50 protein-coding genes and 1 rRNA gene (1 of these 51 running past the window's edge) are annotated in these 57,671 nt (G+C 57.0%); 24 read left to right on the top strand and 27 right to left on the bottom strand.

What is annotated here, in order from left to right; translation table 11 throughout:
* The 9 genes from NR795_RS17700 to zapE all read right to left on the bottom strand — a co-directional run.
* Positions 1–98 carry the beginning of an N-acetylmannosamine-6-phosphate 2-epimerase gene (locus NR795_RS17700; protein WP_257758899.1) on the bottom strand. The gene continues 592 nt to the left of window position 1, outside the view, so 98 of the gene's 690 nt are visible here — the first part of the coding sequence; the start codon lies at positions 96–98; its stop codon lies off the left edge, out of view.
* Between the two features lie 4 nt (positions 99–102).
* Complete coding sequence (locus NR795_RS17695; RefSeq protein ID WP_257758897.1) at positions 103–1,593, bottom strand: MFS transporter; 1,491 nt, start codon at positions 1,591–1,593, stop codon at positions 103–105.
* 63 nt (positions 1,594–1,656) lie between these two features.
* A complete protein-coding gene (nanA, locus tag NR795_RS17690; protein ID WP_257758896.1) occupies positions 1,657–2,550 on the bottom strand; it encodes an N-acetylneuraminate lyase in 894 nt (297 codons plus the stop codon).
* A 122-nt stretch (positions 2,551–2,672) separates the two neighbouring features.
* Positions 2,673–3,455, bottom strand: coding sequence for a transcriptional regulator NanR (nanR, locus tag NR795_RS17685; protein ID WP_257758895.1), 783 nt, complete (start codon positions 3,453–3,455; stop codon positions 2,673–2,675).
* Positions 3,456–3,558: 103 nt separating this feature from the next.
* On the bottom strand, positions 3,559–4,059 hold the full coding sequence (sspB, locus tag NR795_RS17680) for a ClpXP protease specificity-enhancing factor (RefSeq protein WP_144817450.1): 501 nt from the start codon (positions 4,057–4,059) through the stop codon (positions 3,559–3,561).
* A gap of 5 nt (positions 4,060–4,064) precedes the next feature.
* On the bottom strand, positions 4,065–4,703 hold the full coding sequence (gene sspA, locus NR795_RS17675; RefSeq protein ID WP_144817449.1) for a stringent starvation protein SspA: 639 nt from the start codon (positions 4,701–4,703) through the stop codon (positions 4,065–4,067).
* A 312-nt stretch (positions 4,704–5,015) separates the two neighbouring features.
* Positions 5,016–5,408, bottom strand: coding sequence for a 30S ribosomal protein S9 (rpsI, locus tag NR795_RS17670; RefSeq protein ID WP_003025138.1), 393 nt, complete (start codon positions 5,406–5,408; stop codon positions 5,016–5,018).
* A gap of 14 nt (positions 5,409–5,422) precedes the next feature.
* The gene (rplM, locus tag NR795_RS17665) at positions 5,423–5,851 is read right to left on the bottom strand and encodes a 50S ribosomal protein L13 (protein WP_024551131.1); all 429 of its coding nucleotides are present in this window, start codon (positions 5,849–5,851) and stop codon (positions 5,423–5,425) included.
* A 226-nt stretch (positions 5,852–6,077) separates the two neighbouring features.
* Positions 6,078–7,205 carry a cell division protein ZapE gene (zapE, locus tag NR795_RS17660; protein ID WP_257758894.1) on the bottom strand — a complete coding sequence of 376 codons (1,128 nt, stop codon included), beginning with the start codon at positions 7,203–7,205 and terminating at the stop codon, positions 6,078–6,080.
* Positions 7,206–7,398: 193 nt separating this feature from the next.
* Between zapE and zapG the strand changes: the two genes are divergently transcribed.
* The 3 genes from zapG (at position 7,399) to degS (ending at position 10,493) form a co-directional block, all read left to right on the top strand.
* A complete protein-coding gene (zapG, locus tag NR795_RS17655; protein ID WP_042390038.1) occupies positions 7,399–7,797 on the top strand; it encodes a Z-ring associated protein ZapG in 399 nt (132 codons plus the stop codon).
* Between the two features lie 169 nt (positions 7,798–7,966).
* Entirely contained in the window at positions 7,967–9,337 is a 1,371-nt protein-coding gene (gene degQ, locus NR795_RS17650; protein WP_257758893.1) for a serine endoprotease DegQ, read from the top strand.
* 88 nt (positions 9,338–9,425) lie between these two features.
* Entirely contained in the window at positions 9,426–10,493 is a 1,068-nt protein-coding gene (gene degS, locus NR795_RS17645; protein ID WP_238082753.1) for an outer membrane-stress sensor serine endopeptidase DegS, read from the top strand.
* Between the two features lie 110 nt (positions 10,494–10,603).
* On the opposite strand, the gene mdh is transcribed toward degS, so the two are convergent.
* Entirely contained in the window at positions 10,604–11,542 is a 939-nt protein-coding gene (gene mdh / locus NR795_RS17640) for a malate dehydrogenase (RefSeq protein ID WP_144817445.1), read from the bottom strand.
* A 423-nt stretch (positions 11,543–11,965) separates the two neighbouring features.
* Here mdh and argR point away from each other — a divergent pair, with 423 nt between their 5' ends.
* Positions 11,966–12,436, top strand: coding sequence for a transcriptional regulator ArgR (gene argR, locus NR795_RS17635; protein ID WP_042390030.1), 471 nt, complete (start codon positions 11,966–11,968; stop codon positions 12,434–12,436).
* A gap of 378 nt (positions 12,437–12,814) precedes the next feature.
* Positions 12,815–13,078 carry a peroxide/acid stress response protein YhcN gene (gene yhcN / locus NR795_RS17630; RefSeq protein ID WP_144817444.1) on the top strand — a complete coding sequence of 88 codons (264 nt, stop codon included), beginning with the start codon at positions 12,815–12,817 and terminating at the stop codon, positions 13,076–13,078.
* Between the two features lie 83 nt (positions 13,079–13,161).
* Here yhcN and NR795_RS17625 read toward each other — a convergent pair whose 3' ends face one another.
* From NR795_RS17625 to aaeX, 5 genes are all read right to left on the bottom strand, one after another.
* Positions 13,162–13,440: a barstar family protein gene (locus NR795_RS17625; protein WP_144817443.1), complete on the bottom strand. Its 279-nt coding sequence runs from the start codon at positions 13,438–13,440 to the stop codon at positions 13,162–13,164.
* A gap of 45 nt (positions 13,441–13,485) precedes the next feature.
* The gene (locus NR795_RS17620; protein WP_238082751.1) at positions 13,486–14,940 is read right to left on the bottom strand and encodes an NAD-dependent succinate-semialdehyde dehydrogenase; all 1,455 of its coding nucleotides are present in this window, start codon (positions 14,938–14,940) and stop codon (positions 13,486–13,488) included.
* Between the two features lie 597 nt (positions 14,941–15,537).
* Positions 15,538–17,505 carry a p-hydroxybenzoic acid efflux pump subunit AaeB gene (gene aaeB, locus NR795_RS17615; protein ID WP_257758891.1) on the bottom strand — a complete coding sequence of 656 codons (1,968 nt, stop codon included), beginning with the start codon at positions 17,503–17,505 and terminating at the stop codon, positions 15,538–15,540.
* A 5-nt stretch (positions 17,506–17,510) separates the two neighbouring features.
* Positions 17,511–18,443: a p-hydroxybenzoic acid efflux pump subunit AaeA gene (aaeA, locus tag NR795_RS17610; protein WP_144817440.1), complete on the bottom strand. Its 933-nt coding sequence runs from the start codon at positions 18,441–18,443 to the stop codon at positions 17,511–17,513.
* A gap of 7 nt (positions 18,444–18,450) precedes the next feature.
* Complete coding sequence (gene aaeX / locus NR795_RS17605) at positions 18,451–18,654, bottom strand: p-hydroxybenzoic acid efflux pump operon protein AaeX (RefSeq protein ID WP_042390018.1); 204 nt, start codon at positions 18,652–18,654, stop codon at positions 18,451–18,453.
* 180 nt (positions 18,655–18,834) lie between these two features.
* On the opposite strand from aaeX, the gene aaeR reads away from it, so the two are divergent.
* A complete protein-coding gene (gene aaeR / locus NR795_RS17600; protein WP_144817439.1) occupies positions 18,835–19,764 on the top strand; it encodes an HTH-type transcriptional activator AaeR in 930 nt (309 codons plus the stop codon).
* A gap of 45 nt (positions 19,765–19,809) precedes the next feature.
* On the opposite strand, the gene tldD is transcribed toward aaeR, so the two are convergent.
* The 8 genes from tldD to csrD all read right to left on the bottom strand — a co-directional run bounded on the left by tldD (position 19,810) and on the right by csrD (position 32,106).
* Entirely contained in the window at positions 19,810–21,255 is a 1,446-nt protein-coding gene (tldD, locus tag NR795_RS17595) for a metalloprotease TldD (protein WP_257758890.1), read from the bottom strand.
* 90 nt (positions 21,256–21,345) lie between these two features.
* Positions 21,346–25,146 (bottom strand): AsmA2 domain-containing protein YhdP, encoded by a 3,801-nt coding sequence (yhdP, locus tag NR795_RS17590; RefSeq protein WP_257758889.1) that lies wholly within the window; start codon positions 25,144–25,146, stop codon positions 21,346–21,348.
* A gap of 58 nt (positions 25,147–25,204) precedes the next feature.
* On the bottom strand, positions 25,205–26,674 hold the full coding sequence (gene rng / locus NR795_RS17585; RefSeq protein ID WP_257758888.1) for a ribonuclease G: 1,470 nt from the start codon (positions 26,672–26,674) through the stop codon (positions 25,205–25,207).
* Complete coding sequence (locus tag NR795_RS17580) at positions 26,664–27,257, bottom strand: nucleoside triphosphate pyrophosphatase (RefSeq protein ID WP_257758886.1); 594 nt, start codon at positions 27,255–27,257, stop codon at positions 26,664–26,666. The genes rng and NR795_RS17580 overlap by 11 nt, the downstream gene beginning before the upstream one ends.
* Before the next feature lie 8 nt (positions 27,258–27,265).
* A complete protein-coding gene (mreD, locus tag NR795_RS17575) occupies positions 27,266–27,754 on the bottom strand; it encodes a rod shape-determining protein MreD (RefSeq protein WP_042390004.1) in 489 nt (162 codons plus the stop codon).
* The gene (gene mreC, locus NR795_RS17570) at positions 27,754–28,749 is read right to left on the bottom strand and encodes a rod shape-determining protein MreC (protein ID WP_144817434.1); all 996 of its coding nucleotides are present in this window, start codon (positions 28,747–28,749) and stop codon (positions 27,754–27,756) included. The genes mreD and mreC overlap by 1 nt, the downstream gene beginning before the upstream one ends.
* Before the next feature lie 67 nt (positions 28,750–28,816).
* Positions 28,817–29,860, bottom strand: coding sequence for a rod shape-determining protein MreB (mreB, locus tag NR795_RS17565; protein ID WP_006818047.1), 1,044 nt, complete (start codon positions 29,858–29,860; stop codon positions 28,817–28,819).
* A gap of 305 nt (positions 29,861–30,165) precedes the next feature.
* The gene (gene csrD / locus NR795_RS17560; protein WP_257758884.1) at positions 30,166–32,106 is read right to left on the bottom strand and encodes an RNase E specificity factor CsrD; all 1,941 of its coding nucleotides are present in this window, start codon (positions 32,104–32,106) and stop codon (positions 30,166–30,168) included.
* A gap of 144 nt (positions 32,107–32,250) precedes the next feature.
* Between csrD and NR795_RS17555 the strand changes: the two genes are divergently transcribed.
* From NR795_RS17555 to NR795_RS17500, 12 genes are all read left to right on the top strand, one after another.
* A complete protein-coding gene (locus tag NR795_RS17555) occupies positions 32,251–33,225 on the top strand; it encodes an MDR family oxidoreductase (RefSeq protein ID WP_257758882.1) in 975 nt (324 codons plus the stop codon).
* A 94-nt stretch (positions 33,226–33,319) separates the two neighbouring features.
* Entirely contained in the window at positions 33,320–34,321 is a 1,002-nt protein-coding gene (gene msrP / locus NR795_RS17550) for a protein-methionine-sulfoxide reductase catalytic subunit MsrP (RefSeq protein ID WP_257758881.1), read from the top strand.
* A complete protein-coding gene (gene msrQ, locus NR795_RS17545) occupies positions 34,322–34,921 on the top strand; it encodes a protein-methionine-sulfoxide reductase heme-binding subunit MsrQ (RefSeq protein WP_144817430.1) in 600 nt (199 codons plus the stop codon).
* Between the two features lie 245 nt (positions 34,922–35,166).
* Positions 35,167–35,619: a type II 3-dehydroquinate dehydratase gene (gene aroQ / locus NR795_RS17540; RefSeq protein ID WP_103821398.1), complete on the top strand. Its 453-nt coding sequence runs from the start codon at positions 35,167–35,169 to the stop codon at positions 35,617–35,619.
* A gap of 21 nt (positions 35,620–35,640) precedes the next feature.
* Positions 35,641–36,111 (top strand): acetyl-CoA carboxylase biotin carboxyl carrier protein, encoded by a 471-nt coding sequence (gene accB, locus NR795_RS17535; protein WP_042389989.1) that lies wholly within the window; start codon positions 35,641–35,643, stop codon positions 36,109–36,111.
* A 10-nt stretch (positions 36,112–36,121) separates the two neighbouring features.
* The gene (gene accC, locus NR795_RS17530) at positions 36,122–37,471 is read left to right on the top strand and encodes an acetyl-CoA carboxylase biotin carboxylase subunit (protein WP_144817429.1); all 1,350 of its coding nucleotides are present in this window, start codon (positions 36,122–36,124) and stop codon (positions 37,469–37,471) included.
* 108 nt (positions 37,472–37,579) lie between these two features.
* Entirely contained in the window at positions 37,580–37,822 is a 243-nt protein-coding gene (locus NR795_RS17525; RefSeq protein ID WP_257758880.1) for a YhdT family protein, read from the top strand.
* On the top strand, positions 37,812–39,263 hold the full coding sequence (panF, locus tag NR795_RS17520; protein ID WP_257759082.1) for a sodium/pantothenate symporter: 1,452 nt from the start codon (positions 37,812–37,814) through the stop codon (positions 39,261–39,263). Before NR795_RS17525 ends, panF begins: the two co-directional genes overlap by 11 nt.
* Before the next feature lie 11 nt (positions 39,264–39,274).
* Positions 39,275–40,156 (top strand): 50S ribosomal protein L11 methyltransferase, encoded by an 882-nt coding sequence (gene prmA / locus NR795_RS17515; RefSeq protein WP_144817427.1) that lies wholly within the window; start codon positions 39,275–39,277, stop codon positions 40,154–40,156.
* Between the two features lie 360 nt (positions 40,157–40,516).
* Positions 40,517–41,485: a tRNA dihydrouridine synthase DusB gene (gene dusB / locus NR795_RS17510; protein WP_042389979.1), complete on the top strand. Its 969-nt coding sequence runs from the start codon at positions 40,517–40,519 to the stop codon at positions 41,483–41,485.
* Positions 41,486–41,506: 21 nt separating this feature from the next.
* Positions 41,507–41,803, top strand: coding sequence for a DNA-binding transcriptional regulator Fis (gene fis / locus NR795_RS17505; RefSeq protein ID WP_000462905.1), 297 nt, complete (start codon positions 41,507–41,509; stop codon positions 41,801–41,803).
* Positions 41,804–42,041: 238 nt separating this feature from the next.
* Positions 42,042–44,102 carry a bifunctional diguanylate cyclase/phosphodiesterase gene (locus tag NR795_RS17500; protein WP_257758879.1) on the top strand — a complete coding sequence of 687 codons (2,061 nt, stop codon included), beginning with the start codon at positions 42,042–42,044 and terminating at the stop codon, positions 44,100–44,102.
* A gap of 54 nt (positions 44,103–44,156) precedes the next feature.
* Here the strand turns inward: NR795_RS17500 and NR795_RS17495 are convergent, their stop codons facing one another.
* From NR795_RS17495 to NR795_RS17485, 3 genes are all read right to left on the bottom strand, one after another.
* Positions 44,157–47,276: an efflux RND transporter permease subunit gene (locus tag NR795_RS17495; protein WP_257758878.1), complete on the bottom strand. Its 3,120-nt coding sequence runs from the start codon at positions 47,274–47,276 to the stop codon at positions 44,157–44,159.
* A 26-nt stretch (positions 47,277–47,302) separates the two neighbouring features.
* Positions 47,303–48,463, bottom strand: coding sequence for an efflux RND transporter periplasmic adaptor subunit (locus tag NR795_RS17490; protein WP_144817424.1), 1,161 nt, complete (start codon positions 48,461–48,463; stop codon positions 47,303–47,305).
* A gap of 130 nt (positions 48,464–48,593) precedes the next feature.
* The gene (locus tag NR795_RS17485) at positions 48,594–51,716 is read right to left on the bottom strand and encodes an efflux RND transporter permease subunit (protein ID WP_257758877.1); all 3,123 of its coding nucleotides are present in this window, start codon (positions 51,714–51,716) and stop codon (positions 48,594–48,596) included.
* Between the two features lie 240 nt (positions 51,717–51,956).
* Between NR795_RS17485 and NR795_RS17480 the strand changes: the two genes are divergently transcribed.
* The 6 genes from NR795_RS17480 to NR795_RS17455 all read left to right on the top strand — a co-directional run bounded on the left by NR795_RS17480 (position 51,957) and on the right by NR795_RS17455 (position 57,462).
* Positions 51,957–52,601, top strand: a complete 645-nt coding sequence (locus tag NR795_RS17480) for a TetR family transcriptional regulator (RefSeq protein WP_257758875.1) — start codon at positions 51,957–51,959, stop codon at positions 52,599–52,601.
* 163 nt (positions 52,602–52,764) lie between these two features.
* Positions 52,765–52,986: a hypothetical protein gene (locus tag NR795_RS17475; RefSeq protein WP_144817421.1), complete on the top strand. Its 222-nt coding sequence runs from the start codon at positions 52,765–52,767 to the stop codon at positions 52,984–52,986.
* A 303-nt stretch (positions 52,987–53,289) separates the two neighbouring features.
* Positions 53,290–54,315 (top strand): amino acid ABC transporter substrate-binding protein, encoded by a 1,026-nt coding sequence (locus NR795_RS17470; RefSeq protein WP_257758874.1) that lies wholly within the window; start codon positions 53,290–53,292, stop codon positions 54,313–54,315.
* A gap of 85 nt (positions 54,316–54,400) precedes the next feature.
* Complete coding sequence (locus tag NR795_RS17465; RefSeq protein WP_144817420.1) at positions 54,401–55,582, top strand: amino acid ABC transporter permease; 1,182 nt, start codon at positions 54,401–54,403, stop codon at positions 55,580–55,582.
* Between the two features lie 9 nt (positions 55,583–55,591).
* Positions 55,592–56,695: an amino acid ABC transporter permease gene (locus NR795_RS17460; protein ID WP_257758872.1), complete on the top strand. Its 1,104-nt coding sequence runs from the start codon at positions 55,592–55,594 to the stop codon at positions 56,693–56,695.
* Between the two features lie 8 nt (positions 56,696–56,703).
* The gene (locus NR795_RS17455; RefSeq protein WP_144817418.1) at positions 56,704–57,462 is read left to right on the top strand and encodes an amino acid ABC transporter ATP-binding protein; all 759 of its coding nucleotides are present in this window, start codon (positions 56,704–56,706) and stop codon (positions 57,460–57,462) included.
* Between the two features lie 93 nt (positions 57,463–57,555).
* Here NR795_RS17455 and rrf read toward each other — a convergent pair.
* Positions 57,556–57,671: ribosomal RNA gene (rrf, locus tag NR795_RS17450) — 5S ribosomal RNA — on the bottom strand.

The raw sequence follows: 57,671 nt of genomic DNA, 5'->3' as shown, positions 1-57,671 counted from the left end.
TCTGGCCTGTCCATCGGACTTGCTGGCACCGGCTGGCAGGAGACAATCAATCCGCCCTGTGCCGCTCTCTTTTGGCTAAGCATTTCAATCAATGACATCACGTTATCCTTTGTGTTTGATCAGCCGACTTTTGCTGACGCTGAAAGGCATTGCGCCGCTCAGCGGTTTGCCGTCAATGGCGTCATGCGTTCGCAAGGCTTCCGGCCTCAGCCAGCGCTGTACGCGGGAGGGCATATCCAGACCGATAAGCAGGATCACGACAAACGTCAGGCCAAAGGAGAGCGAACCCAGTGCCGTACCGAGCTCCATATTCTGTGCCAGCAAGGCCCCGATCACCGGCGCAATCGCCCCACCCAATGCCCCCACGTTGTAGGTAAAGCCCAGCCCGGCAGCACGCTGGTCAGTATCAAAATAGCCGCCGATCAGTTTGGGTAATATTCCTGAGATCCCCTGCCCCAGCATCTGCTGGAAAAAGAGTAGCAAGGCCAACACCCAGAGATTTGTGCCGCCGATCGCAAAGACAGGGATAATCAGCAGTTGCGAGGCCAGCAGGCTGTAGACATAAGCTTTACGCGTACCGAGCCAGTCGCCGAGGAAGCCACCCGTGCAGCAGCCTATGGCCGCACCGAATCCGCTGAAGAACAGCACCTGCGCCACCGTTGACGGATCATACCCCAGGTCGGTTTTAAGCCAGGTAGGCAGCAATGCCTGAATGGGCCATGAGTAGAGGAAGGCAAACAGCACGACAACCATCAGCGTGACGCCGGTGGGCCAGCGTTTGCCGCTGCTTTGCACCATAAAGCTGACAAATACAGCGGCACACAGCAGCCCCAGGATCACGATCAGCCCTGCGTTGTTCAGTTCACCGGCAAAGCAGAACCACAGTGCCGTTCCGGCAAACAGGGTCATCACAATATTGATGACGCGGTATTTCCCGCGATAAAGAGTATCGACCATGGTTCGCACCGGCGCTTTGCCTTCATGTTTCGCTTTCCAGTCTTCCGCTTCAGGTATGTTTTTGCGCAGCCACAGCGCAAACACGATAGGCAAGATGCCGAGAAAGAACAGCGCGCGCCAGCCCCACAGGGGCACGACGAGGCTATATACTTGCGCGGCCAACACGGCACCGACGGAGAAGCCAGAGATAAGAAAACCGCTCGCCTTATTGCGCAGGTGTTTTGGCCAGCTTTCAATCACGTAGGTCGCACTGGAGCCGTACTCGCCCGCCATTCCCATGCCAATAACCATCCTGGCAATAAACAGCGTGATGTAGCCCGGCGCAAAACCGCAGGCCAGCGTGCCAAAGGAGAAAAGCACGATGCTGGTGATCATCGCCAGCTTACGCCCGTAGCGATCGCCCATCGCCCCCAGCAGCAGACCGCCGAACCAACGCGAAATAAAGGCTGCCGAAATCAGGCTTGCCGCCTCCACGGTCGTCAGGCCAAACTCACTTTTTACTTCTGTTAGAACTAATGCAATTAACACAAAATCGAAGCCATCAAGCAGATATCCCAGCCAGGCGGCAGAGAAGGCGCGCCACTGAGGGCGACTAAGATGGCGATACCACGGGATGCTTTGGGTAGAAGTACTCATTTCACTCTCCCGACGATTTCTCTGTCGTTTTGCCGGATAAGCAAAGCGCCATCCGGCAGTGCGTTAGCGTTTTTCCGCCATCAGTTGCTCTGCCAGAGCTTTTAACGCTGGCGTAAATTTTTCGTCTACCGGCGCAAACGGTTTGCGGCACAGCGGCACGGAGACCACGTCCATATAATGCAGAACCGTCTTCAGGCCACGGAAGACGCCTACCTTTATCAACAGGTCAATGACCTTGTTGCATTCGCTTTGCAGGCGTTGCGCGGTGGTGTTATCTCCTTCGCGCACCGCTTTCGCAATCGCCTGATAGCGCCAGGCCATAATGTTGTAGGTACTGCCGATCCCACCGTCTGCGCCTGCGAGAAGGCCAGAGGCAAAGATCTCGTCGTAACCGTTGTAGAGCACCAGATCCGGATGCGCGCGACGGATCTGCTCCATCTGGAAGAGATCGCCAGAGGTTTGCTTTAGGGCAGCAACGCCCGGCAGGGTGACCAGCGTAGCGATCTGATCAAGCGTCAATTTAACGCCGCTCAGCGCCGGGATGTTGTACACCACCATCGGCAAACCATCGGCAGAATCAATAATTGCACGGTAATGATCGCAATGTTCTTCAAAGCTGAAGGGGTAGTAAAACGGTGTGACCGCGGACACGGCGTCGAAGCCAACGCGAGCGGCAGCGGTGGCAAGCCGTTGGCTTTCCGCTGTACTGACGCAGCCCACGTGGGCGATTAACGTTATTTTTCCCTTCGCCTCTTCCGCCACGATCTCCATTACCTGCTCGCGTTCGGCAAGGCTTTGTACAAAGGCCTCCCCCGTCGAACCGCCGACATAAAGACCATCAATGCCTTGCTGAATATTGAACTGAACCAGACGACGCAGGCTCTCTTGATCCAGCATCTGCTGGCTGTTAAACGGCGTCAGAAGTGCGGCCATTACGCCACGTAATTGCATTGCCATAGCTACCTCAATTGATAATGGGTCTGTTTAAAAGATATACCTTTATACCTGTTATACCAGAACGATTACGCGGCGATCCTATCCAGAACGCTTATATTGCGATCTGCTTCACTAAAGGGAGGTTATTTTTTGGCTTTGGCGCGTTGGCCGAAAGCATGCCAGGTAGCAGAAACGCTGTTGAGGTGAGTTTGCAACGCCCGATCGGCTTCATCGGGATCGCGACGGCGGATCGCATCCACGATCGCAATGTGCTGTCGATAGCTAACGTCGTTGTGCTGATATAGCTCTGAATCTGCCACTTTAGGCCGCGCGGCAATCAGCCAGTCGAGCAATGCGACGTGGATCGCCATAAAGATCGGGTTACCGGGGATCTCTGCCAGCACACGGTGAAAATCAACATCGGATCGGATGAACAGCGTGTTGTCATCAAGCGACTGACTGTTAATCTCCAGCGCTTTTGTTAGCCGTTCGATCTGTTCATCGCTGGCATACTCTGCGGCGTAGCGCACGAGACTGGACTCAAAGAACAACCGCAGCTGCTCAAAATGGGCGATACCGCCGGGCTGGGTCAGAAAATCTTTCGCCATGCCGGAGAGTTCGCTAATGATGGTATCGGCAGACGGCATGGAGACACGCGCGCGCTCGCCGTTGTTAATCTGTACCAGCCCCTTACGCTTCAGCGCCGCCAGCGCTTCACGTACAGAGGGACGGCCAACGTTGAAAAACTCCATTAACTCGCGCTCGGAAGGCAGCTGCTCCCCCTGGGCAAACTCTTTCCGACGGATCATTTGCTCCAGCTCCTCTTCCACCATATCAGAGAGCTTTTTGCGCGCAAGCGGACGGCGTCGCAGCGTGCGGCCAGGCATTTCCGTTGAGTTTTCAGCTTTGAGATCAATTGGTTTCATAGCAGTCCGGTGCCGGAAAGGGAGAACAATTCATCATAACACAGGAAGTCAGAGGTGGCGAAAAGGGGCAGAAAGCAAAACAGGCCCCGAGGGGCCTGTGGGATTACTTCACGACGCGCAGCGCCGGACGGCCACCGCGCGGCGGTGGATCGTTATCGGGCTCGTTGTCATCGTCAACGTGATCGGGCTTGTCGCCGTCGATCACCGACATCACGGTTTCGCTTTCAGCCGTTGCCGTTTCGTCATCGTCGTTGACGGTAACCGCTTCGCCATCGTAGGCTGCTTCCGGCTCGAACATGGTACCTGCGCCGTTTTCACGGGCGTAGATAGCCAGCACGGCAGCCAGCGGCACGTAAACCTGGCGCGGCACGCCGCCGAAGCGCGCGTTGAAACGCACTTCGTCGTTCGCCAGCTCAAGGTTCCCTACCGCACGCGGGGCGATGTTGAGAACGATCTGTCCGTCTCGGGCGTACTCCATCGGCACACGTACGCCAGGCAACGTCACGTCTACCACCAGGTGCGGCGTGAGCTGGTTATCCAGCAGCCATTCATAGAATGCGCGCAGCAGATATGGACGGCGTGGAGTGAGCTGTGACAAATCCATGCGTATTAACCCCGGCCGAGGCGCATTTCGCGTTCGGCTTCTGTCAGAGAAGCGAGGAAGGAGTCGCGTTCGAAAACGCGGGTCATGTAGCCTTTCAGCTCTTTCGAACCGGTACCGCTCAGCTCAATGCCCAGCTGCGGTAAACGCCACAGCAGCGGTGCCAGGTAGCAGTCTACCAGGCTGAACTCATCGCTCAGGAAGTAAGGTTTCTGGGTAAAGACCGGGGCGATACTCAGCAGCTCTTCACGCAGCTGCTTACGGGCGGCATCTGCCTGAGCACCGGCGCTGTTGACGATAACGTTCATCAGCGTGTACCAGTCTTTCTCAATGCGTTGCATGTAAAGACGGCTCTCACCACGCGCAACCGGATAGACCGGCATCAGCGGCGGGTGCGGGAAGCGCTCGTCCAGGTACTCCATAATGATGCGAGACTCCCACAGGGTCAGCTCGCGATCCACCAGCGTCGGTACGCTTTGATTGGGGTTGAGGTCAATCAGATCCTGAGGCGGATTATCCTTTTCCACGTGTTCGATTTCGAAACTCACACCTTTTTCGGCCAGCACGATGCGGACTTGGTGGCTATAGATGTCAGTAGGACCAGAAAACAGCGTCATTACCGAACGTTTGTTGGCAGCGACAGCCATGAAAACCTCCAGGTATATTCAGAATATTACTGCTGCGAGCCACAAAGTGACTAGCCAGATGTAAGGTCACCCATCCACCCGGAGAGACGCATTTGTGCAAAACGCAGCAAAAAATGAGCAATCCCCGGCATTTGGGCAGAAAATTGGATGATAGTTTACCAGATTTCGCGGGCTTTGTGGTGAGGGGATTCCGGAAATGCTGCAAATCAGGAAAAAATCGATGCTTGCTGTGGATATCTTATCTTTTGTCCATAAAAAAACCCGGCATAAACCGGGTTTTTGCGCCATTCGTTCTGCGTAAGCAGAAACAAATTAACGTTTGGAGAACTGAGGACGACGACGTGCTTTACGCAGACCGACTTTCTTACGTTCAACCTGACGAGCGTCACGAGTAACGAAGCCTGCTTTACGCAGTTCGCCACGCAGGGACTCGTCGTACTCCATCAGAGCGCGGGTGATACCGTGACGGATCGCACCAGCCTGACCAGAGATACCACCACCTTTAACAGTGATGTACAGATCCAGTTTCTCAACCATGTCGACCAGTTCCAGCGGCTGACGAACTACCATGCGGGCAGTTTCACGACCGAAGTACTGTTCCAGAGAACGTTGGTTGATAACGATTTTACCGCTGCCCGGTTTGATGAAAACGCGAGCTGCAGAACTTTTGCGGCGACCAGTGCCGTAGTATTGATTTTCAGCCATTGCCATAATCCCGATTAGATGTCCAGAACTTGCGGTTGCTGTGCCGCGTGGTTGTGCTCGTTACCCGCGTAAACTTTCAGTTTACGGTACATAGCACGACCCAGCGGGCCTTTTGGCAGCATGCCTTTAACCGCGATTTCAATCACACGCTCAGGACGGCGGGCAATCATCTCTTCAAAGGTCGCTTGTTTGATACCACCGATGTGGCCAGTGTGGTGATAGTACACTTTGTCAGTACGCTTGTTACCGGTTACGGCAACTTTGTCAGCGTTCAGAACGATGATGTAATCACCGGTATCTACGTGCGGAGTGTATTCCGCTTTGTGCTTACCGCGCAGGCGACGAGCCAGTTCGGTAGCCAGACGGCCCAGAGTTTTACCGGTCGCGTCAACAACATACCAGTCGCGTTTTACGGTTTCTGGTTTAGCTGTAAAAGTTTTCATTAAAAGCTTACCCAAGTAATAAGTTACACGTTGGTGAACACCCAAACGTTTAGTCAGTTGAGGCTCACACGACAAAGTCCGGCAAACCTACCCCTTCGAATAGCAAATGCCAGCACATAGAAAGTTTTGGGAAAAAAACCTTCTCGTAACGTGGGGTCGCAAGATTATAGAGAAGTCGGGGTCAAAGATCGACCCCTTTTTATACTTCGTGACGAGGTTTTCGCCTTTATCCGGCCAGGTGCTCGCGGGCTAAATAGTCCTCGCTCTGCATCTCCTGCAAACGCGACAGGCAGCGCTGGAACTCAAACTTCAGCCGCTCGCCCCGGTAGATCTCATGCAGCGCCGCGTCGGCGCTGATCACCAGCTTGACGTGGCGCTCGTAAAACTCATCTACCAACGCGATAAAGCGCCGGGCTTCGCTCTCCATCAGCGGGGTCATCACCGGGACGTCAAACAGCAGCACGGTATGGAACATCTGCGAGAGCGCAATGTAGTCATGCTGGCTGCGGGCATCGACGCACAGGGTTGTAAAAGAGACCGCGAGCGTCTGGTTCTCTACCCCCAGCGTCGGCAGCGGACGGTGGTTAATCTCAAGCGTCGGATGATTCTCCCGCTTCGCCCCGGCCAGCGCCTGCCACAGCGTCTCCATCTGCTGCGCCGTCTCGGCATTCAGCGGCGACAGCCAGAGGTGCGCCTGGGTCAGCGTGCGCAGGCGATAATCAATCCCGGCGTCAACGTTCATGATGTCGCAGTGCTGCTTGATCGCCTCGATAGCCGGCAGGAAGCGCGCGCGCTGCAGGCCGTTGCGATAGAGATTCTCCGGCGGAATATTTGACGTGGCGACCAGCGTAATGCCACGGGCAAACAGCGCCTGCATCAGGCCGCCCAGCAGCATGGCATCGGTGATATCCGAAACAAAAAACTCGTCAAAGCAGAGCACGTCGGTCTCGGCCTTAAAGCGGTCGGCAACGATCTCCAGCGGATCGCTCTGCCCCTGCAGCTGGGTTAGCTCTTCGTGCACCCGCAGCATAAAGCGGTGAAAGTGCAGCCGCTGTTTACGCGTACCCGGCAGGCTATGGTAGAAGAGATCCATCAGCCAGGTTTTCCCCCGCCCGACGCCGCCCCACATATACAGGCCCCGCACCGGCGCTGCGTTGTGCGTCTCGCGCTTGCCCAGCAGTTTACCAAACGCCGCCCGCAGTCCGCCGCCGGCAGCGGGCGTCTCGGTACGGTTCGTGAGCTGCTGATAGAGGGTCTCCAGCCGATTGACGGCCTCGCGCTGGACGTCGTCAGGCTGATGGCTGCCCTCTTTTAGGGCCAGTTGATATCGCGATGTGGGGGTAAGGCTCTGCATGATGCTATTGTTATTCCTTGATAATGAATTTGCCGCAGGTCCTGGCTGGTGAAAAAAAGGCCGCTCTACACTACGCGATGCTGTGCCAGGATTCCACTTATACGGATTTAGCGGTTATAGTGGCATAATGAGGCACAGGCAAGGAGCCTCGCCGCTTACACCCTACGGACTTACAACACAACGGGAGATGTTCATGACCTGGGAATATGCGCTAATTGGATTAGTCGTCGGCATCATTATTGGTGCTGTGGGCATGCGCTTTGGAAACCGCAAACTGCGCCAGCAGCAGGCCTTACAGTATGAGTTAGAGAAGAACAAAGCCGAGCTGGAAGAGTATCGTGAAGAGCTTACCGGCCACTTTGCCCGCAGCGCAGAGCTGCTCGATAACATGGCCCACGACTACCGTCAGCTTTATCAGCACATGGCAAAAAGCTCCAGCCAGCTGCTGCCAGAGATGTCTGCAGAGGACAATCCGTTCCGCAACCGCCTTGCCGAGTCCGAAGCCGGTAACGACCAGGCCCCGGTTCAGATGCCGCGTGACTACTCCGACAGCGCGTCGGGCCTGCTGCGCGGTGCAGCGAAGCGCGACTGATCCTGACCTACTTTTTTTTCGGGCGTACTGGCTACGCCCGCCTCTTCTTTCGCCATCCCAGCTATTATTTAATCATTATCCGCATTGTTACCCGGTTGAAAATTCAATAACATCGATCCGTTTTGGGACATTTTTTTCCTTACACTTCAGGTCACGAGAGCTTGCATCAATGAAGAAAAGAAACCCGCTGTTGAGTGCATTAGCGTTAAGTGTCGGATTATCCCTCTCGGCACCGTTCCCGGCGACGGCCTCGCTGCCCGCGCAGATCCCCGGCCAGCCGGCGCTTCCCAGCCTCGCGCCAATGCTGGAGAAGGTGCTGCCTGCGGTGGTGAGCGTGCAGGTAGAAGGCACGGCGGTCGCCCCCGAGCAAAAAATACCTGAAGAGCTGAAAAAATATTTCGGTGAAGAGCTGCCTGATGGCCAGGCCCAGCCGTTTGAAGGGCTAGGCTCCGGCGTGATCATCGACGCCGCCAAAGGCTATGTGCTGACCAATAACCACGTGATTAACCAGGCGCAGAAGATTAACGTCCAACTTAACGATGGTCGTGAGTTTGAAGCCAAGCTGATTGGCGGCGATGACCAGAGCGATATTGCCCTGTTACAGCTGCAGAACGCCACCGGGCTGACACAGATTGCCGTTGCCGACTCCGATAAGCTGCGGGTCGGTGATTTTGCCGTCGCGGTTGGTAACCCGTTTGGCCTCGGCCAGACCGCTACCTCAGGGATTATCTCGGCCCTCGGACGCAGCGGGCTCAACCTTGAGGGGCTAGAGAACTTTATTCAGACCGATGCCTCTATTAACCGCGGCAACTCCGGCGGGGCGCTGCTCAACCTCAACGGCGAGCTGATCGGCATCAACACCGCGATTCTGGCCCCAACCGGCGGCAGCATCGGCATTGGCTTTGCTATCCCCAGCAACATGGCGCAAACCCTCGCCCAGCAGCTGATCCAGTCCGGTGAAATCCAGCGCGGCCTGTTAGGTATCAAAGGCATGGAGATGAGCGCCGATATCGCCAAGGCGTTTAACCTCAACGTCCAGCGCGGGGCCTTCGTGAGCGAAGTGCTGCCCGGCTCAGGCTCAGCCAAAGCCGGGATCAAATCGGGCGACGTGATCGTCAGCCTGAACGGCAAGCCGCTGAACAGCTTTGCCGAGCTGCGCTCGCGCATCGCCACCACAGCGCCTGGCACCAAGGTCAAGCTTGGCCTGCTGCGCGATGGCAAAGGCCAGGACGTGGAAGTGACCCTGGACAAAAGCACCGCCTCCTCCGCCAGCGCGGAGACCCTCTCTCCGGCATTACAGGGCGCAAGCCTGGCCGATGGACAGCTGAAGGATAGTACTAAAGGCATCAAAGTTGAGGAGGTGGCCAAAGAGAGTCCCGCCGCCCAGGCTGGCCTGCATAAAGACGACGTGATAATCGGCGTCAACCGCGAGCGCGTGCAGTCCATCGCCGAGATGCGTAAGGTGCTGGAGACGAAGCCTACTATCATTGCGCTACACGTCGTGCGCGGTAACGATACGCTCTATTTACTCCTGCGCTAGCCCCAGACTGCCGGACATCACCGACGCTGTGTGATGTCCGGATAAGTCGTGCTATGCTGCCCGCACCCTCTTTAACGACGTCCGCATCATGTTAGTGAAGCTATTCCGATCTGTCGCTATTGGCCTCATTGTAGGTAGCCTGCTGCTGGCTGCCCTGCCCTCGCTACGTCAGCTGAGCGCCTCCGCTACCCCACAGTTTGACAGCACCGATGAAACGCCGGTGAGCTATAACCAGGCGGTGCGCCGGGCTGCACCTGCGGTGGTCAACGTCTATAACCGCAGCGCAGCCAGCTCGACCAACAATCAGCTGGAGATCCGCACCCTGGGTTCCGGGGTGATCATGGATCAGCGCGGGTATATTATTACCAACAAGCACGTGATTAACGATGCGGATCAGATCATCGTCGCGCTGCAGGACGGTCGCGTATTTGAGGCGCTGCTGGTCGGCTCCGATACGCTAACGGATCTGGCGGTGCTGAAGGTCAACGCCACCGGCGGCCTGCCGGTGATCCCTATCAACCGTCAGCGCACCCCGCACATCGGCGACGTCGTTATGGCTATCGGTAACCCCTATAACCTCGGCCAGACCATCACCCAGGGGATCATCAGCGCCACCGGCCGCATCGGTCTGAACCCGTCGGGACGGCAGAACTTCTTGCAGACCGATGCCTCCATTAACCACGGCAACTCCGGCGGCGCGCTGGTTAACTCCCTCGGCGAGCTGATGGGCATTAATACCCTCTCGTTTGATAAGAGCAACGATGGCGAAACGCCGGAAGGGATCGGCTTCGCTATCCCGTTCCAGCTGGCCACCAAGATTATGGATAAGCTGATCCGCGACGGGCGGGTGATCCGTGGCTATATCGGTATCGGCGGCAGAGAGATCGCGCCTCTGCATACTCAGGGCGGTGGGATCGATCAGATCCAGGGGATCGTGGTTAACGAGGTGGCCCCGGACGGTCCGGCGGCACGCGCAGGTATTCAGGTTAACGACGTGATTGTCTCGGTGAACGGCAAGCCAGCCATTTCGGCACTGGAGACGATGGACCAGGTGGCGGAGATCCGTCCGGGTTCGGAGATCCCGGTCGAGGTGATGCGTGAGGATAAAAAGCTGCTGCTACACGTGACGATTCAGGAGTACCCGGCTACAAACTAGCCCAGTTTTGTAGTTCCGTAGGCCCGGTAAGCATAGCGCCACCGGGCATTGCGGTAATGCCGGGTGGCGGCTTACAGCCTTACCCGGCCTACGAGAGCTACGGTTCTGAATTACTTATTCACAAACTCTTCGCCGAGCTGGATATCTTTTTTCAGCGTCTCCAGCATCCCTTCCATTGCCTGCTGCTCGAAAGCGCTCAGGGTGCCGATAGACTGGCGCTCCGCGACGCCGTTTTTACCCAGCAGCAGCGGCTGAGAGAAGAAGCGTGCGTGCTCGCCATCGCCCTCAACGTAGGCGCACTCAACGACGCCCTGTTCGCCCTGCAGGGCGCGTACCAGCGAGAGCCCAAAGCGCGCCGCCGCCTGGCCCATAGAGAGGGTTGCAGAACCGCCACCGGCTTTCGCTTCGACCACTTCCGTACCCGCGTTCTGAATACGTTTGGTCAGATCGGTCACTTCCTGCTCGGAGAAGCTAACGCCAGGGATCTGCGACAGCAGCGGCAGAATAGTGACGCCAGAGTGACCGCCGATAACCGGCACTTCAACATCACCAGGCTGCTTGCCTTTCAGCTCGGCCACAAAGGTGTTGGAGCGGATGATGTCCAGCGTGGTCACGCCAAACAGTTTGTTCTTGTCGTAAACGCCTGCTTTTTTCAGCACTTCAGCGGCGATAGCGACGGTGGTGTTCACCGGATTAGTAATAATGCCGATGCACGCCTGCGGACAGGTCTTCGCAACCTGACTCACCAGGTTTTTAACGATGCCAGCGTTGACGTTAAAGAGATCGGAGCGATCCATTCCTGGCTTACGTGCGACGCCCGCAGAGATCAGTACCACGTCTGCACCTTTCAGCGCTGGGGTAGCATCTTCGCCAGCGAAGCCCTCAATTTTAACAGCAGTAGGGATATGACTCAGGTCAACCGCCACGCCAGGGGTGACAGGTGCGATGTCGTACAGAGAGAGTTCTGAGCCTGAAGGCAGTTGGGTCTTGAGAAGTAGGGCTAGCGCCTGGCCAATACCGCCTGCCGCGCCGAGGACTGCAACTTTCATCCTAAACTCCTTATTATGATTAGCGAAATATACCGTTACTCCGTTGCTAAGGACATGACAACATGGGGTAAATGATAGCGATCATTCTGCAGAAAAAACGCGCCTCAGCTCGCTTTTAGCATCATCCACTTTCTGTTGCCCTCTCCGGCAGCATGAAAATTTCCTTCATAAAGCCAGGCATATCCCCGCAGGCGGTACAATACACCCTGTAAAGCTAGCAAAACAACAGCACTTTAATAACATTTATTTTACTTTTAATCTTATTTGTGACCCGTGACACAGGCATGTTTCTCGATAAGTTATTTTGATAAAATCCGCGGCTTTCATAACATTATTTCAGCCTTAATAGTGGCAGACTATTTGCATAAAAATTCATTTTTATGCATAATAATGTTGTTTCAATCGCCATTCTACGGGTGACTTATGCGAAGCTCGGCAAAACAAGAAGAATTAGTTAAGGCGTTCAAAGCGCTGCTTAAAGAAGAAAAGTTCAGCTCCCAGGGCGAAATCGTCCTGGCACTGCAGGAGCAAGGGTTTGATAACATTAATCAATCCAAAGTCTCCCGAATGCTGACGAAGTTCGGTGCGGTGCGTACGCGCAACGCCAAAATGGAGATGGTCTACTGCCTGCCCGCAGAGCTTGGCGTGCCGACTACCTCAAGTCCGCTGAAGAACCTGGTGCTGGACATCGACTATAACGATGCGGTGGTGGTTATCCACACCAGCCCGGGGGCCGCCCAGCTGATTGCGCGCCTGCTGGACTCATTAGGGAAATCAGAAGGCATTCTCGGCACCATCGCGGGGGACGATACCATCTTTACCACCCCTGCCAGCGGCTTTACCGTAAAGGATCTCTACGAAGCGATCCTGGTGCTGTTTGAACAAGAGCTATGATCCTCTCTCCCCTCGCACCTTAGCGAGGGGAATCTTTCTCGGTTAGCCCGTTTATCACCATAATCCACTGCCTGCGCCTTTAACAGAATGTGCGATTCTCTTTCATCTCTTTGTCATCCAGTGGATCCCACCTGCGCGATCGCACAAAATGCTAAAAAAGCGTATCCATATGATTTTCTTAGAGATAGAAATCAACACCCCCTCTTAAAACCGCATTTTTATTCTTTTACGTTATAAGAAGTTAAATTTATGTGACGTAATAACCCATGAAACCATTAGCATGGTATTAATTTTTGCGGTGATTAGTGTATACTTGATTTTGTGATGAGGGTCACGAAACAAGACCCCAGTAAATAAGAATCCGACGAGGTAAACACCATGAAAATCAAAACAACTGTAGCCGCTCTGGGCATCCTGTCTGCACTCTCTTTCGGTGCTTTCGCTGCTGACTCCATTAACGCTGATCAGGCGCAGGGCCGCCAGGCAATCGGTACGGTCTCCGTAGGCGCAGTAAGCTCCTCACCGATGGATATTCGTGATGCGCTGAATCAAAAAGCCGAAGCACAGGGCGCATCCTCTTACCGTATTATCGAAGCGCGTACCGGTGACCACTGGCACGCTACTGCAGAACTCTACAAATAAACCCTCGTCGTAGTGTTCTACGACCTTGCCCCCGCCTGTCGGGGGCTTTTTTATACCTGCTTTTTTATAACTGAAGTGTGCCTTCAGGCGCGCACGTTGAACCGCAGCATGCCGCCCAGCTCCTCTTCGGCTTCGTCAAAGAGCAGGATTAACGCGCCAAAGCGACGACGTTGTTTTTCATGCAGGTGGACAAACTCGATCTCAAGCGGCATCGGCAGAACGTTATCCTCACTGGTTACTACCTCCCACAGCGAGTCCAGATTATTCACCTTTGTCCGATCGATAGTAAAAGTGCGGCAAAATTCGCGATAAAAAGCGTCTTGATCGTCAATTTCGTCAAAATCAAACGTGTAAATAGTCATTATTAGCCACCCTGCGCGAATGGGCGGCTTGTGCCGCCCCAGTGTTTATAATCCTCCGAGATGAAGAGTTTTAACCTCCAGGTACTCTTCCAGTCCCAGTACCGACCCTTCCCGGCCTAAGCCAGACTCTTTCACTCCGCCAAATGGTCCCAGTTCGGTAGATACCGCGCACTCGTTAACCCCAATCATCCCGGCTTCCAGCGCCTGCGATACGCGGAAGACGCGCTGTAGATTCTGAGTATAGAAATAGGCTGCAAGGCCAAACGGCGTATCGTTAGCGCGATGGATCACCTCATCTTCGGTGGTAAAGCGGAAGCAGGCGGCCACCGGGCCGAAAGTCTCCTCCGCAGCCAGCTTCATGCTGTCGCTACAGTTGGTGAGCACCGTTGGCTGCCAGAAGTTTCCTCCCAGCGCGTGGGCTTTGCCGCCCGCCAGCGCCGTTGCGCCTTTGGCAATCGCATCCTCTACATGTTCGCGCACCTTGTCCACCGCCGCCGACTCGATGAGCGGCCCCACGACCACGCCCTCCTCCATACCGTTACCCACTTTCAGGGCGTTAACCCGCTCGGCGAGCTTGTTCACGAAGGCGTCATAAACGGCTTCGTGGATATAGAAACGGTTGACGCTGACGCACACCTGCCCGGCGTTACGGAATTTATTGGCAATCGCCCCCTCAACGGCGGCATCGATGTCTGCATCGTCAAAGACGATATAGGGCGCGTTGCCCCCCAGCTCCATCGACACTTTTTTCATGGTTTCAGCGGCGTTACGCACCAGCGTTTTACCCACGGCAGTAGAACCGGTGAAGGAGATTTTACGCACCTGCGGGCTGGCCATGATCGCATCGCTGATCTCAGCGGTGGTGCCCGCCACGGCATTGAGTACCCCATCCGGGACGCCCGCTTTTTTCGCCAGCTGCACAAGGGCAAAGGCGCTGAGGGGCGTATTGTTGGCGGGCTTGATGACGCCGGTACAGCCAGCCGCCAGCGCCGGACCCAGCTTGCGGGTCAGCATTGCCATCGGGAAGTTCCACGGCGTGATGGCTGCAACAACGCCAATCGGCTCGCGGGTGGCAAGAATGCGCGAGCCGGGTTTAATCGGTGGAATAATCTCGCCGTTGGCGCGCTTCGCCTCTTCGGCGAACCACTGAATAAAGCTGGCGGCGTACTCGACTTCGCCCTCCGCCTCTTTCAGCGGCTTACCCTGCTCGCTGGTCATCAGCTGTCCCAGCCAGGTTTTGTTCTCAATAATCAGCGCATACCAGCGGTAGAGAATAGCGGAGCGCTCTTTCGCGGTTTTCGCCCGCCAGGCAGGAAACGCGCGCGTGGCGGCAGCAATCGCCTCCTCGGTCTCTTTTTTGCCTGCTTTAGCGACCTTCGCTATCACCTCGCCCGTTGCCGGGTTGGTCACGTCGAAGGTGTTCTCCAGCGTTTTCCATACGCCGTCTACAAAATAGCCTGTTTGAAAAAGCGCATTGTCCTGAAGTGCCTGGGTCGCCATGCGTCCTCCCGATCCCCGTGAATGAATGACTCCGCTAAGTATAGCTACAAAAAAACCGACGCCTCTGGCGTCGCTAAGCTCTGGGGAAATGGAAGTATGTGGCCCCAGTGAATCTGTTCCGTTCACCTCATGCCGGGAACTACATATGGCGTACGTCATTCGTGAACGGGATAAGAGGGCCACCGCGGCCCCCTTATCGATCCCCGCGGCCCCGCGGGGACTCAACACCTCGCTGTGAGACCGTACTCCACAGCAACAAAGAAATCGCTGTAGGCTCGGAATTAAAGCGAGGTGTTGGGTCCGGCTGAAAATCGCCGAGGCATTCACTTCCGGCCGGGGCAGCCCGCATGGATGCGGGCTGAGGGCGTGCCTTACAGGGAAGTTACCTCACGCCCGACCCGAAAGCCGGAAGGGATAAGTCGAGGGAACCGCAAAGCGGCGATTTTCCCTGCCGGGAGCCCGGGTCGCCAGGGTGGTGGCGGCGAGCCACCCTGGCACGTTCACGTGTGCGGAATTTACAGATGAGTAAAATGTATGAAGTGAACGGAAATTACCGCAAACTCACATACCCGTCCTACCCTTTTGGCAAAACGCCAGTTAGCGAGTAGTCAGCGCAGACTGGTATTTGTGGAGCACATCTACCAGCCGTTTCACCGGATGGGTGACCTGCTCCGGTGCGTCCCAGTCGCGAAGTTTTTCCTGGTAGACCTCCAGCTCCTCCAGCAGCTGGCTGAAGTAGCGGCGGCGCGTCGTGTCGCTGCGGGCGGCAATAACGCTATCTGCCGTACGCCGTAGCTGACGGTGGAAAGCAGAGAGATCGGCATTCACCGGGATCGGCGCATCGCGAAGACGCTGGTGGGCAATAATCATGGTCAACGCCAGACGGAATTTGCCCACGTCCCCCGGGAACTTGTTCAGCAGTAAAAAGAGCTGCTGATAGAGCGCGGGCAGGTGGTTTTCTCTACGCCGTGCCGTGTTAGTGGTCAGCGCCGAGACCGCCGCCGAAACAAACTGGTTCAGCAGCACGCGGCCGGTGCGCGCCCGGGAGTTATCCCGCACCAGCAGGATCACCAGCAGAGCCAGCACGCAACCGACAATCTGCCCCAGCGCACTGTCGAGGAAGCGGTTGAACTCAAAGGTCATCGGGTTATCCAGCACGAGGATGTTGATGGTGCTCGCCAGCGCCCCAAGCGATCCCAGACGCCGCTTCTGCACCTCAATGCCGATAAAGAAGGCCAGCACCGCCAGGCTGATGCACAGCAACAGCATGCTTTGCTGGGTGGCAGGCATCACCACCAGAAAATAGAACGCCCCGATGGGCAGCGCCGCCAGCGTGCCGTAGACAAAGTCCATCGCCACCATGCGCGGGTTGGGCAGGCGCATCGCCAGCGAGGTGACCACCGCAATCATGATCATCGCCCCGCTGCCAGAGGTCCAGCCAGTCCAGAGCCAGAACAGGGTCCCTAACATACAGGAGAGCGTGGTGCGCCAGAAGTTAACCATCGCATGGTGCCGCTCTGCCGACTCCGCTTTTACCACCGCCTCGGCGCGCAGCACCTCCTCTTCGGTCGCGCTGATGCGGGTATTGCCAATTACCCCGCGCTTAAGCAGCAGAAAGCGCGTCGCTGCGCCGACCCAGCTATAGATAGTGATGGGCGTGTCGTGCTCGCCGGTCCAGGCAAGTACCCGGCGCATCCGCTTGAGCTGCTTATGCACGTCCTGCACCGTCTCTACCGGCGTGGCGAACAGCTCCCGAAACGTATCGGTGACGAGCTCTGGGCGCGACTGCTGCATCAGCCAGGTCTCACACGCCTGGGTAATCAGGGTCAGCGACAGGGTATTGATCACCTTCAGACGGCGGTTGGCCCGCGTCCAGCGCGACGACTCCATATTGAGGTTGGTACGCATCCCGTCCAGGGCATTGGTACGCCGCACCAGCGCCCCCCAGGCCTTATCCATCTCATCGCCGTCGCCATTCTGCACGCAGAGCTGCATCAGCTGGTACTGCGCCAACAGCAGGCTGTCCAGCTCACGGTCGATCTCTTGCTTCACCGAGCGCGGCGAGAAGAGCAGATCGGCCACGATAGCGCAAACGATCCCGATGACGATCTCGCTGCAGCGCTCAACGGCAAACTGTGGGGTCAGCAGCGGTTCGGCCTGCACGGTAATGACGATGATCAGCGCGGTGTAGCCCGACAGGCCCCACGCGTAGGAGTTCTCAACCCGCACCAGCGAGGAGAGCCAGGTACAGAAGCCCGCCCACAGACAGCAGACCATCAGCATCACCAGCGGGGCGCGGATCATGCCGATGATCATCACCAGCGCAGCAACGCAGCCGATAAAGGTGCCGACGATACGCAGCATGCCCCGGTAGCGGATCGCTCCCGAGTAGGGTTCGCCCCCGGCGGCAAAGGCCGGGCCAGCGGCCACAATCGCTGCCGTCAGCACCGCCCAGCGCGGCGTTTCAAGATTAAAGTGGAAGCCAACAAACAGCGCCAGCACAATGGCGCAGGCCAGCTTGATGGCAAAGCGCACGTGCTGGTTGGCGATGGAGAAAATACCCATCGTGCTTAGCCCATCTCACGCAGACGGTGGGCCAGCTTGCGGAAGAAGGAGTCCTGGCTGGCGTCCCGGTCTTTCTCCCCGGTGATCACCACCGTCGCGGTGGTGCCCGCCGGCCACAGGTTGCCCGGCTGGCTGTCGAGGCGGATACGCACCGGCACGCGCTGTGCCAGACGGACCCACTCCAGGTTAGAGTCGATGGTCGCCATCCCTTTGGCATCGCGGCTGCTGCTGGCGTTGGTCACCCCGGCGGCGATGCTGTCCACCGTGCCTTTCAGCACCTGGTTACTGCCAAGCGGCGTAATTTCGGTGCGATAGCCGGGACGCACGCCCTCCAGCTTGGTCTCTTCCATATAGGCCAGCACGTAGAAGGAGTCATGTTTTACCAGCGCCACCGCCGTTGAACCACGGGTGATAAACTCGCCGGTATAGACGTTAAGGTTGGTTACCCAACCGGCGGACGGGGCGCGGATCACCGTGCGCTCCAGGTCCAGCTTCGCCATATCGCGCGTGGCTTCGGCTTTTGCCAGCTGGTGAAGCACGGTTTGCAGGACGTTATTCGCCTGGTCAATCTCTTCCCGGGACATCGCCTGGATGCCGAGCTTATTACGCCGTCCGGCTTCCCGGCGTTTTTCCGTAGCCAGCGCCTGGTAGTAAGCGACATCCGCCTCGGCCTCCTCCAGCGCTTTCTGGTAGCGCGGCTGGTCGATGGTAAACAGCACCTGGTCTTTCTGCACCAGCTGGTTATCATGGACCTTCACATCGGTGATAAGCCCGGCGACGTCAGGGGCAATCGCCACCACGTCGGCGCTAAAGCGGGCGTCGCGCGTCCACGGCGACTCGGTGTAGTAGACCCAGGCACGAAAAATAGCGATGAAAGCCAGTATCACCAGAATCACGGTGATAGCGGTACGAGAGATATTTTTTATAAACGTTTTCACATCAACCTCAGACGAACAGGCGCGACAATAAATAGAACAGGCAGCAGTAGAGAGCTGTATTAAACAGCGCTGGATGCCAGACAAAATCGTAGATCCCGGTCGGGATCAGCACGCGGCGCACCAGCCAAAAGAGGGCCAGCGATAACAGTAGCTCGAAGAATATCGGCGGGAACGACAGGCCGAAGACCACGATAACGGGAAACAGACTCATGTTAACCTTGATTAGAGAGCGTGCAGGCGATGGTTTATTATTCACGTCACCGCAGGAATAAGGGCCGGAGAGGCCGGGCGAGAGTGACGTGTCTGTTACTTAGCTAACAGTATTTTACCGTAACTGTTATGTTGTTATCTATATTGTGTTATCTAAATCACTTTTAAGCCAGAGTGAACAATGGAAAGATTAAAACGTATGTCGGTGTTCGCCAAAGTGGTTGAGCTAGGATCGTTCACCGCCGCTGCCCGACAACTCCAGATGAGCGTCTCCTCCATCAGCCAGATCGTCGCCAGACTGGAAGACGAGCTGCAGGTTAAGCTGCTCAACCGCAGCACCCGCAGCCTGGCCCTGACCGAAGCGGGCAAGATCTACTACCAGGGCTGCCGTCGGATGCTGCACGAGGCGCAGGACGTGCATGAACAGCTCTATGCCTTTAACAATACCCCTATCGGTACCCTGCGCATCGGCTGCTCGTCTACCATGGCGCAGAACGTGCTGGCCAAAATGACCGCCGAGATGCTGCGCGACTACCCTGGCCTGTCGGTGGATCTGGTCACCGGGATCCCTGCCCCGGATCTGATTGCCGATGGGCTGGACGTGGTGATCCGCGTGGGCGCGCTACAGGATTCGAGTCTCTTCTCCCGGCGTCTAGGGGCCATGCCGATGGTGGTCTGCGCCGCAAAAAGCTATCTGACGCAGTACGGCGTACCTGAAAAGCCAGCCGATCTCGCTAATCACTCCTGGCTTGAGTATAGCGTGCGCCCCGACAATGAGTTTGAGCTGATCGCCCCGGAGGGACTGTCGACGAAGATCGTTCCCCAGGGACGCTTTGTCACCAACGATCCCATGACCCTGACCCGCTGGCTGACGGTGGGCGCAGGGGTGGCCTACGTCCCGCTGATGTGGGTGATCGACGAGATCAACCGTGGCACGCTGGAGATCCTCTTCCCGCGCTACCAGTCGGATCCGCGTCCGGTGTATGCCCTCTATACCGAGAAGGATAAGCTGCCGCTGAAGGTGCAGGTCTGTATCGATGCGCTGACAAACTACTTTGTGGAGGTGTCGCAGGTGTTTCAGACCATGCGCGGACGCGCAAAAGAGAAGTGAGGGATTTCCTGCCGGCTATCACCGGCAGGAAGAGGCGAGCAGGCCTTACGCCGTGCCGCCGACGGTTAGGTTGTCTACCTTCAGCGTTGGCTGGCCGACGCCCACCGGCAGGCTCTGCCCCTCTTTACCGCAGACGCCGACGCCGCTGTCGAGCTTGAGATCGTTGCCGACCATGGAGATCTGCTGCATGGCTTCGATGCCGGAGCCGATCAGGGTTGCCCCTTTCACCGGCGTCGTCACCTTGCCGTTCTCAATCAGGTAGGCTTCCGAGGTAGAGAAGACAAACTTACCAGAGGTGATATCCACCTGGCCGCCACCAAAGTTCGGGGCAAAGATCCCGTACTCCACCGACTCGATGATCTCCTGCGGAGTCGATTTCCCGGCCAGCATATAGGTGTTGGTCATACGCGGCATCGGCAGATGCGCGTAGGATTCACGACGGCCGTTGCCGGTCGGTGCCACGCCCATCAGGCGCGCGTTGAGCTTGTCCTGCATGTAGCCTTTCAGGATACCGTTTTCGATCAGCACGTTGTACTGACCCGGCGTGCCTTCATCATCGATAGAGATTGAGCCACGGCGGTTCATCATGGTGCCGTCATCAACCACGGTGCACAGCTTGGAGGCCACCAGCTCGCCCATCTGGCCACTGAACACTGAGGTGCCGCGACGGTTAAAGTCCCCTTCCAGACCGTGACCTACCGCCTCGTGCAGCAGCACGCCCGGCCAGCCCGCGCCCAGCACCACCGGCAGGGTACCCGCCGGAGCCGCCACCGCAGAGAGATTCACCAGCGCCATGCGTACCGCCTCTTTGGCCCAGGCGTCCGCCCGCGCTTCGCCGTCAGCGTCGCTGAGGAACCACTCGTAGCCAAAACGACCGCCGCCGCCGCTGGAGCCGCGCTCGCGTTTACCGTCATCTTCCACCTGTACGCTGACCGACAGGCGTACCAGCGGGCGAACGTCCGCCGCCAGCGTGCCGTCGGTGGCCGCCACAAGGATCAGCTCATAGACGCCGGTCAGGCTGGCGGTGACTTCCTGCACGCGCTTGTCGGCAGCACGGGCCACGTTGTTAACCCGGCGCAGGATGTCCAGCTTCTCTTCACGGCTCATGCCCTGAAGCGGATCGACGCTGGTATAAAGGGCGCTATGCTCAACTGCACCGAGGGTCTGCACCCGGCCATCACCGGCGTCGCGGACGATGGTGCGCGCAGCCTGGGCGCTCTGCTCCAGGGCCAGCAAACTGATCTGATCGGCATAGGCAAAGCCGGTCTTCTCGCCGCTGACGGCACGCACGCCTACGCCCTGGTCGATATGGTAGGAGCCATCTTTAATAATGTTATCTTCTAAAACCCAGGATTCGTGATAGCTCGACTGGAAATAGAGGTCGCCGTAGTCGAGACGGCGCTCGGCCAACTGGCCGAGGATGGAAAACAGATCCTGATGGCTCAGGCCGTTTGCCGCGAGTAATTGTTCACTAACCAGGTTCAAACTCATCGTTTTGCTACTCTCAGGTTGCCGCGCGTTGCGGTTATAAATTTCACTCTATTGAGAGTGAGGCAATTCGCTCAACTCGTCAAATCATTGCTATTTCGCGGGCGGGGTTCGCGGCTGGCGCAGCACTTCGTTGATCTGCGGTTTATCCATCGGGCCGCTGATGTGGTAGCGCAGAATAGAGACCTTGCTCCACAGCGGCCCCAGCACCTTGCTGGCGGCAAACACCGCTGCGCCAACGATCGGGTTAACGGCGAACGCGGCCGCGACGCCAACGGTGGCAGAGATCTCTGGGGCGACGACGGCCTCTACGTCCAGCTCCCGGCGCACCAGATTGACCGATCCCTTCATGGCGATATCCGCCTCAAGGCCGTCCACCAGCGTATCGTCGGTATGCAGAACGCCATCTTTGATCCACGCCGTGCTGCGGATAGAGTCAAAGTAAAAGCCTTCGCTAAAGGTGTCGCTGAAGTCAAAGCGCAGCTTACGCAGCAGGGCGTCAAAGCTCAGCAGACGCAGCAGCTGCCCGGCACGGCCAGTACTGACGTCGGCGATCTGCCCCTTGCCGAGGCGGGTATGCAGCACGCCGTTAAGAGAGGCCACATCCGGCTGCCACGGGGTATCACGCCAGTGGAGATCGTAATCCGCATCGACCGACGCATCACGCATAGGCGTGGTTACGCCAAAGAACTCCGTGGCCGAATCAATCTTATTCGCCCGCAGCTTACCTTTAATGGACGTGCGCTCGGCACCGCTGCGGTTAACCCACTCGCCGTCGGCGGTCAGGCGGGCGAAGCCGCTGTCCACCAGGCCGTTGGCCAGGGAGAGCGTATCGCCCTTGATGGTAAAATCACCCTCAATGCGGCCATATTTCTGTCCCCACAGCCAGCACTCGGCGCAGCGCAGCTGAAGATCGGGCCAGCCGCTGAAATCGATCCGCGTCTTGCCGGTCAGCAAAGCTTTTGGCGACAGCGGCTCGCTGGTTACCGGGGTCGGGTTGTAGTAGAGATAGCGAATGGCGGCGGTCCAGGGCCTGTTATCCGCCATTGTCAGCGCCGCCGCGATCTCGCGCCCCTGTACGTCGACTTTCGTGCCGCCCGCCACGGGCTGCGTCTCAAGGCTGACGTTGTTCCACTGCTGGCCGCCAAGGGTGAGCGCCGGGGTGCGCAGGGTAATTGCCTGCGGGAAAGCCGTAGCGCTGCTGACGTTGCTGGCCACGCCCTGCTGGAATAGCCCCAGCCACTGCGCGCCGTCCAGCGGCGGCAGGTTCAGCTCGACGCCGCTTTGCGCCGGCAGCGGCGGAATGGTCTGGCTCTCTGAGGCCCAGATGGCGCGGTCCAGGGTCAGCTTTTGATTCAGCAGCCAGCGACTATTGAAATGGTTATCGCTGCCCGCAGCCCCGGTCAAATCGAAGCTGCGCAGATTGCCCGTCACGTTCAACTTCACCGGCAGAGACTGGCCTGCTGGTTTATTCAGCGGCGAGGGGAGTCGGCTGGCGAGATTTTTCAGGTCGCCTTTAATATCCACGTTATAGCGTGCACCTGCGTTGTAAGGCAGCTCAATGCCGACCTTGCCGTTCCACGCTACGCTGCCGCTGAGGGCATCGTTGACCTGTTTTGGCAGGACGCCGGTGCGGGCGGGCTGCCAGTTTGCATTCATGTCGATCGCCACCTCGTAGGCCTTTTTGCCTTCGGTGGTGGAGAAGTTGACGTTGAGCGGCTGATTAAACCAGCTGGCGGTCAGCGGCTCGCTCTGCAGGTTGCCGTTCACGAAGCTGAAGTTGCCGTTGAGATTGTGCAGGGTGCTGTTCAGCGGCTTGATAAACAAGCTGTTATCCCGCAGCCTCACCTCGCCTTTGGCCGTGGTAATCTCGCCGTCCAGCGGAATATCGAGATGTAAGCGAGCGCTCACATCGCCATCAAGCTGAAGCTCGTCAAGGGTCGCGCCAAGAGAGTCCTTCAGCGGCGTCTCGTTGAAGTACGGCCCAACCTCTTTGCCCGGACCATTGATGTCAGCATCAATCAGCAGCTTCTCTTCTCGGTAGTCTGGGATCGCCGCCGCCAGGTTGCGCGCCTGCACCCCGCCGAGGCTGACCTCATCGCTCTTCATAAACAGGCCGTCGTTGAGGAAATCCAGCTCGATGTCGAAATTCTTTAGCGCTGGCCAGCCGGGCTGGAAGGCGTACACCGCATTGTGCAGCGGCACCAGCACCTCAAACTGCCCTTCATTGTGCTTGTAAGGGAAGAGATGCGGATTACCGCCGTAGACCAGCGTGGCGTTATCCACCTGGCCGCCCTGAATAGCCCCGCTCAGGTAGTCCACCAGCGCTTTGCCCATCAGGTTTTCCGGGAAATAACGCCACGCCTGCCCGGCGTCGTTAGTGCTAATCCCAGCGAGGATCCCCAGCCACGGCTCGTCGTGGGTCGGCTTGAGATAGCGGAAATCACCCCTGGCACGCAGGCCGGTGGCCTCAATATCCAGCTGGCGGCCATCCAGCTGGAAGCCATCGCTGTTATTCAGCCAGTTAAGGGTCGCCACCCCTTTTTTGATCTCCAGCGGAGCACGGAACACGGTTTTATAAGGCATGGTGGCCTGGGTCACCTCAGCCGTTAGCCGGCCATCCTCCGCGCTGCCGCTCAGGGTTCCGGCCAGATGCTGGACGCCCGGCAGCATCTTCCACTGCTGCCAGGAGAGATCCTGCCAGCGTGCCTGGAAGCGCGTTTTATCCGTGGCCTGAAGCGGAATATCTAGTGCCAGCTGCTCAATCTGCCCGGCAGGCTGCATCGCTCGCCAGATCTCACCCAGCGCGGGAGAGAATTTTTCAGCAATTGGCAGCAGACCATCCAGGCCGCTAAGCTCAAGGTGATTGGCGCGCACGCGCAGCTCATCGCTACGGGTGTTGTTTACGCCACCTACCGTCTGCTCGGGGATCCACGCCAGGGTCAGCGCCCCCTTCGGCCAGGGTTTATTATCCAGCGTGACGCGGGTAGAGGGGATAGCGAACTGCCAGCCTTGCTCCCCTGTCCGGGTCACGTGCGCCGTCAGATTATCCACGCTCAGACGGTGCGTTTTCGCCTCGCCCTGCCAGCTTGCGCCGCCCTTTTTCAGCAACACATCGCCGCTGGCGATCTCGCCTTTGCTGACGGTCATCCACCCTTCAAGACTGAAGCGGGCGCTATCAAGGGCAACGTTATCCTGCATCCATTTGCCTAACCACGGCTTAACGTCGACGTCATCCGCCTGAAGCCACAGGCGTCCGTTACTGAGCAGGCCATTGTCGTCCCGCAGATCCATCCGCACCTGCATCACGCCGTGCTGGCCGGTGAGGCTGGAGAGGCTCACCTGCCCCTCGGCCCGGTGGCGTGCGCTGTCGTTAAGCCAGGTAAGCTGAGGGATCGCCAGTTCGGCCCGCTGGCCGGAAGGGGTCAAGAAGCTGATATCGCTGTCGCGCAGATCGAAGTGGTCGAACTGGCGTAGAAAGAGATCGCTGAGACGGTTGCCTTCGATGTCCTGCTGGCTGTCGCCCTGCTGTATTGGGGTATTGGTGTAGACGCGCAGCCGGTAGAAGGTGAGATCGCGAAACTGCCAGCGCAGATGCAGCAGGCTCTGCCAGACGTCCAGGGCCAGGGTAACGCGCTTAACCGAGAATTCACCGCCGTCGCTCAGGCCAGCGCTGATATCGCGCACCTCAACCTGCGGGCCGAAGTTTTGCCAGTTGGCCTCAATGTAGCTGGCGTTGATCGGCATTCCCGTGGCCGCCTCAATCTTTGCCAGCAGCGCCGGACGCCAGGTATTGAGATGCGGCAGCACAAGACGCAGGCCACTCACCAGCAGCGCGACGATGACAATCAACGTTGCGGCAGTCAGCAGCAGTATCCCAGGCAATCGCCTCACGCATCTCTCCTTGTCAGCCAAAAAACAGGCCTTGCTCGTGTCGCAGCATGCTGCGTAATTACATCATTACCACGTCGAACTGCTCCTGGTTATAGAGCGGCTCAATTTGTACTTTTACCTGTTTGCCAACAAAGATCTCCACTTCTGCCAGCGCATGGGACTCGTCGCTTTTTAGCGCTTCTGCCACTGCAGGAGAAGCATAGACTAAGAATCGATCGGAATCGTAGGCGTGATGCACACGAACGATCTCCCGCATGATCTCATAGCAGACGGTCTCTACCGTTTTGACCGTCCCGCGCCCGTGGCAGGTTGGGCACTCGTTGCAGAGCACGTGTTCCACGCTCTCCCGGGTGCGTTTGCGGGTCATCTCCACCAGGCCAAGCTGGGAGAAGCCGTTGATGCTGGTTTTGACCCGATCCTTGCTCAGCGCCTGCTCCAGGGAGTGCAGCACCCGGCGGCGGTGATCCTCATTACTCATATCGATAAAGTCGATAATGATAATGCCGCCAAGGTTGCGCAGGCGCAGCTGGCGGGCAATGGCCTGGGTCGCTTCAATATTGGTGTTGAAGATAGTGTCGTCGAGATTGCGATGTCCCACAAACGCGCCGGTATTGATATCGACGGTGGTCATCGCTTCGGTCTGATCGATAATCAGGTAGCCGCCGGACTTCAGCTCAACCTTGCGCTCCAGCGCGCGTTGGATCTCATTCTCTACGTCGAAGAGATCGAAGATCGGCTGCCGCCCGCTGTAGTGCTCCAGCTTGCTGGTCATCTCCGGAATGTATTCCGCAGTGAACTCCATCAGGGCGTCAAAGGTCAGGCGCGAGTCGACGCGGATGCGGTCGAGCTGGGCATCGGCAAAGTCGCGCAGCACCCGCTGGGCAAGAGCCAGCTCGCCGTACATCTGGTAGCGGGTCTGGGGACGCTTTTTACGTTCCATCACCTTGGTCCAGACGCGCTTCAGGTAGGCCGCATCCGAGGCGAGATCCTCTTCGCAGACGCCCTCGGCCGCCGTACGGATGATAAAACCGCCCTGCTCGTCGCAGTACTCCGCGACGATCTTTTTCAGCCGCTCGCGCTCGTTTTCGCTTTCAATACGCTGGGAGACGCCCACGTGGGAGGCCCCCGGCATAAAGACCAGGTAGCGCGAGGGCAGCGTAATATCGGTGGTCAGGCGTGCGCCCTTGGTGCCCAACGGATCTTTGACGACCTGCACCATCAGATCCTGGCCCTGGCGCACCAGCTCAGAGATATCGCGCACGGTGAAGTTTTTCTGCTCTTCGCCGGCGACGCACTCGGTATGGGGCATGATATCGGAGGCGTGGAGGAAAGCCGCCTTATCGAGACCAATATCTACAAAAGCCGCCTGCATGCCCGGCAGGACCCGGCTCACGCGCCCTTTGTAGATATTGCCGACGATACCGCGCCGCGCTTCGCGCTCGATGTGGATCTCCTGCAGAATGCCGCCGTCAATATAGGCGACGCGCGTCTCCGATGGCGTTATGTTCACCAGCAATTCAGCCGTCATGTTTATCCCTTCCCTCACGCAGTGCGTTAAAATCGCTTATCAGTTCGCCGGTCTCTACCAGCGGCAGGCCAACTACAGCATAGTAGCTGCCGTTGATGCGGCGAACAAAGCAGCCGCCCAGCCCCTGGATACCATACGCACCTGCTTTATCCATCGGTTCGCCGCTGGCAATGTAGGCCTCTATTTCGTGCTCAGCCAGCACCTTAAAGGTGACGTCGGTAACCACGAGGCGCTCCAGCACCCGCTGGCTGTCAGCCAGCGCAACGGCGGTCATCACCTGGTGAGTCTGTCCCGAAAGCTGGCGCAGCATTGCAGCAGCATGGTGGGTATCTCTGGGTTTTTCAAGCACTTCACCGTTTACGATGACAATGGTATCGGCCCCCAGCACCGGCAGATCCCGCGCGGCCAGCGCAACGCCAGCCTGGGCTTTCTCCCGCGCCAGGCGCACCACATACTGCTGGGCGCTCTCCTGGGCATGGCGCTGCTCCTCCACGCCCGGAATAATGCGCTCAAAAGAGACGCCGAGCTGGGTGAGCAGCTCCTGACGGCGTGGTGAACCAGAAGCAAGATAGAGATCTGTCATAAATACCTTTATTGCACCGCAAACTGCTGGCGGATTTTACGCATCAGCAGGAAGAGCCAGGGCCAGAGCACGCCGTCAACAATGCTGCTCCAGAAAACTTCCGGACGGAACGACACGTTGATGACTAAAAACTCGGCCCAGAAAACAATGATATTTGCCGCCAGCGACAGCAGCATCACCACCAGCGCCTGCTGCCAGAGCGCCAGGTTACGGAAAAGCTGATATTTCAGGGCAACCAGGTAAGCGATGATGCTGAGCGACAGCGCGCGGACCCCAAGGGTTGAGCCGCTGATCAGATCCAGTATGGCACCCATCATTAAACCTGTACCGACATTTACGCGGTGCGGCAGGGCGAGGATCCAGTAGAGCAGAATAAGCAGTACCCAGTTTGGCCGGAAAACAAGAATGTTATCCGGCCAGGGCATAATTTGCAGCAACAGCGCAATGAGGAACGAGAGCCAAATGACCCAGCGTCCCTGGCTACGATAGCTGGCCACTATTGCCCCCCGGATGCAGGCTGCGAGGGCGTGTTAAGGCCGGTAGCAGGCTCAGGGACGGGCGCAGGCGGCCCCATGGAGTTGGGCGCAGGCAGCACCTGCGGCATCATCTGCATCAGCCGCTCGTTGGCCACGCGGTGTACCTCTTCCGGGGTCATCGGGTTTGCGCCGTTGCGATCGGCTCCCCACAGCAGCAGCAGGTAGCGTAAACGCTGGAGCCCTGCCATTGGACGCGCCTGGATAACCGTATAGGCGCGCTGGGTGTCAAGCTTCACGGAGGAGACAACGCCAACCGGATACCCTTCCGGGAAACGGCCCCCGAGTCCGGAGGTAACCAGCACGTCGCCGACGCGAATATCGGTATTCGCCGGCAGATGCTCAAGCTGGAGATCGTCGGTACAGCCGTTACCAGCCGCAATCACGCGGATATCGTTACGCAGCACCTGGATTGGCAGCGCATGGGTCGCATCGCAGATCAGCAGCACGCGGCTGGTGAGCTTGGCAACCGCCACCACCTGGCCAACCACGCCTTTATCACTGATCACCGGCTGGCCTTCATAGACGCCGTTCACGCTACCCTTGTCGATCACCACCTGATCGCTGTAGGGATCGTTCACTGTCGAGATGACCTGGGTGACCATTTTTTGCTCATCCTGACGCAGGGGTGAGCCCAGCAGCTCGCGCAGACGCGCGTTCTCCTGTTTGTACTGCCCCAGCATCAGCAGCTCGCTGTTTTTCAGCAGCAGCTCCTGGCGCAGCGCCCGGTTTTCAAGCTCAAGCTGATCGCGCGAGGCTAAGGTTTGCGACACGCTGTCGAGCAGTTCACGGGGACCGTTTGAGACAAAGTAGAAAGGACTGACGGCGGTATCCATGTACGTTCGGATCTGACTGAACGTACCGAGGCGGCTGTCGGCGATAATGACACCAAGCGCAATCAGCACCGCCAGGATCAGGCGAATCTGTAGCGACGGGCCACGGCTAAAAATGGGCTTCATAGGCTATGCGTCTTCTCAGGCCGGATAGATCGGGGCAACGGCTGCGTTACCCCAGACCTCATGCGGACTACTCTTCGCTGAACAAGTCGCCGCCGTGCATGTCGATCATTTCCAACGCCTTGCCGCCGCCACGGGCTACGCAGGTCAGTGGATCTTCTGCAACCACGACAGGAATGCCTGTCTCTTCCATCAGCAGACGGTCAAGGTTACGCAGCAGCGCACCACCGCCGGTCAGGACCATACCGCGCTCGGAGATATCGGAAGCCAGCTCCGGCGGGCACTGCTCGAGGGCCACCATCACCGCGCTCACGATGCCGGTCAGCGGCTCCTGCAGCGCTTCGAGGATTTCGTTAGAGTTCAGGGTAAAGCCGCGCGGCACGCCCTCGGCCAGGTTACGACCACGGACTTCGATCTCGCGCACTTCATCGCCCGGATAGGCAGAGCCGATTTCGTGTTTGATACGCTCAGCGGTTGCTTCACCGATCAGGGAGCCGTAGTTACGACGCACATAATTAATGATGGCTTCGTCGAAACGGTCGCCGCCGATGCGCACGGAGGAGGAGTAGACCACGCCGTTCAGGGAGATCACCGCCACTTCGGTCGTACCGCCACCGATATCCACCACCATAGAGCCGGTCGCTTCGGACACCGGCAGGCCAGCACCGATTGCAGCCGCCATTGGCTCTTCAATCAGGAAGACCTCACGTGCACCCGCACCCTGCGCGGATTCACGGATAGCGCGACGCTCAACCTGGGTTGCGCCAACTGGCACACAGACCAGTACGCGCGGGCTTGGACGCATGAAGCTGTTGCTGTGCACCTGCTTGATAAAGTGCTGCAGCATCTTTTCCGTGACGAAGAAGTCGGCGATCACGCCGTCTTTCATCGGGCGGATAGCCGCAATATTGCCAGGCGTACGGCCCAGCATCTGCTTAGCTTCATGGCCTACAGCAGCGACGCTCTTCGGAGAACCGGCACGATCCTGACGAATAGCCACCACGGAAGGCTCATTCAATACGATGCCTTGTCCTTTTACATAAATCAGGGTATTCGCAGTACCCAGGTCAATGGACAAGTCATTGGAAAACATGCCACGAAATTTTTTCAACATACTAAGGGATAATCCTGAAAGCTGGGGCGGAAAACAAAATCCGCTTACTTTACCAACCACACGCAGCAGCGACAAGGCGCAAAAATCATCTGCTACGGTGAAAATTAGTGCAGTTCGTTTCCTCGGTTACAAATTGGCCTGACTCCTTCAGGACTCCACGGTATAGCAGCGCTCCTCGCCTCATCATTTTGTAACGCATCAAAGGACGTTCACTGTCTTACGCTATTCGGACCGGCAGGCAGACATGCACACCCCCAGGCGATACAGCGCGCGTTATTCTACGTGAAAACACATTAAACGGCAGGTCAAACCGAGTATCTTTGTGAATATTTTTTCACGCTTGCATCAAGTGGTTCTGATGCGGCAAAGAAATCCCCCTGCCCGCCTGCTACACCACGCTCAATTAGCGTCTGCCATTCGCCTCTGGAGCGAAGACCGGTGGCGAAGACACGGGTCTGGGTGCCTTTGCAGGTCTCAACCAGACTCTGTACCAGCAGCTGGTTCTCGGTGCGCTTCTCAATGTTGCGCACCAGGCTTGGGTGCAGCTTTAACAGCTCGGCATCCAGCGCCTTGATCCAACTGGTGCTGACCAGCGTCAGACCTGCCTGAGTAACGGCAACGCGGGCACCTAAAGCATTAATCAGACGTACCACCGGTTGTAACCGACTGATGTGTTGACAAACATCTGCCTCTGCAAGTTCAAAAATAATGCGTTTTCGCTTCGATTTTTCACATTGCATCAGCGTATCCCGCAGCCAGCGCTGGAACCGAGGGCGAATGAGCGACTCCACGGTGATCTGTAAAGCCAGCGTCTCCTGCGGCCAGAAGCCCAGAAACGTCACCAGCCGGGTAATGAGCTGCCGGTCATACTCCTCCGAGAGGCCGAACTGTAACACCATTGGCATATACTCGGCGGAGATCACCTCCTGTTCGCCATCAAAGAGACGGCACATCAGCTCGCGGTGGTGGACGCTGCCGTCGCGGTTGATGGCTGGTTTATGGTACAGGCGCGGCCCGCCCCGGCTAAGCATCTGCTCGATCAGCGTCCGCCAGCGCACGTTGCCGCGCCCCTTCTCCGGCAGGCTGTCATCGTAAACCGCCCAGCTGTTCGCCCCCTGCAACACGGCGGTACGCGTCGCCGCCTCGGCATGCTCCATCACCTGCCTCGTGGTCTGCCCGCTACGCCATGCGCAGATGCCGATGTGCATCATATCTTCCCGGTCGAGCATCTTTGACGGCGGCAGAACGTCCACAGACTTCAGCAGCTGCGCGGCGATACTTTCAGACTCTTTAAGCGTGCGGTGGGAGAGCAGCACCGCAAAGTCGCTGCGGTGGTAGCGGGCCAGCAGCGCACCGGGGTAACGCATAATGAAGGTTGAGAGCAGGTTGATCAGAATAAAGAAGTGCTCCTCGGTGGCCGCGGCCCCCCAGCTGTCCCGCAGCAGGTCAAAGTCCGGGAGGCGGATCATCATCACCACCCCGTGCGACCCAACCTTCTCCTGATCCTCCAGCAGCGTCGCCAGCTGGTTATCAAAAAAGAGTCGGTTGTTGAGCCCGGTTTTGGTGTCCTGAGCGGCATAGGAGCGGATCAGCGTATCCATACGGCTGCGCTGCTCGCCAGCGAAATGGATCTCGGTCAGCAGTAGATCGAGCGCGCTGCTGGCCCGGGCGGGCCACTCATGGATGCTGCCCCGCACCCGCTGGCCGCGCTCGCCGTTGAGGATCCGGGTGGCCCGGCTCTCCAGCAGCTCCTGGCCCGCCAGCTGACGGCGCTGCCAGCGTACCGCCAGAAAGATAATAATGACCATAAAGCCAACGGCGAACGTCAGCGGTACGGTGGTGATGACCGAGTGAAAGTAGTTGGCCATCGGATCCTGATAAACCAGCAGGATGCTCGTTCCTGGGTTCTTAATCGAGGGGACAAGGCGTTCGCGATGCAGATCGCTGCTGCCTGCAGGACGGTAGCTGCCGCTGCGTGCATGATCGAGCAGGATATGCTCCCCCTGCTTTACCACCACGCGCACGATATCAACAGGCACCATCAGCTCATCCAGCTGGACCGCAAGCGCCGAAGGCGGCTGCAAAATCAGCCGCGTGTCGATTACCGCCGCAACCGACTCCACGCGCTCGGCAACTTTCTGCTCAATGGCGCGGTAAAAGCTGAACGAGCACCCCAGAAGCGTGACAAAGATTGCCAGCCCGGTTAGCAGAGTGACAAAAGCCGAGAATTTCGTCGTTAAGCGCATCCGTGTGTTAACTCCGTGGGTTAAGAGCTGACGCCTGTACCGGGTCATCTGGCAATTTATTGCGTTAAATCGGCATAGCGTTTTAATTAGCGAGTATAGTCTTCAGAAATTTTTTGCCAATCATCAAGCAACCGGAGAAGAGATATGCAGGCCTTGATTTTAGAACAGCAGGATGGAAACACGCTCGCCTCGGTGCAGGATATTGCCGATAGCCAGCTGCCGCAAGGTAATGTGACGGTGGATATCGCCTGGTCCAGTCTGAACTATAAGGATGCGCTGGCAATCACCGGCAAGGGTAAAATTATCCGTAACTTTCCGATGATTCCAGGTATCGACTTTGCGGGTACGGTTCATGCCAGCGAGGATCCGCGCTTTCACGTTGGTCAGCAGGTGCTGCTGACCGGCTGGGGCGTTGGGGAGAACCACTGGGGCGGCCTGTCACAGCGGGCTCGGGTCAACGGCGACTGGCTAGTGGCGCTGCCGCAGGGGCTGGACGGCCGTAAGGCGATGATCATCGGCACGGCGGGCTTTACCGCAATGCTCTGCGTGATGGCGCTGGAAGAGGCGGGCGTACGTCCTGCCGACGGCGAAATTGTGGTTACCGGCGCCAGTGGCGGCGTGGGCAGCACGGCGGTCGCTCTGCTGCACAAGCTCGGCTACCAGGTCGCGGCGGTCTCTGGGCGGGAAAGCACCCATAACTACCTCAAGGGTCTTGGAGCCAGCCGTATACTGGGCCGCGACGAGTTTGCCGAGAGCCGCCCGCTGGAGAAACAGCTCTGGGCCGGTGCGGTGGATACCGTAGGCGATAAGGTGCTGGCTAAGGTGCTGGCCCAGATGAACTACGGTGGCTGCGTGGCGGCCTGTGGCCTGGCGGGCGGCTTTGCGCTGCCGACCACCGTGATGCCGTTTATTCTGCGCAACGTGCGTCTGCAGGGCGTTGACTCGGTGATGACACCTGCTGAAAAACGTACCGCCGCGTGGTCGCGTCTGGCACAGGATCTGCCCGAATCGTTCTACGAACAGAGCGCAACGGAAATTAGCCTTGAACAAGCGCCGGAGTTCGCTACCGCGATTATTAACAACCAGGCCCAGGGGCGTACGCTGGTTAAAATTGCCTGACAGGCAATTTTTTATTACAGGCTCGCACTAACGCGACTCCTCCGTCATGCTTATAGTCTTAGTCACTTAGTATGAGACGCTGGCGGAGAGTGTAATGAAGAAGAGAAAGCTGAGGGAAGCGGACGTCACGGCGGAGTCCGTTTTTATGTTACAACGTCGGCAGGTTTTAAAAGCGCTGGGCATTAGCGCGACGGCGATGTCGCTCTCATCAGCTGCCCATGCCGACCTGCTCGACTGGTTTAAAGGCAACGATCGCCCGAAAGCCCCGGCGGGTAAGCCGCTTGAGTTCAGCAAGCCTGCCGAGTGGCAAAGCACCCTGCCCCTCACCCCCGAGGAGAAGGTTACGGGCTACAACAACTTCTATGAGTTTGGCCTCGACAAGGCCGATCCCGCCGCCAACGCGGGCAGCATGAAAACCGATCCCTGGACGCTGAAGATCGACGGTGAGGTGGCTAAACCGATCACTCTCGATCATGACGATCTGACCCGACGCTTTCCGCTGGAGGAGCGTATCTACCGGATGCGCTGCGTCGAAGCCTGGTCGATGGTGGTGCCGTGGATCGGCTTTCCGCTGCACAAGCTTCTCGAACTGGTGCAGCCCACCAGCAACGCAAAATATGTGGCGTTTAAGACGCTCTACGCCCCAGAGCAGATGCCTGGCCAGAAAGACCGCTTTATTGGCGGCGGGCTGGCGTATCCCTACGTAGAGGGCCTGCGTCTCGACGAGGCCATGCACCCGTTGACCATGCTTACGACCGGGGTCTACGGTAAAGCGCTGCCGCCGCAAAACGGTGCGCCGGTGCGTCTGACCGTGCCGTGGAAGTACGGTTTCAAGGGTATTAAGTCGATCGTCAGCATTACGCTGACCCGCGAGCGACCGCCGACCACCTGGAACCTCTCTGCCCCTAACGAGTACGGCTTTTTCGCTAACGTGAACCCCCACGTCGATCACCCGCGCTGGTCGCAGGCCACGGAGCGGTTTATCGGCTCGGGCGGCATTCTCGACGTCAAGCGCCAGCCGACCCTGCTGTTCAACGGCTATGCCGATGAGGTAGCCTCGCTCTATCGCGGCATGGACCTTCGGGAGAACTTCTAGGTGCGCATCACGGCAAAACAGATCGTCTGGCTCAAGGTAGTCCTGCACCTGGCAGGTCTGCTTCCTCTATTATGGCTCTTCTGGGCAGCCAGCCAGGGCTACTTCAGCGCCGATCCGGCGAAGGATATCCAGCACTTTACCGGCAGAATGGCGCTAAAGTTCCTGCTTGGCTCGCTGCTTATTACCCCCCTGGCGCGCTATGGTAAACAACCCCTGCTGATCCGCACCCGGCGTCTGTTGGGCCTCTGGTGCTTTGCCTGGGCATCGCTGCATCTGGTGAGCTATTCGCTGCTGGAGCTGGGGATCAATAACCTGGCGCTGCTGGGCCAGGAGCTGGTAACCCGCCCCTATCTGACGCTGGGGATCGTCAGCTGGCTGGTTCTGCTGGCGCTGGCGCTGACCTCTACCCAGGCCGCACAGCGCAAACTGGGCCGAAACTGGCAGCGTCTGCATAATTTCGTCTATCTGGTCGCGATCCTCGCCCCCATTCACTATCTGTGGTCGGTCAAGGTACTGTCGCCCCAGCCGCTTATCTACGCCGCCCTCGCCTCTATCCTGCTTGCCTGGCGCTATAAGAAGTTTCGCCAGTGGTGGCGATAGCGCAGCGATCGTACGGTAATGTGTGCGGTTTGCCACAATTCTGATAGCCATTACGCCCGTTTTCCAGCGGGCGTAAGATAATCTTCCCTGATAAGACCAGTATTTAGCTGCCAAATGCTACGAAATCGTTATAATGTGCGACCTTGGTTTTCACGACAGGGCATTTCGTGCGCTGAAAACGTGACAACCATGCAACGAAGGTATATTTTGTTTTTTACCGGAGATTTGCAGGAGATAGCAGCACAATGGCGGACAAGTTGCACATTTTGCTCTTAAACGGCCCCAACCTAAACATGCTGGGTACGCGTGAACCAGACAAGTACGGCACGCTGACGTTAACAGAAATTGTTAACCGTTTAACCGCGGAAGCGGAGGCGCTGAACGTCGGGTTAGAGCATTTACAGTCGAACGCAGAGTACGTCCTACTCGACCGCATTCATCAGGCTAAAGACAATATTGACTATATCCTGATTAATCCGGCCGCGTTTACGCACACCAGCGTAGCGTTGCGCGATGCGCTGCTCGCCGTGGATATCCCGTTTATCGAGATCCACCTGAGCAACGTTCATGCACGCGAACCGTTCCGCCATCACTCTTATCTCTCCGATATCGCTGCTGGCGTCATCTGTGGATTCGGCGCTGACGGCTATTCATACGCATTACAGACGGCGGTTAAACGCCTGTCACAAACACACTAAACAAGAGTACGGAACCCACTCATGGATATTCGTAAGATTAAAAAACTGATCGAGCTGGTTGAAGAATCAGGCATCTCCGAACTGGAAATTTCTGAAGGCGAAGAGTCTGTTCGCATCAGTCGGTCTGCACCGAACGCAGGCTATCCAGTGATGCAGCAGGCCTATGCCGCACCGATGATGCAGCAGCCTGCGCTCTCTAACGCCGTTGCACCGGCCCCCGCTCCGGTAGCCGAAGCACCGGCGGCAGCGCAAATCAGTGGCCACATCGTACGTTCCCCAATGGTCGGGACTTTCTACCGCACCCCTAGCCCGGACGCGAAAGCCTTTATCGAAATTGGCCAGAAAGTGAACGCGGGCGACACCCTGTGCATCGTTGAAGCGATGAAAATGATGAACCAGATCGAAGCCGACAAGTCCGGCGTGGTGAAAGCCATTCTGGTGGAAAGTGGTCAACCGGTTGAATTTGACGAGCCACTGGTCGTTATCGAGTAACGAGGCGCACATGCTGGAAAAAATTGTCATCGCCAACCGTGGCGAGATTGCTCTGCGTATTCTGCGTGCCTGTAAAGAACTGGGCATTAAGACCGTCGCTGTGCACTCCACTGCGGATCGCGATCTAAAACACGTACTTCTGGCGGATGAGACGGTCTGTATTGGCCCGGCTCCGTCCGTAAAAAGCTATCTGAACATCCCGGCTATCATCAGCGCCGCTGAAATCACCGGCGCGATGGCAATCCATCCGGGTTACGGCTTCCTCTCTGAGAACGCCAACTTTGCCGAGCAGGTTGAGCGCTCCGGCTTTGTCTTCATCGGCCCGAAAGCCGACACCATTCGCCTGATGGGTGACAAAGTGTCTGCGATCACCGCGATGAAGAAAGCGGGTGTACCGACGGTACCGGGCTCTGACGGTCCGCTGGGCGAAGACATGGCGGCTAACCGCGCCCATGCCAAACGCATCGGCTACCCGGTGATCATCAAAGCCTCCGGCGGCGGCGGCGGTCGCGGTATGCGCGTCGTGCGCAGCGATGCCGAGCTGGCGCAGTCCATCTCCATGACCAAAGCGGAAGCGAAAGCCGCTTTCAATAACGACATGGTCTACATGGAGAAGTACCTCGAGAACCCACGCCACATCGAAATTCAGGTGCTGGCAGACGGTCAGGGGAACGCTATCTATCTGGCGGAGCGTGACTGCTCTATGCAGCGCCGCCACCAGAAAGTGGTTGAAGAGGCACCGGCACCGGGTATTACCCCAGAGCTGCGCACCTTCATCGGCGACCGCTGCGCGAAAGCGTGCGTGGATATCGGCTACCGCGGGGCGGGTACCTTCGAGTTCCTGTTCGAAAACGGCGAGTTCTACTTCATTGAGATGAACACCCGTATCCAGGTTGAGCATCCGGTTACCGAGATGATCACCGGCGTGGATCTGATCAAAGAGCAGCTGCGTATTGCTGCCGGTCAGCCGCTCTCCATCAAACAGGAAGATGTCGTGGTGAAAGGCCATGCGGTCGAGTGCCGTATCAACGCCGAAGACCCGAATACCTTCCTGCCAAGCCCGGGGAAAATTACCCGTTTCCATGCGCCGGGCGGCTTTGGTGTGCGCTGGGAGTCCCATATCTATGCCGGTTATACCGTACCGCCGTACTATGACTCCATGATCGGTAAGCTGATCTGCTTCGGTGAGAACCGTGACGTGGCGATTGCCCGCATGAAGAACGCCCTGCAGGAGCTGATCATCGACGGTATCAAAACCAACGTTGATCTGCAGACCCGCATTATGAACGACGAGAACTTCCAGCACGGTGGAACCAACATCCACTATCTGGAGAAGAAGCTCGGTCTTCAGGAAAAATAAGCGCGCTTGCCGCATCAAGGGCCGGATCTTCCGGCCCTTTTTTATTTCTGGGGATCGCAAAGTTCCCTGGGGTACAATCCCCGCTTTGCTGGTTTATGAGGAACGATAATGGATCAACGTTTCGTTCAGGCACATAAAGAGGCCCGCTGGGCGCTGTGGCTTACCCTTTTCTATCTGGCTGCATGGTTAGCGGGTGCTTACTTACCTGACCCGGAGATTGGCTTTACCGGTCTGCCGCACTGGTTTGAGATGGCCTGCCTGCTGATCCCGCTGCTGTTTATTCTGTTGTGTTGGGCAATGGTGAAGTTTATCTATCGCGACATCCCGCTGGAGGATGATGATGCAGCTTGAAGTGATCCTGCCTCTGGTTGCCTACCTGCTGGTGGTGTTTGGCCTGTCGGTCTATGCCATGCGCCAGCGCAAAACGGGAACGTTTCTAAACGAATACTTTCTCGGCGGCCGCTCGATGGGCGGCGTGGTGCTGGCGATGACCCTGACCGCCACCTATATTAGCGCCAGCTCGTTTATTGGCGGCCCAGGCGCAGCGTATAAATATGGCCTCGGCTGGGTGCTGCTGGCGATGATCCAGCTGCCTGCGGTCTGGCTGTCGCTGGGTATTCTGGGCAAGAAATTTGCCATTCTGGCGCGGCGCTATAACGCGGTGACCCTTAACGACATGCTGTTTGGCCGCTACCGGAGCCGTCTGCTGGTGTGGCTGGCAAGCATTAGCCTGCTGGTGGCGTTTATCGGCGCGATGGCGGTGCAGTTCATCGGTGGCGCACGGCTGCTGGAGTCGGCGGCGGGGATCCCCTACGAAACCGGCCTGCTGATCTTTGGTATTAGCATCGCGCTGTATACGGCTTACGGTGGCTTTCGCGCCAGCGTGCTTAATGACGCCATGCAGGGCATGGTGATGCTCATCGGCACCATCGTGCTGCTGATTGGCGTGGTGCATGCAGCAGGCGGCCTCGGTAACGCCGTAGAGACCCTACGCCATATCGATCCGCAGCTGGTGACGCCTCAGGGCGCTAACGATATCCTCTCCCCGACCTTTATGACCTCGTTCTGGGTGCTGGTCTGTTTCGGCGTGATCGGCCTGCCGCATACCGCCGTGCGCTGCATCTCCTATAAGGACAGCAAGGCGGTGCACCGGGGGATGATTATCGGCACCGTGGTGGTCGCGATCCTGATGTTCGGGATGCATCTTGCGGGCGCGCTGGGACGGGCGGTGATCCCTGACCTGACGGTACCGGATCTGGTGATCCCGACCCTGATGGTCAAAGTGCTGCCGCCTTTTGCTGCCGGGATCTTCCTCGCTGCGCCGATGGCGGCGATCATGTCGACGATCAACGCGCAGCTGCTGCAAAGTTCCGCTACGATCATCAAAGATCTCTACCTGAACCTGCGCCCGGATCAGATCCACAACGAACGCCGCCTGAAGCGGATGTCGTCGGCGATCACGCTGATCCTCGGGGCGCTACTGCTGCTGGCAGCCTGGCGTCCGCCGGAGATGATCATCTGGCTAAACCTGCTGGCTTTTGGCGGACTGGAAGCGGTATTTCTCTGGCCGCTGGTGCTGGGACTGTACTGGGAGCGAGCCAATGCTGCCGGCGCGCTGAGCGCGATGATTGTCGGTGGCGTGCTGTACGCCCTGTTAGCGACCTTTAATATTCAGTACCTCGGGTTCCACCCGATTGTACCGTCGCTGCTGTTAAGTTTGCTGGCGTTTGTAGTGGGGAACCGCTTCGGTCACCCGACTCCGAAAGCCAACGCTATTTCAATTGATAAATAAAGAGTTTTGCCATGCCGTGGATCCAACTAAAACTGAATACGACCGGTGCCAATGCGGAAGAGCTGAGCGATGCCCTGCTGGAAGCCGGTGCGGTCTCCATTACTTTCCAGGATACGCACGATACGCCGGTGTTTGAGCCGCTGCCGGGCGAGACCCGCCTGTGGGGCGATACGGATGTCATCGGCCTGTTTGACGCCGAAACCGATATGAAAGAGGTGGTGGCTATCCTTGAGGGACATCCTCTGCTGGGGAGTGGCTTTGCGCACAAGATCGAGCAGCTGGAAGACAAGGACTGGGAGCGCGAGTGGATGGAGAACTTCCACCCGATGCGCTTTGGCGAGCGTCTGTGGATCTGCCCGAGCTGGCGCGAGGTACCGGATGCTAATGCAGTTAACGTGATGCTCGACCCAGGCCTGGCGTTTGGTACCGGCACGCACCCAACCACTTCGCTGTGCCTGCAGTGGCTGGACGGCCTCGATCTGGTGGGCAAGACGGTAATCGACTTTGGCTGCGGCTCCGGCATTCTGGCCATTGCTGCCCTGAAGCTGGGCGCGGCAAAGGCCATTGGTATTGATATCGATCCGCAGGCCATTCAGGCCAGCCGTGACAACGCCGAACGCAACGGCGTCTCCGAGCGCCTGGAGCTGTATCTGCCCCAGGACCAGCCTGCCGAGATGCAGGCCGACGTGGTGGTCGCCAACATTCTCGCCGGTCCGCTGCGCGAGCTGGCCCCGCTGATTAGCGTTCTGCCGGTGAGCGGTGGCCTGTTAGGGCTGTCGGGCATTTTGGCCAGCCAGGCCGAGAGCGTGTGCGAAGCCTATGCCGATCGCTTCACGCTCGACCCGGTGGTCGAAAAAGAAGAGTGGTGTCGCATTACCGGTCAAAAACGGTAATCTCCCCAGCGTGGCCTACGGGCCACGTTTCTGTTTGTAAATTCGCCAAAATGATAAGCAGAAATGAGAGCACGATCGCATTCGAAAGTGCTCTTTTGCTTATAAAAACAGCGTATTATCCCGTCAGCGCCGTCGCAGATGCAATAAAAACGGATAACTTTCAGGAAAATATTAGCGGTTAAAAAAAATGCGATTTACGTTAAAATCATGATTAATAATGATATTTATTTCTTGCGCTCATCATTGCTTACGATTCATTGATCTACAACCGGGTATTGTTCAAAGTTTGGCCTTTCATCTCATGAAAAAAATGCGTAATATACGCCGCCTTGCAGTCACAGTATGGTCATTTCTTAACTCATGCGAATCGGACACCACCAGCTCAGAAATCGCCTGATCGCAGCACCGATGGCAGGCATCACCGACAGGCCATTCAGGACGCTGTGCTACGAGATGGGAGCGGGTTTAACCGTATCCGAGATGATGTCCTCTAACCCAGAGGTATGGGCGAGCGACAAATCACGTTTACGGATGGTGCACGTTGATGAGCCAGGGATCCGCACGGTGCAAATTGCCGGTAGCGTTCCTGAAGAGATGGCGGAAGCCGCGCGTATCAACGTGGAAAGCGGTGCCCAAATTATTGATATTAATATGGGTTGCCCGGCTAAAAAGGTGAATCGCAAGCTAGCAGGTTCAGCCCTGTTACAGCACCCCGATCTGGTGAAGTCGATCCTGACGGCGGTGGTGGCAGCGGTGGAGGTTCCCGTTACGCTGAAGATTCGCACCGGCTGGTCGCCGGAGCACCGTAACTGTGTAGAAATTGCCCAACTGGCTGAAGACTGTGGTATCCAGGCTCTGACCATTCATGGACGCACCCGCGCCTGTTTGTTCAACGGAGACGCGGAATACGACAGCATTCGGGCAGTTAAGCAGAAGGTTTCCATTCCGGTTATCGCGAATGGTGACATTACTGACCCGCTTAAAGCCAGAGCCGTGCTCGACTATACAGGGGCTGATGCTCTGATGATAGGTCGCGCGGCTCAGGGAAGACCCTGGATCTTTCGGGAAATCCAGCACTATCTGGACTCTGGGGAGCTGCTGCCCCCCCTGCCTCTGGCAGAGGTTAAGCGCTTACTTTGCGCACACGTTCGGGAACTGCACGACTTTTACGGTCAGGCAAAAGGGTACCGAATTGCGCGTAAACACGTCTCCTGGTATCTCCAGGAGCACGCTCCAGATGACCAGTTTCGGCGCACATTCAACGCCATTGAGGATGCCAGCGTACAGCTGGAGGCGTTGGAGGCATACTTCGAAAATTTTGCGTATTAGAAATAAAGAGCTGACAGAACTATGTTCGAACAACGCGTAAATTCTGACGTACTGACCGTTTCTACCGTTAACTCTCAGGACCAGGTAACTCAAAAACCCCTGCGTGATTCCGTGAAACAGGCACTGAAGAACTATTTTGCTCAACTGAACGGTCAGGATGTGAATGACCTGTATGAGCTGGTACTGGCTGAAGTTGAACAGCCCCTGTTGGACATGGTGATGCAATACACCCGCGGTAACCAGACCCGTGCTGCTCTGATGATGGGCATCAACCGTGGTACCCTGCGTAAGAAACTGAAAAAATACGGCATGAACTGATACTAATCAGTTAAGTGTTTGTTTAAAAAGGCGCTACTCGGCATGGGGATGCGCCTTTTTTGTTGCTGGTCTACCTGTTTTTTTTATCTGTACGAATTAACCTCTATTCCTCCTCAAAAACAGGGGTTTAAATCCCTTCCTCCGCTCTGAATTGGGTGCTAATGTCACTGCCCTTTATGCCCACGGGCATGAAGTTATAGCGATCAATAACCGTTATTGTGAATGAGTTGGTGGCATCATGCAGGTTAGCCAGTACGACCAGATCCTCGTCGTCATTTCTTTTATCGTTGCCATCATGGCAGCCTACACCGCCCTGAATATGGCAGGCCGGGTTTCGACCAATCCTGGCAAGGCCGGCTGGCTCTGGCTGGCCGGCGGCGGTCTTGCGCTGGGTATCGGCATCTGGGCCATGCATTTTATCGGCATGCTGGCGATGGAGCTGACCATGAGCATGAGCTACGATCGGCTGCTCACCGGCCTGTCGATGCTGATTGCCGTCGGCTCGTCCCTGTTTGCCCTATGGCTGGTCAGCACACCTCAGCTACGCCTGCGCCGCCTGCTGCCCGGCTCGCTGGTGATGGGCGGCGGCATTGCCGGGATGCACTACACCGGTATGGCGGCGTTAGAGGTATCACCGCCTATCGTGTGGGATATGCGCTGGGTGGCGATCTCGCTGCTGATTGCCCTGGGTGCGTCGCTGGCTGCGCTGTGGCTCACCTTCCGCCTGCGCCACGAGGCTGCGTTGGTGGCACAAATGCGCGCGGGAGCGGCTGTCCTGATGGGCATTGCCATTGCGGGTATGCACTATACCGGCATGATGGCAGCCCAGTTTCCGATGCAGCACTCAATCATGCATCATGGCGTAGACGGGAACTGGCTGGCGCTGCTGGTCAGCGTGGTGGCGCTCTCGATTCTGGGTATTACCCTGGTGGTCTCTATGCTGGATGCGCGTCTGCAGGCGCGCACCTCGCTGCTGGCGTCGTCGCTGGCGGAAGCCAACCGCGAGCTGGCCCAGCTGGCGCTGCACGATCCCCTCACCCGCCTACCTAACCGCGTGCTGCTGGAAGATCGGCTCGATCAGGCGATCAATAAAGCCCGTCGTGAAGGCTCGTTTTTTGCCCTGATGTTTATGGATCTTGACGGGTTTAAAACCGTCAACGACGCCTACGGTCATGACGTTGGCGATCGGCTGCTGATCGCCGTGACCGAGCGCCTGCTCCAGCCGCTGAAGGGCCAGTATACGCTGGCACGCATCGGCGGTGACGAGTTTGTCCTGCTGGCGGAGGTGAACGCCCCGGATGAGGCAGCTACCCTGGCGGATGCGCTGGTACGCACCATCGACCAGCCCTTTACCCTCGACCGTTACGATCTGGTGGTGACGCTAAGCGTCGGTATTGCCCTCTATCCTCACGACGGCAAGAACGAACGCGAGCTGATGTTTAATGCCGATGCCGCGATGTATCACACCAAGCATATGGGGCGTAACGGCTACCACTTCTTCCAGCCTTCGATGAATACCCTGGCGCAGACCCAGCTTCTGCTGATGAGCGACCTGTGGTTAGCGCTAGAGCGCAACGAGCTACGCCTTTTTTATCAGCCCAAGTTTCAGGCACCCGCTGGGCCAATCGTTGGCTTTGAAGCGCTGCTGCGCTGGCAGCACGGCGTTCACGGCCTGTTGACGCCGGACCGGTTTTTGCCACTGGCAGAAAAAACAGGCCTGATTATTCCCATTGGCAACTGGGTGATAGACGAGGCCTGCCGCCAGCTGAGCGAGTGGCGTCAGCAGGGGCATACGCACTGGACGGTGGCCGTTAACCTCTCGACTCTGCAATTTGAGCAGACGGGGCTGGTCGATCACGTGATGGCGTGTCTGGCGCGGTATCAGGTTCCGCCCGAGAGCCTGATCCTCGAAGTGACCGAAACCACCGCTATGACTAACCCGGATGAGAGCGTGCGCGTCTTGACCCGGCTCACCGACGCCGGGGTTAAGGCCTCAATTGATGATTTTGGTACCGGCTACTCCAGCCTGCTCTATCTGAAACGTCTGCCAGCCTGCGAGCTGAAGATTGACCGGGCGTTTGTTAAGGAGTTGAGCCGTGAAGGCGACGATGCCACTATCGTTTCCGCTATCGTGGCGTTGGCCAAGACGCTGAACCTTAAAGTGGTAGCGGAAGGCGTGGAGACGCAGGCCCAGCAGGCGTTTCTGACCGAGCTGGGCTGCAATACGCTGCAGGGCTATCTGCTGGGTAAACCTATCTCGGCCCAGGAGGCAACCCAGCTGGGAACCGAGACGAGATAAGAGTAACGCCGGGTGGCGCTCTGCTTACCCGGCCTACGACTCACTACGAACAACCTATTTCACTTCGGTTTTTTTAGTAAAGAACTGCCGTACCACGACAAAAAACACCGGTACGAAGAAGATCGCCAGCAGCGTCGCAGAGAGCATGCCGCCCAGTACCCCGGTTCCCACCGCGTTTTGTGCGCCGCTGCCTGCGCCGGAGCTGATCACCAGCGGCATGACGCCGAGGATAAAGGCCAGAGAGGTCATCAGGATCGGACGCAAGCGCATGCGAACCGCCTCAAGCGTCGCATCCACCAGCCCTTTGCCCTCTTTATCCATCAGATCTTTGGCAAACTCAACGATCAGAATGGCGTTCTTTGCCGATAGCCCGATGGTCGTTAACAGGCCAACCTGGAAGTAGACGTCGTTGTTCATTCCCCGCGCAAAGGCCGCCAGCAGCGCGCCTATCACCCCTAAAGGCACCACCAGCATAACCGAGAACGGAATCGACCAGCTCTCATACAGCGCCGCCAGGCAGAGGAAGACCACGATCAGCGAAATAGCGTACAGCGCCGGTGCCTGATTACCGGAGAGGCGCTCCTGGTAAGACATTCCCGTCCAGTCATAGCCGATACCGGATGGTAGCCCCGAGGCCAGCTTCTCCATGAGCTGCATCGCATCGCCAGTACTCTTACCCGGTGCAGCCTCGCCCAGAAGCTCCATCGATGGCAGGCCGTTATAGCGCTCCAGACGCGGCGAGCCATAGACCCAGTGCGAGGTAGTAAAGGCCGAGAATGGCGTCATCTCCCCGTTGCTGCTGCGAACGTAGAGATTATTTACGTCCGTAGGCAGCATGCGGTACTGGGCGTCCGCCTGCACGTAAACTTTTTTTACCCGCCCATGATCGATAAAGTCATTTACATAGGTGCCACCCAGGGCGGTAGAGATGGTTTGGTTAATCTCCGAGAGATCGATCCCCAGTGCCTGGGCCTTTTCGATATCCACCTCCAGCTTAAACTGCGGGGTATCCTCAAGGCCGTTGGGCCGCACGCGCACGACCTGGTCCGGATACTTCTGTACCTCTGCCAGCAGCTTATTGCGTGCGCTGGTCAGCGCCTCATGCCCGAGGTTACCCTGGTCAATGAGCTCAAAGTCAAAGCCCGTGGCCGTGCCCAGCTCGATAATTGCCGGGAGGTTAAACGGAAAGACCAGACCGTCGCTGATTTTGCTGAAGGCTTTGGTGGCACGCTCTACGATACCGCCGACGCCGTTCTCTTTACCAGGGCGCTGCTCCCATGGCTTAAGGCTGATAAAGGCCATCCCGGAGTTCTGCCCCTGACCACTGAAGCTGTAGCCATTGACGGTCAGGACGGAGTCAACGTTCGCCTTCTCACTGTTAAGGTAGTAATCAGTGACCTTATCCAACACCTTCTGCGTGCGTGCTTGGGTTGCCCCGGCAGGCAGCTGCACCATGGTCATAAAGACGCCCTGATCTTCATCAGGCAGAAATGAGGTGGGCAGGCGTAAAAACAGCACCGCCATACCACCGACAATCAGCACGTAGATCAGCAGGTAGCGTCCTGTGCCGTTGATGATGCGGGCAACGCTTTCCGTGTAGTGATGCGTGCTACGATCGAACAGGCGGTTAAACCAGCCAAAAAAGCCTTTTTTCTCCCCGTGCGTATCGGGGTCCACCGGCTTTAACAGCGTGGCGCAGAGGGCCGGGGTAAGGATGAGCGCCACCAGCACCGAAAGCGCCATCGCCGAGACAATGGTAATCGAGAACTGACGATAGATCGCACCGGTAGAGCCGCCAAAGAAGGCCATTGGGATAAAGACCGCCGAGAGCACCATGGCGATCCCCACTAGCGCGCCCTGGATCTGCGACATCGACTTCTCCGTCGCCTCTTTCGGCGGGAGATGATCCTCCGCCATCACACGCTCGACGTTTTCTACCACCACGATAGCATCGTCCACCAGCAGGCCTATCGCCAGCACCATACCGAACATGGTGAGCGTATTGATGGAGTAGCCAAACGCCGAGAGGATCGCAAAGGTCCCGAGCAGAACAACCGGCACGGCGATGGTGGGGATCAGCGTGGCGCGAATATTCTGCAGGAACAGGTACATCACCAGGAAGACCAGGATAATGGCCTCAAACAGGGTTTTTACTACCTCATGGATAGAGATCTTCACAAAGGGCGTGGTGTCATAGGGGTAGACCACTTTCATACCCTGAGGGAAGAACGGCTGCAGCTCGTTGAGCTTGGCTTTGATGGCGGTAGCGGTATCCAGCGCATTGGCGCCGGTTGCCAGCTTGATGCCGATCGCCGCCGCATCCTGACCGTTAATTTTTGTGACTGTGTTGTAGTTCTCTCCCCCCAGTTCAATGCGAGCCACGTCTTTCAGCCGCACCTGCGAGCCATCGCCGTTGACCCTCAGCGTGATGTTGCCAAACTCCTCCGGATCCTTCAGTCGGGTTTGGGCAATGATTGACGCATTAAGCTGCTGGTTAGGGATTGATGGCGTACCGCCGAGCTGGCCAGCGGCAATCTGATCGTTTTGCACCTTGATCTGATTAACCACGTCCACCGGCGTCAGACTGTATTTATTGAGCAGATCGGCGTTTAGCCAGATACGCATTGCATACTGGGCACCGAACAGCTGCACGTCGCCGACGCCGTTGGTACGGCTAATGGCATCTTTAACGTTAGAGGCCACGTAATCGGATATATCGTCCTGATTGAGGCTCTTGTTCTCAGAGGTGAAGCCCACCACCATTAAAAAGCTGCTGCTGGACTTCTCAACGCTGATCCCCTGCTGCTGAACCTCCTGCGGCAGCAGCGGCATCGCCAGCTGCAGTTTGTTCTGCACCTGAACCTGAGCAATGTCCGGATCCGTACCTGATTTGAAAGTAAGCGTAACCGTGACGCTTCCCGCCGAGTCGCTGGTGGATGACATGTACATCAGGTTATCGATGCCGTTCATGTTCTGCTCAATAACCTGCGTGACGGTATCCTGCACCGTTTGGGCATCCGCTCCCGGATAGGTAGCGCTAATGGCGATCGCCGGCGGTGCTATGGTCGGGTATTGCGCGATGGGCAGCTGTAAGATTGCCAGCGCCCCGGCAATCATCAAAATAATTGCCAGCACCCAGGCAAAAATCGGACGATCGATAAAAAACTTAGCCATCTTTTGCTCTCATTGGGTTTATACAATTAACGCGCAGCGGCGGTTTGGCTCGCCGTACTCGGGGCGATAGTCACCGTTGCCCCAGGACGAGCCCGCTGCAATCCGCTGACGATGACTTTTTCACCCTCCTTCAGACCGTCCGTAATGAGCCACTTATCGCCAATAGCCTGCGACGCGACGACGTTGCGTGGTTCAACCTGATTTTTAGCGTTGACCAGCAGCACGGTGGCATCGCCTCGGGCGTTGCGGGTGACGCCCTGCTGCGGCACAAGAATGGCAGTAGGTTGCACGCCCTCGTCGATGCGCGCCCGGACGAACATGCCTGGCAGCAGAGTGTGTTGTGGATTAGGGAATACCGCGCGGATGGTGATAGACCCCGTACTTTCATCGACGGTGACGTCTGAGAACTGCAGCGTACCTTTTAGCGGATAGCGCTGGCCGTTTTCAGTTAACAGCTCAACCTCCGTTGTACCGCTATTTTTTTGCAGATTGCCCTGCTCGACGGCCTGCTTCAGGCGCATAAAATCATTGCTCGACTGGGTCACGTCGACATAGACGGGATCCAGCTGCTGCACGGTTGCCAGCGCGGTGCTCTGGCCATTGGTTACCAACGCCCCTTCGGTCACCGTTGATTTGCCAATGCGGCCGTTAATCGGCGACCGAACCTGGGTATAGGCAAGGTTAATTCTTGCTGTTTCAACGGCAGCCTTCGCAGCCTGTACCGTGGCATCAGCCTGCTGAGCATCGGCAATGGCCGTGTCATACTCTTGCTGGCTGATATACTGCGTGCCGACGAGCGGCAGGTAGCGCTTAACGGTAAGGTGGGCAATTTTCGCCGCGGCCTGGGCCTTTGCCAGCTCGCCCTGAGCGCTGGCATAGTCGGCCTGATAGGTCGCAGGATCGATCTGGTACAGCGACTGGCCTGCGGTAATATCCGCCCCTTCCACGAAATTACGCCGTAAAATAATACCGCTCACCTGAGGCCGCACTTCAGCAATACGAAACGCTTCGGTTCTGCCGGGGAGTTCCGTGGTGACTGCCAGCGGGGCAGCTTTTACCTGATAAACACTGACCTCCGGCGCAGCGGCTTTTTTCGCGCCGTCGCCGTTATCATTACAGCCACTGAGTAGACCCGCCGACATTAATACTAATGACGACAGGCGGAAATATTCACCAAATTTATTCATTGCAGTTCCTCAAAAACACAACGCACGGCGCTAACCGCAAAAATCCACGATAAAAAATAATTCATATCAATAAATGAAATTATTTAATCAGCCCAATGAATAATTAATGACTCATCGGAAAGAGAAATAGTTATTGCTGCTGTACACGTGCGGAGCTCGAACGTGTTAAACGCCGACAGACGACGACAAAAAATACCGGCACAAAGAATATTGCCAATAGAGTCGCCGCAATCATTCCACCCATTACGCCCGTGCCGACCGCATTTTGTGCCCCGCTGCCTGCCCCAGTACTAAGCACTAGCGGCATAACGCCTAAAATAAAGGCCAGGGAGGTCATCAGAATGGGACGCAGGCGCATTCTGACCGCTTCAAGCGTGGCTTCAATAAGGCTTTTGTGCTCTTTATCCATCAGGTCCTTGGCAAACTCGACAATCAGAATGGCATTTTTTGCCGATAGCCCAATGGTGGTGAGCAGGCCTACCTGAAAATAGACGTCGTTACTCAGACCGCGCAGGCTCGCCGCCAGCAGCGCCCCCACGACGCCCAGCGGTACAACCAGCATGACCGAGAAGGGAATCGACCAGCTCTCATACAGGGCAGCGAGGCAGAGAAAAACGACCACCAGCGAAATAGCGTACAGCGCTGGAGCCTGGTTACCTGACAGCCGCTCCTGATAGGACATGCCGGTCCAGTCAAAACCCACGCCAGCCGGGAGCTGCGACGCCAGGGTCTCCATGAGCTTCATCGCTTCACCACTGCTTTTGCCCGGCGCGGCCTCACCGAGGATCTCCATAGAAGGCAGGCCGTTATAGCGTTCCAGCCGAGGTGAACCCTGGATCCAACGGGCGCTGGAGAAGCTAGAGAACGGCACCATACCGCCGGCCTGGTTGCGAACGTACCATGTGTTAATGTCATCCGGCATCATGCGATAGAGGGCATCGGCCTGGGCATAGACCTTTTTTACGCGTCCGTTATCAATAAAGTCGTTAACGTAGGTGCTGCCCAACGCGGTGGCGATGGTGTTATTAATATCGCTCAGCGAGACGCCCAGTGCCTGGGCTTTCTCTTGATCGACATTAAGCTTGAACTGGGGCATATCTTCCAGGCCGTTAGGCCGCGTTCTGACCAGCATGTCCGGATGCTGCGCCGCCTGCATCAGCAGCTGGTTACGCGCGGCAGTCAACGCCGTATGGCCCAGCCCCGCCTGATCGATCAGCTCAAAGTCGAACCCGGTGGCGGTGCCCAGTTCAGTAATGGCTGGCAGGTTAAAGGCGAAAACCATCCCATCCTTGATGCGGCTAAAGGCTTTCGTGGCCCGGCTGACGATAGCGGCAACGCGATCTTCTTTCGCTTCACGCTGGGCCCACGGCGTCAGGCGTACAAAGGCCAGGCCGTTGTTCTGCCCTTTACCGTTCAGACCAAAGCCAGTTACGGTAAAAACAGAATCGACGTTGTTTTTCTCATGTGTCAGATAGTAATCCGTTACCTCGCGCATGATCTTTTCCGTTCGCGCCTGCGTCGCGCCGGCAGGCAGCGTGACCATCGTCAGAAACACGCCCTGATCCTCTTCGGGTAAAAACGAGGTCGGCAGCCGCAGGAATAGCACCGCCATTCCAATCACGATCACAACATAAACAATGATATAGCGTCCCGTGCAGTGGAGCAGCTTCTGCACGCTGCCGGTATAGTGCTGAGTGCTCTGCTCAAACAGGCGGTTGAAGCGGCTAAACAGCCGATGGGTCTTATCGTGCTGCACCGGCTTAAGCAGTGTTGCACACAGGGCGGGCGTCAGGATCAGGGCGACCAGCACCGAGAGCGCCATCGCCGAGACAATGGTGATAGAGAACTGCCGGTAGATGACCCCGGTCGATCCGCCAAAAAAGGCCATGGGAATAAAGACCGCAGAGAGCACCATCGCAATGCCTACCAGCGCCCCCTGGATCTGGCTCATTGACTTCTGCGTGGCCTCCTTTGGCGGCAGCCCTTCATCAGTCATCACGCGCTCGACGTTTTCGACGACGACAATGGCATCATCCACCAGCAGGCCGATGGCCAGCACCATGCCAAACATGGTGAGTGTATTGATGGAGTAGCCAAACGCCGCCAGCACCGCAAAGGTTCCCAGCAGCACCACCGGCACGGCGATGGTCGGGATGAGTGTCGCACGCAGGTTTTGCAGGAAGAGATACATCACCAGGAACACCAGCACAATTGCTTCAAATAACGTTTTAAATACTTCCCGGATGGAGATGTTGATAAATGGCGTCGTGTCGTAGCTGTAGACCAGCTTCAGGCCGTGCGGAAAATAGGATTGCAGGTGCGCCATCTGCTGCTTTACCGCATCGGCGGTGGAGAGCGCATTCGCCCCCGTCGCCAGCTTGATACCCAGCCCCGCCGAGGGTTTTCCATTATAGCGGGCCACGACGTTGTAGTTCTCACCGCCGCGTTCAATGCGGGCAACATCGCGTAGCAGCACGCGCGAACCATCGGTCTGCACTTTTAGGGTAATGTTGCCAAACTCCTGCGGGGTACGCAGACGGGTCTGGGCGATAATTGAGGCGTTGAGCTGCTGCGTCGCTGGCGAAGGGGTGCCCCCCAGCTGCCCGGCAGCAATCTGGCTGTTCTGCGCTTTGATTTCGTTAACCACGTCGAGGGTGGTCAGCTGATACTGGTTGAGCTTGCTGGGATCGAGCCAGATACGCATCGCATACTGCGCGCCAAACAGCTGGACATCACCGACCCCTTCCGTGCGGCTCACCGGATCCTTGATATTGGAAGAGATGTAGTCGGCAATGTCGTCCTGCGACATGCTGCCATCATCTGAAATAAAGCCCATGACCAGCAGGAAGTTGCTGCTCGATTTTTTGACGTTGATGCCCTGCTGCTGGACCTCCTGCGGCAGCAGCGGCATGGCAAGCTGCAGCTTGTTCTGCACCTGAACCTGGGCGATATCGGGATCGGTCCCGGAATTAAAGGTTAAGGTGACCGTAACGCCGCCCGAGGAGTCGCTGGTCGAGGACATATACATCAGGTTATCGAGGCCGTTCATGTTCTGTTCGATCACCTGGGTGACCGTGTCCTGCACGGTCTGTGCATCCGCGCCGGGATAGGTAGCGTTAATGGCAATGGCGGGTGGCGCAATCGTAGGATACTGCGCAACAGGCAGCTTAATGACGGCCAGCGCACCTGCCAGCATCAAGATAATCGCCAGTACCCAGGCGAAAATCGGGCGATCGATAAAGAACTTTGCCATATAAACGTATTACCTTTTCTCTTTTATCACCGGATTTTATTACCGAATGGCGTCAGCATTCATTATCCAAATAAATACTTTATTTAATAACATTCATATAGTGAATATTTATTAACGCATAGCGAAAATAGTGGCGCTATGTTGAATGAACAATAAAAAAATGCAAGGATAGATAGTACGTTCCCGGGTATATTTTATTCAACAAATGTAAATCCCGCTTTTGGCCTGACGGTGACATCCATGGCGAAAAAGACAAAAGAAGAGGCAGCCAAAACACGGCAGCTATTAATTGACACGGCTATTTTAACATTCGCGCAGCAGGGCTTTTCCAATACAACGCTCGATGATATCGCCTGCGCAGCAAATATGACACGCGGTGCTATCTACTGGCATTTTACAAATAAAACAGAATTATTTAACGCTATCTGGCAGGAGCAACGGCCGCTAAGAGAGCGGTTAGATCGTAAAGCGCGGTTACATTTTAGCAACGATCCACAAGGGTTATTCCGCCATAGCTTAACAGAGGCGCTGCGTTTAATTGCAAAAAGCCCTTTCGAACAAGCGCTCGTAGAAATTCTTTACCATAAATGCGAATTTACACAAAATATGACGTCGGAAGCGGAAATACGTGAACGTCTGTTTTTTAATCCTGCAAACGTTGCTGAAATGTTAGAGAAATGCCAGCAGCAGGATCCGCAGTTTCTGAGCGGCAGCGTGGAAACAGCGCTGATTATCATCCAGGGGTACCTGAGCGGAATTGTTAAAAACTGGCTGATGCTGGGCAAATGCTTCGACCTTGCCACACTGGCTCCCCAGTTGGTGGAAGGCCTGCTGGTCATGCTACGCATGATGCCTGATGAGCGAAAAGTGAAGCTAAGCGCATAAGCCCGCAGCGCTCCAGCTCCATCTTTTCTCCTTAATCTGCTATCCGGGGCCGTTTCTCTCCATCTTTTTTACATTGGACACGCTTTGTAAGAATAGAGGCATAAGTGCCAGCCGCGGCCAGTGGTACAATACCGCCATTCACATAAATGAGGTGAATGTGACCATGAAAAAATTCATTGCCGTTGCACTGTTATCTACCGTTCTTGCAGGCTGTGCCCACGACTCTCCGTGCGTACCAACCTATGACGATCAGGGCCGACTTGTGCATACCAATACCTGCATGAAAGGGACCACTCAGGATAACTGGGAAACCGCAGGGGCGGTTGCTGGCGGTGCTGCCGCGATTGCTGGCCTGACGCTGGGTATTGTGGCCTTAACCAAATAATCTGACTCAAGGCGTGGCTCCCCCCACGCCTTCTTTTTTTGCTCCTGCCTGGTGCAATCCTCACGTAGCGAAACTATTTTCGCTCTGTTTTGTGGCGTCGGTTAACTTTTCGCCCTATTTCAGTGCGCTTTCTCTCTTTTTTCCTGTCTACACTCTGCATATTGCGGGGAGAACGCCCCTTTTCCGCCTTCCGCAAACCTGGCACTACCTTTGCTTTAAAGAGTATGGCCAATGCCACAGACAGGTTTCAGGCGTCTCCCAGGCGCCTCTTTATAACAATAATTTCGCCACACAGGATGCATTATGAAAAAGATGACGATCGCCAGCCTGGCTGCCGCCGGTGCGCTGTTTGCCGTTGTAAACCAGGCGCATGCTGGCGCAACGCTGGATGCCGTAAAGAGTAAAGGCTTTGTGCAGTGCGGTATCAGCGATGGCCTGCCAGGTTTCTCCTATGCAGATGCCAACGGCAAGTTTGCCGGGATTGATGTAGACGTGTGCCGTGGCGTCGCTGCTGCCGTTTTTGGCGATGATACTAAAGTGAAGTACACCCCGCTGACGGCCAAAGAGCGCTTCACCGCCCTGCAGTCCGGAGAAGTCGACGTCCTGTCGCGTAATACTACCTGGACCTCCTCTCGCGATGCGGGCATGGGCATGGCGTTCACCGGCGTGACCTACTACGACGGCATTGGCTTCCTGACCCACAATAAAGCGGGCCTGAAGAGTGCCAAAGAGCTGGACGGCGCTACCGTCTGTATCCAGGCCGGTACCGATACTGAGCTGAACGTGGCGGACTATTTCAAATCCAACAACATGAAGTATACCCCGGTCACTTTTGACCGCTCCGATGAGTCTGCGAAGGCGCTGGAGTCTGGCCGCTGCGATACCCTCGCTTCTGACCAGTCCCAGCTCTATGCGCTGCGCATCAAGCTGAGCACGCCGGGCGAGTGGATCGTTCTGCCGGAAGTGATCTCTAAAGAGCCGCTGGGCCCTGTGGTTCGCCGCGGCGATGAAGAGTGGTTCTCTATTGTTCGCTGGACCCTGTTCGCGATGCTGAACGCAGAAGAGATGGGCATCACCTCTAAAAACGTTGATGAGAAAGCGGCTAATCCAGCAACTCCAGATATGGCGCATCTGTTAGGCAAAGAGGGCGACTACGGTAAGGACCTGAAGCTTGATAACAAATGGGCCTACAACATTATCAAGAAAGTGGGTAACTACGCTGAAATCTTCGAGCGTAACGTGGGATCGGAAAGCCCGCTGAAGATTAAACGCGGCCAGAACAACCTCTGGAACAACGGCGGGATCCAGTACGCGCCGCCGGTGCGCTAAGCTACCGGCACGCTAAGGTAGAGTGCTGTAACGGGCACTGCGCAGGCAGTGCCCAGCCCAGAGTTAAGGTTACCGAGGTTTTCCTATGTCCCAACGCCGCCCAACCGTTAAAGGATCGTTCTCCCTTTCTAACCCCGCGGTTCGCGCCTGGCTGTTTCAGATCATCGCTATCGTGGCCGTTGTCAGCGTCGCGATCTATTTGATACACAACACCGTTACTAACCTGAGCAACCGAGGTATCACCTCCGGCTTTGCCTTTCTCGATCGCGGGGCCGGATTCGGTATCGTTCAGCACCTGATCGATTATGAGCAGGGTGATACCTATGGTCGCGTATTCCTGGTCGGCCTGCTCAATACGCTGCTGGTCTCTGCTCTTTGTATTGTTTTTGCCTCGTTTCTGGGGTTCTTCCTCGGCCTTGCACGCCTGTCTGAAAACTGGCTGCTGCGCAAGCTGTCGACGATCTATATCGAAACTTTCCGTAATATCCCGCCGCTGCTGCAGATCTTCTTCTGGTATTTTGCCGTGCTGCGCAACCTGCCGGGGCCGCGTCAGGCGGTAAGCGCTTTTGATCTGGCGTTCCTCAGCAACCGTGGGCTCTATATTCCGGCCCCCGCGCTTGGCGAAGGCATCGTTGGTTTCATCGTAGCGGTGCTGATTGCCGTCGCCATTACCGTGGGGCTATATCGCTTCAACCGAACGCATCAGATGAAAACCGGCCAGCTGCGGCGGACATGGCCAACCGCGCTCGGGTTGATTATTCTGCTGCCGCTGCTGTCTCATTGGCTGTTCGGCGCGGCACTACACTGGGATGTCCCCGAGCTGCGCGGCTTTAACTTCCGTGGCGGAATGGCGCTGATCCCGGAGCTGGCGGCGTTGACCCTGGCCCTGTCGGTTTACACCTCCGCATTTATTGCTGAAATCATTCGCTCGGGCATTCAGTCGGTGCCCTTTGGGCAGCATGAGGCCGCACGCTCGCTGGGTTTGCCTAATCCGGTAACACTGCGCCAGGTCATTATCCCGCAGGCGATGCGGGTGATCATTCCACCGCTGACTAGCCAGTATCTCAACATTGTGAAGAACTCGTCGCTGGCGGCTGCAATAGGTTATCCCGATATGGTGTCATTGTTTGCCGGAACGGTGCTGAACCAAACCGGGCAGGCTATTGAGACGATTGCTATCACGATGTCGGTCTACCTGATTATTAGCCTGACGATCTCCCTGCTAATGAATATCTATAACCGCCGTATCGCCCTGGTCGAGCGCTAAGGATCCATGATGACAAAAGCACTTCTGTCTCACCCCGCGCGCCCGGCCCGTGCCGGTACTGGACGCTATCTCCAGTGGGCGCGAAAAAATCTGTTCTCCAGCTGGTCGAATAGCCTGCTGACGCTGGTCGCACTGTGGCTGATGTGGGAGCTCATTCCTCCCCTACTGAACTGGGCGCTGTTCCAGGCTAACTGGGTTGGTACTACCCGTGCGGACTGCACCAGGGAGGGCGCCTGCTGGGTCTTCATTCATGAACGATTCGGCCAGTTTATGTATGGGCTCTATCCTCATGACGAGCGCTGGCGCATCAACACCGCGCTGGTGATTGGCCTGCTCTCGATTATACCGATGTTCTGGAATGCGCTGCCCAAACGTGGACGCTACATTGCCTGCTGGGCCGTGATCTATCCGCTGGTCGTGTGGGGGCTGATGTACGGGGGTTTTCTCGGGCTGGAGCGTGTCGAAACACGCCAGTGGGGCGGCCTGACGCTCACATTGATCATCGCTTCCGTGGGAATTGCTGGCGCGTTGCCGCTGGGGATCTTACTCGCCCTTGGCCGACGCTCAACCATGCCGGTGGTACGCATTCTGTCTGTGATTTTTATTGAATTCTGGCGAGGCGTACCGCTGATCACCGTGCTGTTTATGTCCTCGGTGATGCTGCCGCTGTTCATGTCGGAAGGGACCAGCATTGATAAGCTGGTGCGAGCGCTGGTAGGGGTGATTCTGTTCCAGTCGGCCTACGTGGCCGAGGTGGTACGAGGCGGGCTGCAGGCGCTGCCCAAAGGGCAGTATGAAGCCGCTGAATCACTGGCGCTGGGTTACTGGAAAACCCAGGGGCTGGTGATCCTGCCTCAGGCGCTGAAGATGGTGATTCCTGGTCTGGTAAACACCATCATCGCCCTCTTTAAGGATACGAGCCTGGTGATCATCATCGGCCTGTTCGATCTCTTTAGCAGCGTGCAGCAGGCGACGGTCGATCCCGAATGGCTGGGGATGTCGACAGAGGGCTATGTTTTTGCCGCACTGGTCTACTGGATTTTCTGTTTTAGCATGTCGCGCTATAGCCAGCATCTGGAGAAGCGCTTTAACACCGGGCGTACACCGCACTGAGGATCACCATGAGTAATATGACTATGCAACCTGCCGACGCGATGATTACGCTCGAGAACGTAAATAAGTGGTACGGGCAGTTCCATGTACTGAAAGACATCAACCTGAACGTAAAACAGGGGGAGCGTATTGTACTTTGCGGCCCTTCCGGATCGGGTAAATCAACCACCATTCGCTGCATTAACCATCTGGAAGAGCATCAGCAGGGCCGTATCGTTGTGGATGGCATCGAACTGAATGAAGATATCCGCAATATTGAGAAAGTACGCCAGGAAGTGGGGATGGTGTTTCAACACTTTAATCTCTTTCCGCACCTGACGGTGTTGCAGAACTGCACTCTCGCGCCTATCTGGGTGCGTAAAATGCCGAAGAAAGAGGCCGAAGCGCTGGCGATGCACTATCTTGAGCGCGTGCGTATTGCCGAGCATGCACATAAGTTTCCCGGTCAGATCTCGGGCGGGCAGCAGCAGCGCGTTGCGATTGCCCGCTCACTCTGCATGAAACCTAAAATCATGCTGTTTGATGAGCCCACCTCTGCGCTGGACCCAGAGATGGTTAAGGAGGTGCTCGATACCATGATTGGTTTGGCGGAGTCGGGCATGACCATGCTGTGTGTGACGCACGAGATGGGTTTTGCCCGTACGGTTGCTGACCGCGTGATCTTTATGGATCGTGGGGAGATCGTCGAGCAGGCCGCGCCTGAAGAGTTCTTTGCCCATCCGAAATCAGAACGTACCCGCGCGTTTCTCTCGCAGGTTATTCATTAGGATCGTATTGCCGGGCAAATGCAATGCCGCCCGGCGTTTAATACCATAACGCAAAAAGGCCATCCTTTCGGATGGCCTTCTGCTTTATTTGATGCCTGGCAGTTCCCTACTCTCGCATGGGGAGACCCCACACTACCATCGGCGCTACGGCGTTTCACTTCTGAGTTCGGCATGGGGTCAGGTGGGACCACCGCGCTAGTGCCGCCAGG

Source organism: Pseudescherichia sp. L3 (genome assembly GCF_024656065.1).
Classification (GTDB): domain Bacteria; phylum Pseudomonadota; class Gammaproteobacteria; order Enterobacterales; family Enterobacteriaceae; genus Pseudescherichia.
Note: the sequence above shows the minus strand (reverse complement) of the source record. Positions and strands in the feature narration are given on the sequence as shown.

Excerpts from the sequence above, each read along its gene's own strand:
- NR795_RS17695 (WP_257758897.1), bottom strand. The coding sequence starts at position 1,593 with ATGAGTACTTCTACCCAAAGCATCCCGTGGTATCGCCATCTTAGTCGC.
- nanA (WP_257758896.1), bottom strand. The coding sequence starts at position 2,550 with ATGGCAATGCAATTACGTGGCGTAATGGCCGCACTTCTGACGCCGTTT.
- nanR (WP_257758895.1), bottom strand. The coding sequence starts at position 3,455 with ATGAAACCAATTGATCTCAAAGCTGAAAACTCAACGGAAATGCCTGGC.
- sspB (WP_144817450.1), bottom strand. The coding sequence starts at position 4,059 with ATGGATTTGTCACAGCTCACTCCACGCCGTCCATATCTGCTGCGCGCA.
- sspA (WP_144817449.1), bottom strand. The coding sequence starts at position 4,703 with ATGGCTGTCGCTGCCAACAAACGTTCGGTAATGACGCTGTTTTCTGGT.
- rpsI (WP_003025138.1), bottom strand. The coding sequence starts at position 5,408 with ATGGCTGAAAATCAATACTACGGCACTGGTCGCCGCAAAAGTTCTGCA.
- rplM (WP_024551131.1), bottom strand. The coding sequence starts at position 5,851 with ATGAAAACTTTTACAGCTAAACCAGAAACCGTAAAACGCGACTGGTAT.
- zapE (WP_257758894.1), bottom strand. The coding sequence starts at position 7,205 with ATGCAGAGCCTTACCCCCACATCGCGATATCAACTGGCCCTAAAAGAG.
- zapG (WP_042390038.1), top strand. The coding sequence starts at position 7,399 with ATGACCTGGGAATATGCGCTAATTGGATTAGTCGTCGGCATCATTATT.
- degQ (WP_257758893.1), top strand. The coding sequence starts at position 7,967 with ATGAAGAAAAGAAACCCGCTGTTGAGTGCATTAGCGTTAAGTGTCGGA.
- degS (WP_238082753.1), top strand. The coding sequence starts at position 9,426 with ATGTTAGTGAAGCTATTCCGATCTGTCGCTATTGGCCTCATTGTAGGT.
- mdh (WP_144817445.1), bottom strand. The coding sequence starts at position 11,542 with ATGAAAGTTGCAGTCCTCGGCGCGGCAGGCGGTATTGGCCAGGCGCTA.
- argR (WP_042390030.1), top strand. The coding sequence starts at position 11,966 with ATGCGAAGCTCGGCAAAACAAGAAGAATTAGTTAAGGCGTTCAAAGCG.
- yhcN (WP_144817444.1), top strand. The coding sequence starts at position 12,815 with ATGAAAATCAAAACAACTGTAGCCGCTCTGGGCATCCTGTCTGCACTC.
- NR795_RS17625 (WP_144817443.1), bottom strand. The coding sequence starts at position 13,440 with ATGACTATTTACACGTTTGATTTTGACGAAATTGACGATCAAGACGCT.
- NR795_RS17620 (WP_238082751.1), bottom strand. The coding sequence starts at position 14,940 with ATGGCGACCCAGGCACTTCAGGACAATGCGCTTTTTCAAACAGGCTAT.
- aaeB (WP_257758891.1), bottom strand. The coding sequence starts at position 17,505 with ATGGGTATTTTCTCCATCGCCAACCAGCACGTGCGCTTTGCCATCAAG.
- aaeX (WP_042390018.1), bottom strand. The coding sequence starts at position 18,654 with ATGAGTCTGTTTCCCGTTATCGTGGTCTTCGGCCTGTCGTTCCCGCCG.
- aaeR (WP_144817439.1), top strand. The coding sequence starts at position 18,835 with ATGGAAAGATTAAAACGTATGTCGGTGTTCGCCAAAGTGGTTGAGCTA.
- tldD (WP_257758890.1), bottom strand. The coding sequence starts at position 21,255 with ATGAGTTTGAACCTGGTTAGTGAACAATTACTCGCGGCAAACGGCCTG.
- rng (WP_257758888.1), bottom strand. The coding sequence starts at position 26,674 with ATGACGGCTGAATTGCTGGTGAACATAACGCCATCGGAGACGCGCGTC.
- NR795_RS17580 (WP_257758886.1), bottom strand. The coding sequence starts at position 27,257 with ATGACAGATCTCTATCTTGCTTCTGGTTCACCACGCCGTCAGGAGCTG.
- mreC (WP_144817434.1), bottom strand. The coding sequence starts at position 28,749 with ATGAAGCCCATTTTTAGCCGTGGCCCGTCGCTACAGATTCGCCTGATC.
- mreB (WP_006818047.1), bottom strand. The coding sequence starts at position 29,860 with ATGTTGAAAAAATTTCGTGGCATGTTTTCCAATGACTTGTCCATTGAC.
- csrD (WP_257758884.1), bottom strand. The coding sequence starts at position 32,106 with ATGCGCTTAACGACGAAATTCTCGGCTTTTGTCACTCTGCTAACCGGG.
- NR795_RS17555 (WP_257758882.1), top strand. The coding sequence starts at position 32,251 with ATGCAGGCCTTGATTTTAGAACAGCAGGATGGAAACACGCTCGCCTCG.
- msrP (WP_257758881.1), top strand. The coding sequence starts at position 33,320 with ATGAAGAAGAGAAAGCTGAGGGAAGCGGACGTCACGGCGGAGTCCGTT.
- aroQ (WP_103821398.1), top strand. The coding sequence starts at position 35,167 with ATGGCGGACAAGTTGCACATTTTGCTCTTAAACGGCCCCAACCTAAAC.
- accB (WP_042389989.1), top strand. The coding sequence starts at position 35,641 with ATGGATATTCGTAAGATTAAAAAACTGATCGAGCTGGTTGAAGAATCA.
- accC (WP_144817429.1), top strand. The coding sequence starts at position 36,122 with ATGCTGGAAAAAATTGTCATCGCCAACCGTGGCGAGATTGCTCTGCGT.
- NR795_RS17525 (WP_257758880.1), top strand. The coding sequence starts at position 37,580 with ATGGATCAACGTTTCGTTCAGGCACATAAAGAGGCCCGCTGGGCGCTG.
- panF (WP_257759082.1), top strand. The coding sequence starts at position 37,812 with ATGCAGCTTGAAGTGATCCTGCCTCTGGTTGCCTACCTGCTGGTGGTG.
- prmA (WP_144817427.1), top strand. The coding sequence starts at position 39,275 with ATGCCGTGGATCCAACTAAAACTGAATACGACCGGTGCCAATGCGGAA.
- dusB (WP_042389979.1), top strand. The coding sequence starts at position 40,517 with ATGCGAATCGGACACCACCAGCTCAGAAATCGCCTGATCGCAGCACCG.
- fis (WP_000462905.1), top strand. The coding sequence starts at position 41,507 with ATGTTCGAACAACGCGTAAATTCTGACGTACTGACCGTTTCTACCGTT.
- NR795_RS17500 (WP_257758879.1), top strand. The coding sequence starts at position 42,042 with ATGCAGGTTAGCCAGTACGACCAGATCCTCGTCGTCATTTCTTTTATC.
- NR795_RS17495 (WP_257758878.1), bottom strand. The coding sequence starts at position 47,276 with ATGGCTAAGTTTTTTATCGATCGTCCGATTTTTGCCTGGGTGCTGGCA.
- NR795_RS17490 (WP_144817424.1), bottom strand. The coding sequence starts at position 48,463 with ATGAATAAATTTGGTGAATATTTCCGCCTGTCGTCATTAGTATTAATG.
- NR795_RS17485 (WP_257758877.1), bottom strand. The coding sequence starts at position 51,716 with ATGGCAAAGTTCTTTATCGATCGCCCGATTTTCGCCTGGGTACTGGCG.
- NR795_RS17480 (WP_257758875.1), top strand. The coding sequence starts at position 51,957 with ATGGCGAAAAAGACAAAAGAAGAGGCAGCCAAAACACGGCAGCTATTA.
- NR795_RS17475 (WP_144817421.1), top strand. The coding sequence starts at position 52,765 with ATGAAAAAATTCATTGCCGTTGCACTGTTATCTACCGTTCTTGCAGGC.
- NR795_RS17470 (WP_257758874.1), top strand. The coding sequence starts at position 53,290 with ATGAAAAAGATGACGATCGCCAGCCTGGCTGCCGCCGGTGCGCTGTTT.
- NR795_RS17465 (WP_144817420.1), top strand. The coding sequence starts at position 54,401 with ATGTCCCAACGCCGCCCAACCGTTAAAGGATCGTTCTCCCTTTCTAAC.
- NR795_RS17460 (WP_257758872.1), top strand. The coding sequence starts at position 55,592 with ATGACAAAAGCACTTCTGTCTCACCCCGCGCGCCCGGCCCGTGCCGGT.
- NR795_RS17455 (WP_144817418.1), top strand. The coding sequence starts at position 56,704 with ATGAGTAATATGACTATGCAACCTGCCGACGCGATGATTACGCTCGAG.